At 29.0% G+C, this 57671-nt stretch carries 52 protein-coding genes (2 of these 52 cut by a window edge); 20 read left to right on the top strand and 32 right to left on the bottom strand.

What is annotated here, in order from left to right:
* A protein-coding gene (gene nth / locus CXF68_RS18265; RefSeq protein ID WP_101046535.1) for an endonuclease III crosses the window boundary here: on the bottom strand, nucleotides 1-350 show its 5' portion. The gene continues 301 nt to the left of window position 1, outside the view; 350 of the gene's 651 nt are visible here — the first part of the coding sequence; it begins with the start codon at nucleotides 348-350; the stop codon falls past the left edge of the window.
* A gap of 34 nt (nucleotides 351-384) precedes the next feature.
* Between nth and bcp the strand changes: the two genes are divergently transcribed.
* Complete coding sequence (bcp, locus tag CXF68_RS18260; protein ID WP_101046534.1) at nucleotides 385-837, top strand: thioredoxin-dependent thiol peroxidase; 453 nt, start codon at nucleotides 385-387, stop codon at nucleotides 835-837.
* Nucleotides 838-866: 29 nt separating this feature from the next.
* Here the strand turns inward: bcp and CXF68_RS18255 are convergent, their stop codons facing one another.
* From CXF68_RS18255 to CXF68_RS18235, 5 genes are all read right to left on the bottom strand, one after another.
* Entirely contained in the window at nucleotides 867-1769 is a 903-nt protein-coding gene (locus CXF68_RS18255; protein WP_101046533.1) for a sterol desaturase family protein, read from the bottom strand.
* Between the two features lie 57 nt (nucleotides 1770-1826).
* Nucleotides 1827-2459, bottom strand: coding sequence for an alpha/beta hydrolase (locus CXF68_RS18250; protein WP_101046532.1), 633 nt, complete (start codon nucleotides 2457-2459; stop codon nucleotides 1827-1829).
* Between the two features lie 81 nt (nucleotides 2460-2540).
* Nucleotides 2541-2873 (bottom strand): hypothetical protein, encoded by a 333-nt coding sequence (locus CXF68_RS18245; RefSeq protein WP_101046531.1) that lies wholly within the window; start codon nucleotides 2871-2873, stop codon nucleotides 2541-2543.
* Between the two features lie 2 nt (nucleotides 2874-2875).
* Entirely contained in the window at nucleotides 2876-4135 is a 1260-nt protein-coding gene (locus tag CXF68_RS18240) for a dihydroorotase family protein (RefSeq protein ID WP_101046530.1), read from the bottom strand.
* Complete coding sequence (locus CXF68_RS18235) at nucleotides 4132-6063, bottom strand: BatA domain-containing protein (protein ID WP_101046529.1); 1932 nt, start codon at nucleotides 6061-6063, stop codon at nucleotides 4132-4134. The genes CXF68_RS18240 and CXF68_RS18235 overlap by 4 nt, the downstream gene beginning before the upstream one ends.
* A 194-nt stretch (nucleotides 6064-6257) precedes the next feature.
* Between CXF68_RS18235 and CXF68_RS18230 the strand changes: the two genes are divergently transcribed.
* From CXF68_RS18230 to rlmF, 3 genes are read left to right on the top strand one after another with little or no spacing between them, the layout of a single operon-like run.
* The gene (locus CXF68_RS18230) at nucleotides 6258-6827 is read left to right on the top strand and encodes a class I SAM-dependent methyltransferase (protein WP_101046528.1); all 570 of its coding nucleotides are present in this window, start codon (nucleotides 6258-6260) and stop codon (nucleotides 6825-6827) included.
* Nucleotides 6828-8420, top strand: coding sequence for a bacillithiol biosynthesis cysteine-adding enzyme BshC (gene bshC / locus CXF68_RS18225; protein WP_101046527.1), 1593 nt, complete (start codon nucleotides 6828-6830; stop codon nucleotides 8418-8420).
* Nucleotides 8420-9274 (top strand): 23S rRNA (adenine(1618)-N(6))-methyltransferase RlmF, encoded by an 855-nt coding sequence (gene rlmF, locus CXF68_RS18220; RefSeq protein WP_101046526.1) that lies wholly within the window; start codon nucleotides 8420-8422, stop codon nucleotides 9272-9274. Before bshC ends, rlmF begins: the two co-directional genes overlap by 1 nt.
* 203 nt (nucleotides 9275-9477) lie before the next feature.
* Here rlmF and CXF68_RS18215 read toward each other — a convergent pair whose 3' ends face one another.
* The 7 genes from CXF68_RS18215 to CXF68_RS18185 all read right to left on the bottom strand — a co-directional run bounded on the left by CXF68_RS18215 (nucleotide 9478) and on the right by CXF68_RS18185 (nucleotide 17356).
* Nucleotides 9478-10482, bottom strand: coding sequence for a transglutaminase domain-containing protein (locus CXF68_RS18215; protein WP_101046525.1), 1005 nt, complete (start codon nucleotides 10480-10482; stop codon nucleotides 9478-9480).
* Between the two features lie 195 nt (nucleotides 10483-10677).
* On the bottom strand, nucleotides 10678-11343 hold the full coding sequence (locus tag CXF68_RS18210) for a carboxypeptidase-like regulatory domain-containing protein (protein WP_101046524.1): 666 nt from the start codon (nucleotides 11341-11343) through the stop codon (nucleotides 10678-10680).
* 153 nt (nucleotides 11344-11496) lie between these two features.
* Complete coding sequence (locus CXF68_RS18205; protein WP_101046523.1) at nucleotides 11497-12477, bottom strand: phosphotransferase; 981 nt, start codon at nucleotides 12475-12477, stop codon at nucleotides 11497-11499.
* Between the two features lie 204 nt (nucleotides 12478-12681).
* Entirely contained in the window at nucleotides 12682-13092 is a 411-nt protein-coding gene (locus CXF68_RS18200) for a GNAT family N-acetyltransferase (RefSeq protein WP_232771682.1), read from the bottom strand.
* A 248-nt stretch (nucleotides 13093-13340) separates the two neighbouring features.
* Nucleotides 13341-13706 (bottom strand): VF530 family DNA-binding protein, encoded by a 366-nt coding sequence (locus CXF68_RS21235; protein ID WP_101046521.1) that lies wholly within the window; start codon nucleotides 13704-13706, stop codon nucleotides 13341-13343.
* 215 nt (nucleotides 13707-13921) lie between these two features.
* Complete coding sequence (gene htpG, locus CXF68_RS18190; protein WP_101046520.1) at nucleotides 13922-15835, bottom strand: molecular chaperone HtpG; 1914 nt, start codon at nucleotides 15833-15835, stop codon at nucleotides 13922-13924.
* Between the two features lie 129 nt (nucleotides 15836-15964).
* Complete coding sequence (locus tag CXF68_RS18185; RefSeq protein ID WP_101046519.1) at nucleotides 15965-17356, bottom strand: Gfo/Idh/MocA family protein; 1392 nt, start codon at nucleotides 17354-17356, stop codon at nucleotides 15965-15967.
* Between the two features lie 107 nt (nucleotides 17357-17463).
* On the opposite strand from CXF68_RS18185, the gene CXF68_RS18180 reads away from it, so the two are divergent.
* Complete coding sequence (locus CXF68_RS18180; RefSeq protein ID WP_101046518.1) at nucleotides 17464-18471, top strand: 3-oxoacyl-ACP synthase III family protein; 1008 nt, start codon at nucleotides 17464-17466, stop codon at nucleotides 18469-18471.
* A 374-nt stretch (nucleotides 18472-18845) separates the two neighbouring features.
* Here the strand turns inward: CXF68_RS18180 and CXF68_RS18175 are convergent, their stop codons facing one another.
* Both CXF68_RS18175 and CXF68_RS18170 read right to left on the bottom strand, forming a co-directional pair.
* Nucleotides 18846-21224, bottom strand: a complete 2379-nt coding sequence (locus tag CXF68_RS18175; RefSeq protein WP_101046517.1) for an outer membrane beta-barrel family protein — start codon at nucleotides 21222-21224, stop codon at nucleotides 18846-18848.
* A 96-nt stretch (nucleotides 21225-21320) separates the two neighbouring features.
* Nucleotides 21321-23789 (bottom strand): outer membrane beta-barrel family protein, encoded by a 2469-nt coding sequence (locus CXF68_RS18170; protein ID WP_101046516.1) that lies wholly within the window; start codon nucleotides 23787-23789, stop codon nucleotides 21321-21323.
* Nucleotides 23790-23884: 95 nt separating this feature from the next.
* On the opposite strand from CXF68_RS18170, the gene CXF68_RS18165 reads away from it, so the two are divergent.
* The gene (locus CXF68_RS18165; protein ID WP_101046515.1) at nucleotides 23885-24247 is read left to right on the top strand and encodes a CoA-binding protein; all 363 of its coding nucleotides are present in this window, start codon (nucleotides 23885-23887) and stop codon (nucleotides 24245-24247) included.
* On the opposite strand, the gene CXF68_RS18160 is transcribed toward CXF68_RS18165, so the two are convergent.
* The 5 genes from CXF68_RS18160 to pyrR are packed head-to-tail and all read right to left on the bottom strand — an operon-like array spanning nucleotide 24244 to nucleotide 27381.
* Nucleotides 24244-25185, bottom strand: a complete 942-nt coding sequence (locus CXF68_RS18160; protein WP_101046514.1) for a ribonuclease Z — start codon at nucleotides 25183-25185, stop codon at nucleotides 24244-24246. The genes CXF68_RS18165 and CXF68_RS18160 overlap by 4 nt on opposite strands.
* The gene (locus CXF68_RS18155) at nucleotides 25186-25503 is read right to left on the bottom strand and encodes a T9SS type A sorting domain-containing protein (RefSeq protein ID WP_101046513.1); all 318 of its coding nucleotides are present in this window, start codon (nucleotides 25501-25503) and stop codon (nucleotides 25186-25188) included. It lies immediately after the preceding gene.
* A gap of 31 nt (nucleotides 25504-25534) precedes the next feature.
* Entirely contained in the window at nucleotides 25535-25867 is a 333-nt protein-coding gene (locus CXF68_RS18150) for a hypothetical protein (protein WP_101046512.1), read from the bottom strand.
* 2 nt (nucleotides 25868-25869) lie between these two features.
* Nucleotides 25870-26802 (bottom strand): aspartate carbamoyltransferase catalytic subunit, encoded by a 933-nt coding sequence (locus CXF68_RS18145; RefSeq protein WP_101046511.1) that lies wholly within the window; start codon nucleotides 26800-26802, stop codon nucleotides 25870-25872.
* 24 nt (nucleotides 26803-26826) lie between these two features.
* Nucleotides 26827-27381, bottom strand: a complete 555-nt coding sequence (gene pyrR, locus CXF68_RS18140; protein ID WP_101046510.1) for a bifunctional pyr operon transcriptional regulator/uracil phosphoribosyltransferase PyrR — start codon at nucleotides 27379-27381, stop codon at nucleotides 26827-26829.
* A 145-nt stretch (nucleotides 27382-27526) separates the two neighbouring features.
* On the opposite strand from pyrR, the gene CXF68_RS18135 reads away from it, so the two are divergent.
* Nucleotides 27527-29419, top strand: a complete 1893-nt coding sequence (locus CXF68_RS18135) for a SulP family inorganic anion transporter (RefSeq protein ID WP_101046509.1) — start codon at nucleotides 27527-27529, stop codon at nucleotides 29417-29419.
* A 37-nt stretch (nucleotides 29420-29456) separates the two neighbouring features.
* Here CXF68_RS18135 and CXF68_RS18130 read toward each other — a convergent pair whose 3' ends face one another.
* Complete coding sequence (locus tag CXF68_RS18130; RefSeq protein ID WP_101046508.1) at nucleotides 29457-30398, bottom strand: hydrogen peroxide-inducible genes activator; 942 nt, start codon at nucleotides 30396-30398, stop codon at nucleotides 29457-29459.
* Nucleotides 30399-30512: 114 nt separating this feature from the next.
* Between CXF68_RS18130 and CXF68_RS18125 the strand changes: the two genes are divergently transcribed.
* The 3 genes from CXF68_RS18125 (at nucleotide 30513) to CXF68_RS18115 (ending at nucleotide 34471) form a co-directional block, all read left to right on the top strand.
* Entirely contained in the window at nucleotides 30513-30983 is a 471-nt protein-coding gene (locus tag CXF68_RS18125; RefSeq protein ID WP_101046507.1) for a Dps family protein, read from the top strand.
* A 188-nt stretch (nucleotides 30984-31171) separates the two neighbouring features.
* On the top strand, nucleotides 31172-32683 hold the full coding sequence (locus CXF68_RS18120) for a phosphatase (RefSeq protein ID WP_101046506.1): 1512 nt from the start codon (nucleotides 31172-31174) through the stop codon (nucleotides 32681-32683).
* A gap of 3 nt (nucleotides 32684-32686) precedes the next feature.
* Nucleotides 32687-34471: a cytochrome-c peroxidase gene (locus CXF68_RS18115; RefSeq protein WP_101046505.1), complete on the top strand. Its 1785-nt coding sequence runs from the start codon at nucleotides 32687-32689 to the stop codon at nucleotides 34469-34471.
* Between the two features lie 84 nt (nucleotides 34472-34555).
* Here CXF68_RS18115 and CXF68_RS18110 read toward each other — a convergent pair whose 3' ends face one another.
* Nucleotides 34556-35362, bottom strand: coding sequence for a TerC family protein (locus CXF68_RS18110; RefSeq protein WP_101046504.1), 807 nt, complete (start codon nucleotides 35360-35362; stop codon nucleotides 34556-34558).
* An 88-nt stretch (nucleotides 35363-35450) separates the two neighbouring features.
* A complete protein-coding gene (locus CXF68_RS18105; RefSeq protein ID WP_101046503.1) occupies nucleotides 35451-36224 on the bottom strand; it encodes a sulfite exporter TauE/SafE family protein in 774 nt (257 codons plus the stop codon).
* 110 nt (nucleotides 36225-36334) lie between these two features.
* Between CXF68_RS18105 and acs the strand changes: the two genes are divergently transcribed.
* Genes acs through CXF68_RS18090 form a run of 3 tightly spaced genes read left to right on the top strand, consistent with a single transcriptional unit; the run spans nucleotide 36335 to nucleotide 39612 of the window.
* Complete coding sequence (acs, locus tag CXF68_RS18100; RefSeq protein WP_101046502.1) at nucleotides 36335-38242, top strand: acetate--CoA ligase; 1908 nt, start codon at nucleotides 36335-36337, stop codon at nucleotides 38240-38242.
* 12 nt (nucleotides 38243-38254) lie between these two features.
* On the top strand, nucleotides 38255-38827 hold the full coding sequence (locus tag CXF68_RS18095) for a Crp/Fnr family transcriptional regulator (RefSeq protein ID WP_101047591.1): 573 nt from the start codon (nucleotides 38255-38257) through the stop codon (nucleotides 38825-38827).
* A gap of 59 nt (nucleotides 38828-38886) precedes the next feature.
* A complete protein-coding gene (locus CXF68_RS18090; RefSeq protein ID WP_101046501.1) occupies nucleotides 38887-39612 on the top strand; it encodes an acyl-CoA desaturase in 726 nt (241 codons plus the stop codon).
* Here the strand turns inward: CXF68_RS18090 and CXF68_RS18085 are convergent.
* The 3 genes from CXF68_RS18085 to CXF68_RS18075 all read right to left on the bottom strand — a co-directional run bounded on the left by CXF68_RS18085 (nucleotide 39605) and on the right by CXF68_RS18075 (nucleotide 42583).
* The gene (locus tag CXF68_RS18085) at nucleotides 39605-40288 is read right to left on the bottom strand and encodes a response regulator (RefSeq protein WP_101046500.1); all 684 of its coding nucleotides are present in this window, start codon (nucleotides 40286-40288) and stop codon (nucleotides 39605-39607) included. The genes CXF68_RS18090 and CXF68_RS18085 overlap by 8 nt on opposite strands.
* Nucleotides 40288-42297 carry an ATP-binding protein gene (locus CXF68_RS18080; RefSeq protein ID WP_157822001.1) on the bottom strand — a complete coding sequence of 670 codons (2010 nt, stop codon included), beginning with the start codon at nucleotides 42295-42297 and terminating at the stop codon, nucleotides 40288-40290. The genes CXF68_RS18085 and CXF68_RS18080 overlap by 1 nt, the downstream gene beginning before the upstream one ends.
* Before the next feature lie 76 nt (nucleotides 42298-42373).
* The gene (locus CXF68_RS18075; RefSeq protein ID WP_101046498.1) at nucleotides 42374-42583 is read right to left on the bottom strand and encodes a hypothetical protein; all 210 of its coding nucleotides are present in this window, start codon (nucleotides 42581-42583) and stop codon (nucleotides 42374-42376) included.
* A 2817-nt stretch (nucleotides 42584-45400) separates the two neighbouring features.
* Between CXF68_RS18075 and CXF68_RS18070 the strand changes: the two genes are divergently transcribed.
* From CXF68_RS18070 to CXF68_RS18055, 4 genes are all read left to right on the top strand, one after another.
* Complete coding sequence (locus CXF68_RS18070) at nucleotides 45401-47170, top strand: ABC transporter ATP-binding protein (RefSeq protein ID WP_101046497.1); 1770 nt, start codon at nucleotides 45401-45403, stop codon at nucleotides 47168-47170.
* A gap of 151 nt (nucleotides 47171-47321) precedes the next feature.
* On the top strand, nucleotides 47322-48089 hold the full coding sequence (locus CXF68_RS18065) for a hypothetical protein (RefSeq protein ID WP_101046496.1): 768 nt from the start codon (nucleotides 47322-47324) through the stop codon (nucleotides 48087-48089).
* Nucleotides 48090-48200: 111 nt separating this feature from the next.
* A complete protein-coding gene (locus CXF68_RS18060; RefSeq protein WP_101046495.1) occupies nucleotides 48201-49856 on the top strand; it encodes a sodium:solute symporter in 1656 nt (551 codons plus the stop codon).
* 2 nt (nucleotides 49857-49858) lie between these two features.
* On the top strand, nucleotides 49859-50317 hold the full coding sequence (locus CXF68_RS18055; protein ID WP_101046494.1) for a GNAT family N-acetyltransferase: 459 nt from the start codon (nucleotides 49859-49861) through the stop codon (nucleotides 50315-50317).
* A 5-nt stretch (nucleotides 50318-50322) separates the two neighbouring features.
* On the opposite strand, the gene CXF68_RS18050 is transcribed toward CXF68_RS18055, so the two are convergent.
* Nucleotides 50323-51513, bottom strand: a complete 1191-nt coding sequence (locus CXF68_RS18050; protein WP_101046493.1) for an NAD(P)-dependent oxidoreductase — start codon at nucleotides 51511-51513, stop codon at nucleotides 50323-50325.
* Between the two features lie 128 nt (nucleotides 51514-51641).
* Nucleotides 51642-52481 (bottom strand): DUF2911 domain-containing protein, encoded by an 840-nt coding sequence (locus CXF68_RS18045; RefSeq protein ID WP_101046492.1) that lies wholly within the window; start codon nucleotides 52479-52481, stop codon nucleotides 51642-51644.
* Between the two features lie 109 nt (nucleotides 52482-52590).
* Here CXF68_RS18045 and CXF68_RS18040 point away from each other — a divergent pair, with 109 nt between their 5' ends.
* Both CXF68_RS18040 and CXF68_RS18035 read left to right on the top strand, forming a co-directional pair.
* Nucleotides 52591-53256: an MIP/aquaporin family protein gene (locus tag CXF68_RS18040; protein WP_198553854.1), complete on the top strand. Its 666-nt coding sequence runs from the start codon at nucleotides 52591-52593 to the stop codon at nucleotides 53254-53256.
* Nucleotides 53243-54007 (top strand): NAD-dependent epimerase/dehydratase family protein, encoded by a 765-nt coding sequence (locus CXF68_RS18035; RefSeq protein ID WP_101046490.1) that lies wholly within the window; start codon nucleotides 53243-53245, stop codon nucleotides 54005-54007. The genes CXF68_RS18040 and CXF68_RS18035 overlap by 14 nt, the downstream gene beginning before the upstream one ends.
* 3 nt (nucleotides 54008-54010) lie before the next feature.
* Here CXF68_RS18035 and CXF68_RS18030 read toward each other — a convergent pair whose 3' ends face one another.
* Nucleotides 54011-54868 carry an alpha/beta fold hydrolase gene (locus tag CXF68_RS18030; RefSeq protein WP_101046489.1) on the bottom strand — a complete coding sequence of 286 codons (858 nt, stop codon included), beginning with the start codon at nucleotides 54866-54868 and terminating at the stop codon, nucleotides 54011-54013.
* 54 nt (nucleotides 54869-54922) lie between these two features.
* Here CXF68_RS18030 and CXF68_RS18025 point away from each other — a divergent pair, with 54 nt between their 5' ends.
* On the top strand, nucleotides 54923-55552 hold the full coding sequence (locus tag CXF68_RS18025; protein ID WP_101046488.1) for a TetR/AcrR family transcriptional regulator: 630 nt from the start codon (nucleotides 54923-54925) through the stop codon (nucleotides 55550-55552).
* 12 nt (nucleotides 55553-55564) lie between these two features.
* On the opposite strand, the gene CXF68_RS18020 is transcribed toward CXF68_RS18025, so the two are convergent.
* The 3 genes from CXF68_RS18020 to CXF68_RS18010 form a co-directional block, all read right to left on the bottom strand.
* On the bottom strand, nucleotides 55565-55993 hold the full coding sequence (locus CXF68_RS18020) for a hypothetical protein (protein WP_157822000.1): 429 nt from the start codon (nucleotides 55991-55993) through the stop codon (nucleotides 55565-55567).
* Between the two features lie 428 nt (nucleotides 55994-56421).
* Nucleotides 56422-57036, bottom strand: a complete 615-nt coding sequence (locus tag CXF68_RS18015) for a hypothetical protein (protein WP_101046486.1) — start codon at nucleotides 57034-57036, stop codon at nucleotides 56422-56424.
* A gap of 219 nt (nucleotides 57037-57255) precedes the next feature.
* Nucleotides 57256-57671, bottom strand: the 3' portion of a protein-coding gene (locus CXF68_RS18010) for a SulP family inorganic anion transporter (protein ID WP_198553853.1). The gene runs 1297 nt beyond the window's last position; only the last 416 of its 1713 coding nucleotides appear in the window; its start codon lies beyond the right edge, outside the window; its stop codon occupies nucleotides 57256-57258.

The following is a 57671-nucleotide window of genomic DNA, read 5'->3' as shown; positions in this document are numbered from 1 at the left end:
GCGGGTAACTCTTCTAAGTATTCAAAACTCTTAGGAACTTCACCATTATGTTTTTCTATTAAAATTTTAGATAAACCATGAACTCCTTTAGACTTCATGGGTGATAAGCCACAAGGCCTTATTATTTCTTTAATTTCTTCAACAGTCATTTTTACCATATCATAGGGGGTGTCTGCTTTAGCAAAAAGTAACGGAGTAATTTTATTTACGCGTACATCTGTACATTGAGCAGATAACAAGACTGCAATAAGTAATGTATATGGGTCTTTATGGTCTAAAGGAACAGGTATTTCAGGGTATAATTTTTGTAATGTATCAATTACAAATTGAACTTTGTCAGCCTTGGTCATTTTTTATATCTTTATATCGACAAAAATACAAATTATGACTACATTAAAAATAGGAGATAAGGCACCAAATTTTGAATCTGTTGATGAGAAAGGAAATGTTATAAAATTATCAGATTATAAAGGTAAAAAGTTGGTGTTATTTTTTTATCCAAAAGCAAGTACACCTGGTTGTACTAATGAAGCTTGTAATTTAAGAGATAATTACCAAACTTTTTTAGCAAAAGGATATGCGGTTTTAGGAGCAAGTGCAGATTCTGCTAAACGTCAACAAAATTGGATAAATAAACATGAGTTACCTTTTCCGTTATTAGCAGATGAAAATAAAGAGGTAATTAATGCATTTGGTATTTGGGGGCCAAAAAAGTTTATGGGAAAAGAATACGATGGTATTCATAGAACAACTTTTGTAATTGATGAGAATGGAATTATTGAAGATGTAATTGCTAAAGTAAAAACAAAAGAACACACAAATCAAATTTTAGGATAACAAAAAACCGAGCTTAATGCTCGGTTTTTTTATTTTGTTAATTCTTCTTGTAGTTCACGACTTGTTTTAGAACTATTATCATGACTCCAACCAGGAGGCATAAAAACATATTTTAATCTTGTACCTAAAGGTAAGTCTTTTTTTCTATTAAAAAAATCTTTAAAAATTTCTTTCCACTCATGAAAAATGATATTTATAGGACCTTTATCTTCTATTTCAGAGGTTAATCCATATTTAATTTTTTCATATTCGGTTTCATCTTCTTCTGCTTGAAATGTTCCAAACATACGGTCCCAAATAATTAAAACCATTCCCATGTTTTTATCTAAATATTTGGTGTTAGAAGCGTGGTGGACTCTATGGTGAGAAGGAGTCACAAAAAAGAAACCCCATAACCCTAATTTACTTTTTATGAAATTAGTGTGACATAAAGTTCCATAAATTTGATTTAAAGCATAAGCAAACATAATATGTAAAGGTTCCACACCTAAAAAAGCTAAGGGCAAAAAGAACATATAACGAAATAATGGTTGCAATACAGGTGAGCGAAAACCAGTAGAAATATTGTAATATTTTGAATTATGATGTGTTACATGAACTGCCCAGAAAAATCTTGAATGATGATCTACATAATGATGTATGTAGTATAAGAAATCTTGACCAATAAAAGAAAATAGCCAATAAGCTAATCCTAAATACTCCCAGTTTATAATTCTATAGTGATAGCAAATTCCCATAACACCGAAAGAAACTACTTTCATTAATAGGTCTAAACTAAAATTAAGTAATGCAAAATAAACATTAGTAGAAGTGTCTTTGAAGTCGTAATTTTTTGCTTTGTTTCGATAACTAAAATAAATTTCAATTAAAATAATTGAAATAAAGAATGGAGTACTCCATAAGTATAAAACATCTTGATTTAATAAACCCATATTAATTTTTTAAAATGCAAAAATATTCCTTTTAAATTAAAAAAAATAGTTAAATCTTTATAATCGTTTATCTATCCAGCTTTTAAAGCTATAAAAGTTTTGAGGAGCAACACCATGACCAACAGGATATTCTGAATATTCATTTTTTAAATTATTAGCTTCTAAAAAAGCAGGTGCTTTTCTTGCCCAATCTACGGGAAGAACTTGATCTACAGTTCCGTGAGAAATATAATAATCAGTATTATCATTCGTTATTTTTTTAGGTAATAACTCGTCATTAATGTAACCACTTAAAGCAATTACATGTTGTACCTTATTCGGGTAGCTAAAGCTTAAAGCGTAGCTTAAAATTGCTCCTTGACTAAAACCTAAAAGAAATGTCTTATCAGGGTTTGTAGTATATTTTGTTTTTATTTCATCAATAAATAAAGCAATTTTATCTACAGATTTTTGAGCTTGAACTAAGTCAGAAAATTTTTCATTATTAGCATCAAAATTAATAGCATACCAAGCAAAAGCTCCTCCTCCCATTTCATAAGGTGCTTGAGCGCTAACAATTAATAATTCATCAGATAATTCTTCTGCAAAAGAAAATAAGTCTTGTTCATTACTACCATATCCGTGCAATAAAATTAATAAAGATGGATTTTTAACAGTAGTTTTAGGTTGTCTTACAACGTAATTTAGCATTTAGTAAAATGTATTTTGTTTATAAAAAAAATGCAAATAAATTTAAGTAAATCTATTTGCATATTAATTATGTTTTTAGATTTAAATATTTTTAAACCATTCTTGAAATTGATCTCCTAAAAGAGGAACTTTTTTTTCTTCACCTTTCATTACTCCCATAAAACCAATAATCCAAAGAACTAATAGTCCAATACTAATAATTGTTCCTGCAATATAACTTACATAATTACTGATGATTAAAGAGTTTAAAATTGATAAAAGAGATAACCCAATCATTTGTCTAATATGAAAACTCGTAAAAGAGTTTTTTTCTGTATTGTTTAATACAATTGCAATAATTGTTCCTATAAAAGTTATATAACTTATGATAGCATTTGTTTTTCCTTTTTCGCTTACTGCTGGTGTTTTTTCCATTTCTATGAATTTAAAATTAATTGATTATTATTGTAAATACCGTACACTTTTCCGTTTAATTCTTTGTTCATAAATATACTGTTTTTTGAGGTTGAAATAATATTTTCTTTTTCAAAAGTATATTTAAAAGATGGAGTAAATAGTGTAAGGTTTGCTAATTCCGATTTTTGTATCGAATTATTTTTTATTCCAAATCTGTTTTTAGGGTTTTCACTCAAACACTTACTAATTGTTTCTAAGTCTAATACAGAATTTAAAACACCAAAAGCACTTTCTAAACCAATAGTACCATCTTTGGCTGTTGAAAACTCTACTTTTTTATGCTCTATGTCTATAGGGTTATGGTCGGATGTAATTATGTCAATAGTTCCGTCTTTTAATCCCTTTAATAAAGCTTTTATGTCTTTAGAAGTTCTTAAGGGAGGATCTACTTTCTTGTTTCCATCAAAACCATACAACTCATCATCTGTTAAAAATAAATTATGAATAGCGACACTACAAGTAACATCTAAACCTTTCTTTTTAGCTTCTCTAATTAGTTCTGTTGATTTTTCGGTTGAAATTGTAGGTATGTGTAATTTCCCAGAAGTATATTCTAATAAAAATAAATCTCGGGAAATTTGCATTTCTTCAGCCAAAGCTGGAGTACCTTTTAAACCAAGTCTAGTGCTATTTACACCTTCATTGGCAACTCCTTCTCCCGCAATTTGATTGTTCTTAGGAAAACTTAAAACGAGACCATTAAAATTTTGAGTATATAATAAAGCTATTTTTAACAAGTTATCGTTTTCAATTGGTTTTTTATGATCTCCAAAAGCAATAGCACCAGATTGTTGCATATCATACATTTCAGACATTTCAATACCTTTACTTTGTTGTGTTAAAGCAGCTATAGGGTATAAATTTGTAGCAAAACCATTAGCTTTATTAATTAAAAATTCAACTGCAGCTTTGTTATCAATTATCGGATTTGTATTTGCATTAACAGCAACTGAAGTAAAACCACTTTTTGCAGCTACAAGTAATCCATGTTTAATTGTTTCACGCTCTTCATAACCAGGTTCTCCAAAAGAAACACTGGTGTCAAACCAACCAGTAGAAACATGTAAGTTATCTAGTTTTACAGCTTCGTGTGGTTCCTTTAGTGTAATAGAATTATCAATTTGAGTAATAACTCCATCAGTAATTAAAATATCTTTAGTTTGTTTGTGGTAAGGGCTAGAGGCATCAATTATTGTTGCCGATTTTAGCAGCGTTGTCATGGTTTAAAGAATTTTAAGATCAAAATTTCTATAAGCAAAGATACAATGGCTAAAACTAAAAACCATTTCCAAAGCCATTGAATTTTATGCGTATCATTAATATTTTTTAGTGTCTCTTTAACGGAAGTAGAAAAGGTTTTAGGTTTAATGGTTGAAGTGTCTAAATAACTTAATAAACTTTCGTTTGTCGGGTAATTAAAAGCGATGTTTTTTAGTACGTTTTTTTGTTTTTTTATTTGATAAAATCCTGCTTCTATTGGTTTGTTAGTTGTTGTGATTTTTACACTGTTTTGAAGTGTTTGCTGTAACGGAATAAATGATGTTTGTGTATTTGAAATTGTTACTATTTCATCTTTTCCTAATTGTTTATTTATAGCAATACTATTATGATTATTTAAAGTGTAATAGAGTTTTGAAAGGCGTAAACTTTGTTTACCTATATTATAAAAAACAGGAACTATTAAAGGGGAGTTTATAAAATTACTATTCTCTTTTTCAAGAGAGCTAGCTATCCAGTATATAGAAGAATAAGAGACATTTATTTGTTGTATAAAAGGTTGTTTGTTTTCGAAAGAAACAATAGTACTTGCATTTTTTAATGTAGAAATATAAGAGCTCTTTACAAATGGATATTGAAAATTACGAACTCTTTTTTCAAAAACGTTATTTAAAAGAGGATGATTATAATTAATAGTTGTAATTTTTAATTCATTGTCTCTATTGGATACTATTTTACCTATTCTAAGTTTGTTTAGTAAATTGTTATAAGACAATATACCTATGTTTTTATGTGGAATTAAAATAAGTTTACCTCCGTTTTTAACATATTCAATTAAGCTTTTAGTAAGTATTTCTGGAATTGTTTTAATTTCATTTAAAACAATAAGGTGTTGTTTTTGAATTAAATTATAATTTAAATTTTGAATGTTTGATCTTTTAAAATTAAATTCATTTTTACTATAAATTCTGTTTAAAAAGCTAGCGTTTTTACCGATACTTAATACGTTAATTTTAGAATTAGTGTTAATTGCAAAAAAGAAAGAGTTATCAAAACTATAAGTGTCTTTAAAATTTAGTTCAATTTTACCTAAAAAAGTAGGTGTTTTTATAATTGAAAAAACAACTTTTTTGGTCGTGTTTTCGGTAATAGAAAATACTTGTTTATTAATTAGTTTGGTTTCGTTATAAATCGCAATTGGTATGTTTTTTTGTCCTATTCCTTGGTTTTTTACAATAATGTTTACTTCGAAATTAGTAGTGCCATTATCATGCACAAAAACACTGTCAATAGAAAGGTTGTTTTTTTGTTGAGGACTTAATTTTACTAAAGATATATTTTTAGGTAAATTACGGATGTCTTCATTTTTAATGTTTTGAAAATCAGAAATTAGAATGCTTTTAGAAAATGAATTTGATTTGTTTTCGTTCTGTATTTTTAAAAGAATATTTTTTAAATCTGTTTTTTTTGAAGTGTTTTTTATTTTTAATAAAATTTCTTTTAACTCAGAAGCTGTTTTGTTTTTATGATAGCTATTGTTGGTAAGTAAAGAATAATTAGCCTTATCTGATGTGTTTTCGATAATTTCTTGCGAAGCTACTTGTAGTAAGTTTCCTTTTTCACCATCAGTATTTGTACTTAACGAATTGTCTAAATATAGTGAAAAATGTTGTTGCTCATTTATTTTGTGATTACTAAAATAAGGTTGAGAAAAAGCTAGTATTAAAGCAGCGAGTAATAGTAAACGAGTAGCTAAAATTAACCATTTTTTTATGTGTGAACTTTTACGCGTTTGTAATACTAATTTCTTTAAAAATGCAACATTGGTAAACGGAACTTTAACAAATCGTTGTAATTGAAATAAGTGAACTATTATAGGGATTATTAAGAGACTTAAGAAGTATAAAATTTCAGGATGTTTAAATTGCATAGTTCTTTTTTAACCCACTAAGTGAGATTTTAAATGTAACTGTTTTTTAATTTCAAAACAGTTACTTAGTTTTTTAAGTTAATTTATAAATGTAAAAATAGTTAAATTGATGATTTAAAAAAGAATGTAGTTAAAAAACTGTTAGAATACTGTTTTGTTTTCGACAATGTATCAAATTTCACTATTTTTGAACTATGACTACAAATGAGAGTGATTGTAATAATCCAGCAAAAATTGATTATCAAGAGCACTGGAATACAGCATATACCAAAAATACAACAGAAAAATTAGGATGGTTTGAAGAGTCTTCAAAAGAAACACTCGGTTTAATAAAGAAGACAGCACTAAATAAAAAAGCTAAAATTTTAGTAGGCGTTGGTTCATCGATGTTAATAGATGAATTGTTAGCTGAGGGATACACAAGTTTGATAGCCAGCGATTTATCTGAAAAAGCACTTAACGGTTTAGAAAAAAGATTAGCTGAGAACGCATCAAAAGCAACTTTTATAGCTGATAATATAATAAATTCTGAAAAGTTACAGTCTTTAAATAATGTTAATTTATGGTTAGATAGAGCAGTCTTTGCATTAAATGGAGCTGAAAAATGTTGTGGTTTAGAGCTACAACGATATAATACAGCAAAACTGCAAGATAAATTAGGCGAAGAATTTAAGTTAATTGATAAATTTAATTACGGATTTATTAATCCGTATAGATCAGAAAGACCTTATATTTACACTCTGTTCCAAAGAAAAAATAAGTAGATGAAAGTAACACATATACCTTTTAAAAGCACCGGTTTTTTCTCTAAAACAATGATAGATTATTTAGAAGAGACTACACAATTAAAACCTTTTTATAATAATTTTCCTTCGTTAGAAGGTTTTAAGGCCCAAATAAAAAGTAAACAGAAAAGTTATTCAAAAGAAACTAGAAAAACACTAGTTACTATTTTAAATAAGCAATACGAAACAATAAAAACATCTGAGGCTACACAGCAAAATATAGCTGACTTATTACTAGAAAATACATTTACAGTAACAACGGGACATCAATTAAATTTATTTACTGGACCACTATATTTTTTATATAAAATAATTTCAACTATTAATTTATGTGAAGAATTAAGTAACGAATTTCCAAATGAAAACTTTGTGCCTGTTTATTGGATGGCTACAGAAGATCATGATTTTGATGAAATAAATTACTTTAATTTTAAAGGAAAAAAAGTACAATGGAACTCTAATCAAAGAGGTGGTGTAGGGCGTTTCTCTACAAGCGGGTTAGAAGATGTTTTAGAAGTTTTTTCTAATCATTTAGGAACTTCAAAAAATGCTAAATATTTAATTCAACTTTTTAAAGAAGGTTATTTAAAGCATACTAATTTAGCTGATGCGACCAGGTATATTGCAAATGAGTTATTTTGTGAATATGGATTGGTAATTATTGATGCTGATGATAGGGAGTTAAAAAATGAATTAATTCCATTTATAGAAAGAGAATTAGAAGAACAAATATCATATAAAAAAGTAACAGAAACAATTGCCGATTTAGGGAAAGAATATAAAATTCAGGTAAACCCTAGAGAACTTAACCTATTTTACTTAACAGATGAAATTCGTGAACGTATTGTTTTTGAAGACGAAGTATATAAAGTAAATAATACAGCTATTTCTTGGACTTATGCTGAATTAATAAAGGAAGTTAATGAGTTTTCAGAGCGATTTTCACCAAATGTAATCATGCGTCCGTTATACCAAGAAGTTATTTTACCTAATCTTTGTTATATCGGTGGAGGAGGAGAGCTGGCGTATTGGTTACAATTAAAAAGTTATTTCGAAGAGGTTAAAGTTCCTTTTCCTATTTTGTTACTACGTAATTCTGTACAGTTAGTGTCAGAAAAACAAGAACGTAAATTAGAAAACTTAACTATTTCTTTAGAAGAAATTTTTGTTAAGCAAAACAGTTTGCTAAAAAGTAAAGTATTAGAAACATCTAAAGAAAAAGTAGATTTTACAGCTCAAAAAGAGTTTTTAAAACAGCAATTTGTTGATTTACGAACGTTAGCTGAAAAAACAGATATTTCATTTATAGGGGCAGTAAATGCGCAAGAAAGAAAGCAGATAAAGGGATTAGATAATTTAGAAAACCGCTGGTTACGAGCAGAGAAACGACGCAACCAAGAATTTGTTGACCGTATTGTGCTATTACAAAACGAAATATTACCAAATCAAAGTTTAGAAGAACGTCAGCGAAACTTTTCTGAATACTATTTAGAGTATGGAGATACTTTAATTAGAGGATTAAAAGAAAGTTTAAAACCATTACAATTAGAATTTACAGTATTGACACTTTAATGGAAAAGAAAAAAGGATTACACGAGAAGAACAAGCACAATAATGGATATGATTTTAAATTTTTAAAAGAAAAGTACCCAAAAATTACTGAGTTTGTAATAGAGAAATTTGATAAGGAAACAATTGATTTTTCTGACCCTTTAGCGGTAAAAGAGTTTAATAGAGCATTGTTGGCTGCTCATTATAATATTAAGCATTGGAATTTTTCAGACGATAATTTATGTCCTCCAATTCCTGGAAGAGTAGATTATATACATCACTTAGCAGATTTAATAGGTAAAGAAGAGAATGTAAAAGTTTTAGATATTGGTACAGGAGCAAGTTGTGTGTATCCTTTATTAGGAACTGCTGAATATAATTGGGATTTTGTAGCTACTGATATTGATTTAGATTCGTTAGATTTTGCTCAAGATATTATTGATGATAATGATTTAGATGTAAAAATTAAATTAAGGCAACAGTTTGCAGAAGAGCATGTTTTAAAAGGTATTATTGAAGAGGGAGATTCTTTTATGGTAACGATGTGTAATCCGCCATTTTATAAGTCGGCAGAAGAAGCAAGAGGCGCAAATCGAAGGAAAACTAGAAATTTAGGAAATAATGCCGTTCGTAATTTTGCAGGAAATTCAAATGAATTATGGTATGTAGGAGGTGAAAAAGCTTTTTTACATACTTATTTGTATGAAAGTTCACTTCACCCCGCGGTAAGTAAGTGGTTTACAAGTTTAGTGTCAAAAAAAGAAAATGTAATGAGCTTAGAAAAGTCTGCGAAAAAATTAAAAGTAGCAGAATTTAAAGTAATTCCAATGAGTCAAGGTAATAAGGTAACACGTATTGTGTGTTGGCGGTTTTAATTGGTTTTTTTTAAGAAATTACGGTTTATAAACTTCCGTATTTTGGAAAGATATTAAACATGGAAATGGCAGTGTTATATTGTAAATTTTCTGCCATCCATGTTTTAATAATATAGTTGCTTTTTTATAGATTCCGCTTTCGCTAAAACCTGTGATTTTATGTAACATTTGATGAACTTCTTGTTTTTCGTGTGTTTTAACTTTTATTTATCAACAATTACGGTATAGCTAGCAATAATATCATTATTAATTTTCACATGTATATCATAGTATCCTTTCCATTTAAATTGATATTTAAACGCAACTTTATTTTGTTCTTTTTTCAAATCATATATTTTTAAATTTTGTTCTTTTTCACCATGAAAACAAATTAATGAAATTTTTTTTGAAGAAATGTTTTCTAATGAGTTTAGTTTAAAGTTAATTACTCCTTTTTTAACTTTTGTTAATTTCATTTCTTTTGGAGTTACTATTTTTATTTTATGTTTAAATATTTCTCCATAAATAATAGGTGAGTTAACAAAATTTGTGCTTGTTTGTGCTGATTTTAACAGCCATTTTTTAAGAACAGGGTAGTGGTTTTTTGAAAATAATACGGGGTCGGTTAAAAAATAGCCCGTATTATAATTAGTAATAAAAGAATCATATTCATTCATATAGCCACTAGACCAAGTAGCGTCACATAAATACCATTTGTTATCTATTTTTGCTGCATTCCAAGAATGATTTGGTGCTTCTAGTGTTTCTACATTAGAAGACGAAGTTCTTCCATAGCCATCAATAATTTTACAATCAATATCTATAATATTTGCCATTTCTTTAATGAGATAGGCATAGCCAGTACACATTGTCTTTTTACGATTTACTAAATTTTTAAATACTGTTTTTTTGTATTCTCTATTCCATTTAACTAAAGAAATACTATCGTTCTTTAGTTTTTCACGCATTTTACTTACTTTTTTGTGCATTTTGCTATCACCTTTTACATTCATAGAAACCCATGTGTATATAGCTCTAAATTTTTCAACTTTTGTAGCTAATTTATGTGTTAATTTATAGCAAAGAAGTGGAAGGTTTTTTAAACTTTCACCTTTGTTGAGTTTTGCTATATTATCCGCTCTTGTAAAGTCAATCTCTTTAAAATCTGATATTTGAGCATTGGCTAAATTGAAGTATAATACAAGTGAAAAAAAGATGCTATTTCTCATTTTAAAGGTTTTAGTTTTATTATTTAGGTCAGTGGTTATGTATCCATTAATAGATACATGGTTTTAAGGATATTAATATGATTTTTATTATTTGGTTGAGTGCTGTCAAGAACTATTAGATTGCTAAAGATAGGTTTCGACTGCTCTCAACCGGATATTTTTAAGGTGCTTCAATAACTATCTACTAATCTCTAATTATTTATTTTTAGAGCTGTATACTTTTTTAACAGCTACTTTACCTAACAACATACAAGAATCAATTTTCATACTGACTTTTAAATTGATATTAGCTGCAGATTTAGTGTCTTGAATTGTTACTTTTTGAGATTCCATACCTACAAAACTAAAAATTAAAACATCTCCTTTTTTTAGCGTTTTAGGAAAAGTGAAATCGCCATCAAAATCTGTTTCTACTCCAATATTAGTTCCTTGTAAGAGAATATTTACACCAGGTAAATCTCCTGATTCATCACCAACATTTCCTTTTACAGTTATATTTCCTTGAAGGTTTTTTATGTTAATGGTATTCTTTTCAGGAGATGGATTTCCTTTTTGAGCATTAGCAGTATTAAATGTAAGGAACGAAAGCAATGCAAAACCAAAAGCTTTTATAAAGTTATATTTTCTTTTTAATTGTGGTTTTGGAGCATACGTAGTTAATTGTTGTTTTTTAAACTGGCCACAAGTGTTTTTAGTGTTGTTGTTCTTAAAGTAACTAATAACTTCTTGTGAGGTCATTTTAGAAAAGTCGATTACTTCTTTTTCACACGAATTACAAAGTCCACCCAATTCTGTAGTTGCAAATTGATTAAATTTTTCAGAACATGGTCTGTTGATTTCTAAACTAAACTGATTTTTCATAATAAAGATTTTTATAAGTTAATATGAATTAAACTTATGGATAATAAGAATCTTTTAAAATTGATATTTAGTAAATGGATCTTTCTATTGAGTAAACGGTACTTTTAATTTAGTGTAAGAAAATTAGCCTTATAGAATAAAGAGGTTTTATGATTAAATTTTAATATCGTTAAAACGCATCCATTTATCTACGGTGTCTATCCAATACTTTAAGAATTCATCACTTAAAAAATGATTTGCGAAGTCATTAAAACGCTGTACATGTTGTCCTGTATAATGCAACCAAATAGCTAACCCACCAAAAGGAATTAGTTTTTTTTCTTCATTAGATATTTCTGTGATAGATTCATAACCATTTAAAAATGAGTTTTTCCTTTTCAAAAAGCGTTCTTTATTAGGGTCATTTCGATAAAATAACATTAGAGAGTAACCGATATCTAAGCATAATAAACCATCTCCGCAATTATCAAAATCGAACATTGTAACTTCAGTTTCGTTTTTTACTTTCATGTTATCGTGCCATAAATCGAGATGAACAATTCCTTTTCTTAGGTTATTTGTATTTTCAAATTCTGAAGAGATAATTTTATAGGCTCTTTTAAAGTAGGCTATTTCATTAATTGATTCAGGAAACTTAGAAATTACTTTTTTTATTGCCCAGCCAACTAAAGAATCAGCATTGTGAATTTTACGAGTTGTTTTTTTGTTAATAGTTAGTTGATGTAGTTTAGCCATGGCTAAACCAAAATTAAAGCATACTTTTTCCGATGGTTTTCTGATGGTTTCTCCTTCAGCATAAGAAAATAACACCCCAAAACGATTACCTTCTATAGCTTGTAGGTGTTGAACGTATTTGTCATGTTTATCCTTTATAGGGTAAGAAACGAGTAATTTATTATCTTTTAAAAAATCTAATAATTTAAGTTCTTCATTAATTTCGTTTTCAGTTCGCCAGTTAAGATGATAAATTCTAAAGATAAACTTCTTGTTAGTTACAGTAACTAAGTAGGTGTGATTAATACCTGTTCTTAATAAATTGCAAGTTGTACTATCATCAAAACTATAATTACTAATTACAAAGTGAGCTATATATCCTGGTGAGATTATAGAGCTTATTGAAGGAGCAGTTTTCATACTAGTTTTTTAGTTTGTAAAACTACTGTTTTGTGTGTGATAAGTTGAGTTGTTAAGAAATTAATTTTGTAAAAAGACTTCTTGCGTTTAGGGGCAAGTTTTTCTATTGGGAACGAAATAAATAAAAATTGATGATCTCTATTAGATATAATAGAGATCATCAATTTTTTGATTAATATATATATAAAGTAAGTTTTGTGTTAATTAAAATTCTAAATACATAATATGATTTGGGTTTGAGTGTGTTTCTGATATTTGAAAATCACTTTTTCCGATTATTTTAAAACCTGATTTTTCATAAAACTGAATAGCTTTTTTATTCTCTACCCAAACGTTTAGCCAAATTCCTGCTTGATTATTATCTTTACATAAGGCGATATTAAAAGCGAATAATTTTTTACCAATACCTAAACCATAAAACTCTTCCAGTAAATATAATCTACTCATATAGGTTATGTTTTTAGCTAAAACACCTTTACAGGTTTTGTTAAAAATTATCTTAGAATAACCAGCAGTTTTGTTTTTATATTCTAGTAAATAATATTCATTTTCGGTACTTTCCAACTCTTTTATAAAGTGGCTTTCTTTAAAATTATTAGCAATATAGGTATCCATGTCTTTTGTAGGAGCAGAATGACCATGAGCAGGTAAAAAAGAAGCTAAACTAATTTCTGAAAAAAGTTTTGCTTGTGTTGAATTCGCTTTTGATATTTTAATAATTTCTAGATTTTTAAGATTTTTATAAAGTATATGTTGCTTATAGGTGTATTTAATATAGAATTAAAAAGTGAAATATACATTTACTTTCGATTTTTAAACTCAAATTCACGCACACCTTTTTATGTATTGTTGATGTGTTTTTATTATTTACTAGAAGATTGTTGTTCTTCTAACATATCTAAATAAACATCTTCAACATGCTCTCTAGCCCAATCTGTTTTTCTTAAAAAACCTAAACTAGACTTCATGTTAGGGTTGTATTTAAAACAACGAATATTTACACGTTCTGCCAGATATTCCCAGCCATAATATGTTACTAAACGATCTAGAAGCTGAGTAAGTTTAACTCCATGTAATGGATTATTAAGTTGCTCTTCAGTTGCTTGTTTTCTATTTTGTCTTGTAGGGTTTTCTTTATTTAATTGTTCGTTAGTCTTTGGCTTAAAATCTGTATTTGTAAACTCTTCAGATTGTATTGGTTCATTAATTTGGTCGTTTACTGTATCCATTACTGATGTTTTGTGTTGTGCTAACTATAATAATATAAATGTTTTTAATAATTTATATTAGCAATTAAACAAATTTAGTAGATTTTTTAAGAAGTTCTGCAAAAAAAAACCTCTTTGAGTTAACAAAGAGGTTTTGGATTTTATTTGTCATTGCGAGGAAGAATGACGTGGCAATCTTTTTAATAACAGATTGCTTCGCTCCTAATGACTTACAATTACTTAATCAACTCGTAAGAACGCTTAATAAAGTTAGTTAACTCTTCACCATGTAATAGGTTTTGAGATAACTTTGCTAAATCGAAAGCTTGTGTAATTAATCCTTTTTTCTTGTCTTCATCAGCATTTAAGATTTCAGAAACTAATGGGTGATTTGTATTAACAACTAAGTTATACATTTCAGGTAAATTACCCATTCCCATCATTCCGCCTCCACCACCAGAAGCTTGCATTTCTTTCATACGACGCATAAATTCTGGTACGGTAATTAAGAAAGGAGACGAAGAAGAATCCATAGATTCTAATTGAACAGTATATGTTTGTGATGCAATTACACCTTCAATAACTGGTTTTAAGGTTTCTTTTTCCTCATCAGTTAATTTAGATATAACAGCTTCGTCTTTCTTAATTAAATTATCAATAAAATCAGAATCTACACGAGTAAACTGAACTTTAGATTCACCTGAAGTTTCTAGTTTTTGCATTAAGTGCGATACGATTGGAGAATCTAATACAACCACTTCATATCCTTTTGCAGTTGCATCTTGAATATAACTGTGTTGTGCGTCTTTGTTAGAAGCATATAAGATTATGTGATTTCCATCTTTATCAGTTTGAGAATCTTTAGTTTTTTCAACTAACTCATCAAAAGTGAAATAAGTATCGCTTACAGTAGGATATAAAGCAAATTTCTTCGCTTTATCCATAAATTTATCTTCCGATAACATTCCGTATTCGATAATTACTTTAATATCGTTCCATTTTTGTTCAAAATCAGCACGATCTTTTTTGAATAAAGAAGCTAATTTATCACCTACTTTTTTAGTAATATAACCAGCGATTTTCTTTACTGCTCCGTCTGCTTGTAAACCAGAACGAGAAACATTTAATGGAATATCTGGAGAATCGATAACACCTTTTAACATTTGTAAAAAGTCAGGTACAATTCCTTCAACATTATCAGTTACATATACTTGGTTTTGATACAATTGGATTTTATCCTTTTGCATATCTAAGTTCTGTGTTAACTTAGGGAAGAATAAAATTCCTGTTAAGTTAAATGGATAGTCTACATTTAAGTGAATGTGAAATAAAGACTCCTCAAATTGCATTGGATACAATTCTCTATAGAAGTTTGTATAATCTTCATCACTTAAATCAGCAGGCGCTTTTGTCCAGGCAGGATTTGTATTATTGATAATTGCATCAACTTCAATCTGTTTGTGAGGCTCAGTAGTTTCTTTACCTTCGGCATCAGTTGTAGTTTGTGGTGTAAAATCAGGATCGTTAACTTTTTTAGTTCCAAATTTAATTGGCACTTGGTTAAAACGATTGTATTTGTTTAATAAGCCACCAATTTTTGCTTCTTCTAAAAACTCAGTAGAATCGTCAGCAATATGTAAAATAATTTCTGTTCCTCTGTCAGATTTGTCATGAGCTTCTAAAGTGAATTCAGGAGAGCCATCACATGCCCAATGTGCAGCAGGTTCGTCTTTAAAAGATTTTGTGATTAACTCAACCTTATCAGCAACCATAAAAGCAGAATAAAAACCTAAACCAAAGTGACCAATTACACCAGTTTCGTTTTTATCATCTTTATACTTATCTAAAAACTCTTCAGCTCCAGAAAAAGCAATTTGGTTAATGTATTTTTCAACCTCATCAGCTGTCATACCTAAACCTTGATCTTTAATGGTTATGGTTTTAGCCTCTTTATTAATGCTAATTTCAATTTTAGCATCACCTAATTCAGTTTTAGCTTCACCAATAGAAATTAAGTGCTTTAATTTTGTAGTTGCATCTGTTCCGTTAGAAATTAACTCACGTAAAAATATTTCGTGGTCAGAATACAAGAATTTTTTAATCAGTGGGAATATATTCTCTACCGATACATTAATACTTCCTTTACTCATAATTATATATTTTGTTTGATATTGTTTTCTAAGAAGTAGAGTAGTCAAAAAAAATACCAAAAATAATTTTGTGACAAGATGACATAAAAAACGCCAACAAATGTTGTTGACGTTAATAAATTAAAGAGCTTATATATTCCTCAGCATTTCTGTTGTGTTTTTATTTTTCCAGGTTCCTCCAGTAAAATCAGGAACTTTAACCGAGCTACTATTTTGAGCAACAGAGAGTTCTGAAAGTGGTGTAATAGCACTCCATAAAACACTATCATACACATTAATATCTAAAGGTAACCCTTGGTTTAAACACTTAATTAAACGATAAATCATAACAAAATCCATTCCTCCGTGACCAACAGAATTATCTGAAATTTGAGTTTTTAATTTATTCCAAAGAGGGTGATTATACTTTTCTCTATACTCATTATACTTTTCTTTTTCTAACCAATTATGTCCCCACCAAGCTAGCTCATCTTCATTAATATATAGTTTAGATGGGTAGCCTTCGTGTACAGCTTTTGTACCAACAAGTGTGTTTAATCGGTCGTAAGGTCTACCTGTATGAACATCAAATTGTAACATTATAGTTTTACCTAATTTAGTTTTAATCATGGTGGTATTCATATCACCGCATTTAACATTTGAGAATTTATTTATACCTGCGTGTTTAGCTGCATCACTTAAACTTTTTTCTCTAGAACTCATAGAAACAACATGATCATACGTATCTCCACGACCAATATCCATATATTGACTAATTGGCCCTAAACCATGCGTTGTATAAAAGTTACCATCTTTATTTAGATGATGTTTTATTCTCCATTGATTTTCGTAATATTTTTCATCTAATAAATGTTTACGTAAATCATGTATGTAAGCACCTTCAGCATGTGTAAGATCACCAAAAACACCTTGGTTTACCATATTTAAAACCCAAAGTTCTTCATTGTTAAAACAGCAATTTTCCATCATCATACAATGTTTTTGGGTACGTTCTGCAGTTTCAACTAATTTCCAACAATCATCCATTGTGTATGCAACAGGAACTTCGCAGGCAACATGTTTACCTTTTTCCATTCCATATAAAGCCATTGGTGTATGCATTTCCCAAGGAGTAGCAATAATTAGTAAATCAATATCATCTCTATCTACTAATTTTTTCCATTCATCTGCATTTCCATAATATTCTTGGGCATTTCTATTATGCTTTTTTTGTAAGTGTTCATTTAACTTAGCTGTTTTTTCTTTATTTAAATCAGAAATAGCAACTATATCTGCATTGTTGTTTTTTATTAACCAATCAAACATTTGAATTAAAGTCTGCCCACGATTACCACAGCCAATAATTCCGACATTAACCTTATCTATTTTTGGGGCTGTTAAGCCGAAAGCAGTTCCTTTTGCAGTTTTATTTAATATAGGGGCAATTTTTTTTTCGGCTTCGTCTTTACAAGAGATTGCAGTAGATAATCCAAAAAAAATTGCAGCTTTTGTTGATAGAGAAAGAAAGTCTTTTCTGTTCATGTTAAGTAGATTAGTGTTTGTTGTTTATGCTTTTTGTAAAGGTATTAAATTATGACTATTTTTGAAGGTTAAAAATTTGCAAACAACGTCTAAAATCAACATAACATATGTACAATTCAAAGATTACAGGATTAGGGTATTACGTGCCAGAAAATGTAGTAACTAATAACGACTTAAAGGAGTTTATGGATACTTCTGATGAATGGATTCAGGAGAGAACTGGTATTAAAGAGCGTCGTTGGATAGATCCAAAATCAGGAGATACAACTGCTGTTATGGGGGCAAAAGCTTCTCGAATAGCTATTGAACGTGCTGGTTTAACAAAAGATGATATTGATTTTATCGTTTTTGCAACACTAAGTCCAGATATGTATTTTCCAGGAGGTGGAGTACAGGTACAAGAGATGTTAGATATGCCAACTATTGGTGCGTTAGATGTACGTAACCAATGTTCAGGATTTATTTATGCAATGTCGGTTGCAGATCAATTTATTAAAACAGGGATGTATAAAAATATTCTTGTAATTGGAGCGGAAAACCATTCTGGTGGATTAGAGCGCTCAACTCGTGGTAGAGGTGTAACTGTTATTTTTGGTGATGGAGCAGGAGCGGCTGTTTTATCTAGAAGTGAAGAAAAAGGAAAAGGTATTTTATCTACTCATTTACACTCGGAAGGTAAATATGCTAAAAAATTAGTTTTAGAAGGACCATCTACACAGCGTTGGGTACCTGAAATTTTAGATAAGAACGATCCAGATGATCAATCTTATTTTCCATATATGGATGGGCAATTTGTATTTAAACATGCAATTGGTCGTTTTTCTGAAGCTATTGTTGAAGGTTTAGAAGCAAACGGGTTACAAAAAGATGATATTGATATGTTGATTCCGCATCAAGCAAATTTACGTATTGCTCAGTTTATTCAAAAGAAGTTTCAATTAAGTGATGATAAAGTACATAATAATATTATGAAGTATGGTAATACAACTGCTGCTTCTGTAATTATTGCTTTAACCGAAGCTTGGGAGTTGGGTAAAATTAAAGATAATGATTTAGTAGTATTAGCTGCTTTTGGTAGTGGGTTTACTTGGGGGTCTGTAGTGATTCGTTGGTAATAATAACTAACACCAAACAAAAAAACCGAAGTAGATACTTCGGTTTTTTTGTTTTAAATGTTATTTAGTAATAAATAGAGCCTGTAAAGAGAATGTTTAAATTAGTTACTTTTAGTCGCAAACGACTAACCTTAGTTTTTTGTTTTTGTTACATTCACACTCAATAGGATCTTCCGCTTTCATACAATTATCAGATATCATTATTCCTAATCCTTTTACTATTAAGAGCTCTGGTTTTGTTAAGGTTTTCCTTAAGTTTTTTATATTTTCATAAGTATGTTCTTATTGGAAATTTAAGATAGATAGGCGATGTTTAATTTATTTTATTGTAGTGTTTTATGTTGTGTGTGGTAATCGTTTTAGGGAGTTGTTTATTAAAATAAACCTCCGCTAGTTTCATTTTTATCACGTTCTTTACGGTTCCTTTTTTTAGATTTATTAGTACCAAACTTATATAAGAATTCAAGATAAAGAGTATTCCTTTCTAAAATATAATGACCGTTTTGTGAATATGGGTTTGTTGAAGAGAAAGTGTAATTTAAAGTGTTAAAAATATCACTAGCTCTTAATTTAATTGCTGCTTTATTTTTTAAAATGGATAACTTTAAAGCTGCATTGATCGTATAAAATGGAGATACCGTAAATTGAATTCCTTCTGATTTACTTTTGTATAAACCGGATATTTGTAATTTTAATTTTTTAGATATTTTAAAATTGTTTGAAATATTCGCTCTAAACACGGTGTTTTTTACACTTGTTTGTTTGTTATTTAATAAACCAAATTTATCTTGTATATATAAACTAAAACTCGAAGAGAAAGTCCACCATTTTGTAGGTTTTAAAGAAGCGTATCCTTCAAGACCATAACTATCTGAATTGTTGTAATTTTGGTATGAAATATATTGAATGTTTTTATCTACTTGATTTAAAGTAATGTTTTTACCTATTTTGTCAGATGTTTTTCTGTAAAAGAGCCCAAAAGTTAAATACCCATTCGTTAAACTTCTTGTATAGTTTACTTCAAAAGAATTAGTGTATTGCGGTGTTAATTTTTGATTACCAAAAGAAATGATATAAGGAGACGTAAATTCTTGTATTGGAGTTACTTGTTCTATACTAGGTCTATTTACACGATTACTATAGGAAGCTTGAAACTGATTTTTTTCAGAAGGTGAATAACTTAAGTATGCAGAAGGGTAAATATTAAAAGTATCATCAGAATAATTATCTAACGTTGTTTGTTGTGTGTTTTTAAAAAGACCATCAACATTAAATTGTTCGAAGCGTAAACCTGTTTGAAAAGAAAACTTTTTAAAATCTTTATTATAATTAAGATACCCAGAATAGATATTTCTGTCATAACTAAAACGAGTATTTCCTTTAGGTGTATTAACAGTAGTGGCTATTGCTATTTCTTGATCTGTTAGTATTTGGTTAAATGTACTGTGTATTCTTGCTTCAACACCTAGCTCTAGTTTTCCTTTTGCGAGAGGTTTAGTATAATCTAAGTTAATCAACCATGTGTTTCTGTTGTCAGTTATGTTATTATTATAGTTGTATAGTTTTGAATTAGGATTTAATATTTCTTTGTTAGTTGAATTTTCTGGGTTTTTATTTATTGAGTAATTAAGTTCTATTTCAAAAGAATGGCCTTTGTCATCTAAGTTTAATTTGTAATCAATATTGTAAGCACTTTCAGAATAACTATATACAGAAAGGTTAGGAGTATGTAATTTTAAAGCATTGTTTTCGTGAATAAAACCATTTGTATAAAAATCAGAATAACTAAAATATTGAGAGGTGTATAGAGATAATGTGTTTTTTTTATTTAAATTAATATCAGCACCTATTTTAAAGTTATGATCACTGTATTTGTCAAGGTGGTCTAAAAATTGTGTAATGTTTTTATCATTTCTATTCAAGTGATAATCTGTTTCTAAATCTCCCCAGTCTTTGTTATAATTAGTGTAGAAATTAAAACTACCTGTTTTGTAGTTTAGATTTAAGTTAGTATTTAAGCGTGTGTTTTTACTATGCTCAATACCAGTAGTAACACTTCCGTTAAAACCAATTATAGCGTTCTTTTTAAGAATTATATTAATAATACCACTCATTCCTTCAGGATTGTATTTTGCTGATGGATTAGATATTAATTCTACACTCTTTATTGTTGAAGAGGGAATTGATTTTAATAATTGAGATGAACTTAAATTAGAAGGTTTACCGTCTATTAAAATAAGTACACCTGCGCTACCTCTAAAAGTAATTTCATTATTTAAATAATTTATGTCAACTGAAGGTACATTTTGTAACATTTCAAAAGCATTAGTACCAGCAGTAGTTAAATCATTACCAACATTAACTATTTTTCTGTCTATTTTCTGAGTTATTGTTGTGGTTTTAGCTTGTATTTCTATTTCATCTATGTTGGTTAAATGTTCTTGTAAATAAATTACACCAATGTTAAGATTGGTAGAATTTAATTCTATTTCTTTAGTTTGAGTTGTGTAACCAATAAATTGAAAATTTAAAAAAACTTTTTTCTTAGGTTTCTTTTTAAGAATAAATTCACCTTTTTCGTTGGTAACTGTACCGTCAATAATTTTATTGTTGGCATCTCTGCAAGAAATGGTAACGTAACTAAGAGGTGATTTAGATTTTGAATCTACTACTTTACCTGTAATTTTAGCAACTTGAGCATAGCTATAACCATGTATACATACTAATAAAATTAGTATTATTAACTTTTTCATTTAAAGGGGACTTTTATTTGATAAATATAACAAAAAAAACCAAAGTATTATCTTTGGTTTTTTTTGTATTATATAGTTTAAATAAAAGAGGTTTTGTTATATAAAACCACCGCCACCGCTTTTTTCATTATTGTCTCTATTTCTTCTGCGTTTGGCTTTGTTTTTACCACCACCAAACCTATAGTTGAAACCTATATATGCAGTTCTGCTTTCCCAGTTAAATTGACCTGTTTGAGTATATGGATCGGTAGAGTTAAATCTAAATTTCATTCCTTTAAAAATATCATTTACTCTAAAAGTAATATTTCCTTTTCCTTTCAATACTTTATAACTAGCTCCAGTATTAATCATCCACATTGGGTCAATATTAAATTGTAAGTTTTTGTTAGCACCTCTGTACATGGCGAATAATTGAAACTTCAATTTTTTAGTTGCTGTAAAACTATTACTTAATCTTGTGTTAAAAGCAGTATTCTTTACTTCTTTTTGTACTCCGCTAACAAGTCCTTTTAATGTTTGTGAGTATACATCTAAACTAGCATTTGCTCTCCACCATTTTGTTATTCTATAATTACTAGACATTTCGAAACCATATCTGTCATTTCCATCAAAATTTTGATCTGATTTTATTTGTCTAGTGTTGGTGTTATCTGATGGGTCTTTATATAGGATGGTTGAAATTTCATCAGTTACTTTTCTGTAAAATGTTCCAAAAGTAAGTGATCCTCCTTTTATTTTTCTAGTATAATTTACTTCAAATGAATTTGTAAATTGAGGTTTTAAATTAGGATTACCAACAGATGTAATTAGCGGGGTACTCCATTCTCTAATCGGGTTTACTTGTCCAATAGATGGTCTGTCAACTCTACGGCTATAGCTTAATTGGAATTGATTTTTATCAGATGGGTTATAAGTGAAAAAAGCTGATGGGTAAAAACTAAAAATATTATCAGTATAAGGTTTCGTTTCATTTTTATTTGTAAAGTTTCCATTTACATTATATTGTTCTAAACGTGCCCCAAGTTGCATGGTTATTTTGTTAAATTTATGACCGTAATTTACATAACCTGAAAAGATATCTCTATTGTATGTAAAAGAAGAGTTACCAATCGCTTCTATAATAGGCGTGTTGTTAATAGGGTCTAGAACTAAATTCCCGTTACTATCTACTTTTAACCCATATTGATCTGTATTGTTTCCGTTTTTTGTTTCGTTAGTTCTATATTCTAAACCAAGTTCTAATTTTCCGTTTTTTGATATTGGGTTTGTATAATCAATGTTAATTAATGTATTATTTCTATTATTTTTAATAGTATTAAAATAATTTAAAAATTTATATTTAGAATCGCTTGTAGGGATTATAGTTTCATTCGTAATTGCATTTTCATCATTTTCTGAATCAGAATAAGTAGCTTCAACTTCTAGATTATGACCTTCTTTGTTAAAATCAATTTTGTAATTTAAATTGTAAGTACCTGAAGTATTATCATTATCAGATGTATTAGGAGCATTGGTAACTAATGAACTTCCTTCATATATTTTCACAGAACCAGTATTAAAAGCATCAGACCTGTTTTGTGTAGTATAAAAAGATAAGGTGTTTTTATCATTGATATAAATGTCTGCACCAAATTTTACTAAGTATGACTTTTTATCATTGTCAAAAATAAAGTTTTGAGAAGAAGCACTACTTCCAGTTCTATTAACATAACCAAAGTTATGGCGTTTACCAGCATTGTAACCTAAATTTGTGTAAAAATTGACTTTACCGGTTTTATAATTCATATTTAATGAACCATTGTATCTCGTATTTTCTCCATGAGTAATTCCTGTATTAATAGAACCATTAAAACCAATGTTGGCACTTTTATTTAGAATTATATTTATAATACCACTCATTCCTTCAGGATTGTACTTAGCAGAAGGGTTGGTAATTAATTCAATACTCTTAATAGAGGTTGAAGGTATTTGTTGTAGTAATTGAGCAGAACTCATGTTTGTAGGTTTACCATCAACTAAAACACGAACATTAGAATTTCCACGTAAGCTTAATTCTCCTGATTGACTATCAACACTTACAGATTGTACGTTGTTTAATAATTCAGAAGCAGTCGCACCTGCAGAAGTTAAATCTTTACCAACATTAATTACTTTTCTATCTATTTTCTGAACAACAGTAGAAGTTTCAGCTCTTACTTCAATTTCATCTAAGGTTGTAGAATCTTCATTTAAAGATATAGTACCAAGATTAATTTTTTTATTTTTAGAGCTAACAGTAATTGGTCTAGAAACTGTTTTATATCCTATAAATTGAATTTCAATAATAACCTTTCCTTCTGGGATATTTTTAATAGAAAATGTACCATTGTCATTTGTTATTCCACCAGTTATAATTTTCTTGGCAGAGTCTTTGATTATAATATTTACATATGGTAAAGGTTCTTTGGTTATTTTATCGATAACTTTACCTGAAACAGTACCTGGTTTAGGTAAGCTACTTTTAGGCATTTGCGCAAACATATTCACACTAAATACAGTTAAAAGGATTAATATTATTTTTTTCATTTTGTTTGTTTTGAATTGTTTTTGATACTTAGTAGACTTACTATTGATTACTTTCGTTACTGTAATTAACTGAGTTTAACGTATTATTAACAATTATGAAAAAAAATACTTTAGTTATTGGAGCTTCTTTGAATCCTACAAGATATTCAAATATTGCTATTAAAAGATTGATAGGTAGAGAGATAAAAACCTCGGCTGTTGGTTTAAGAAAGGGAAAGGTATTAGGTGTTGTTATTGAAGCTGAAAAAATAAAATTTAACGATATTGATACAGTTACATTATATTTAAATTCAGAACGACAGAAAGAGTACTATGATTATATAATAAGCTTAAAACCTCAGAGGGTGATTTTTAATCCTGGAACAGAAAATACTGCGTTTTATGAACTTTTAAAAGAAAATGGAATAAAATCAGAGATCGCTTGTACGTTGGTATTGTTATCAACGAATCAATATTAATTTAGAATTGTAATAGGTGAAGCGTTTGGAGTGTATTTTTTTCCAGCTTCAGCTAATTCTACATTTTTAAAAATAGTTTGAGCCTCTTTTTTAAAATCTTGTATGTTTGAATACCTGCTAGAATAATGACCAATAATTAATTTATTTACATTTGCATTATTCGCAATTTCAGCAGCTTGTTCAGCAGTAGAATGTTTTGTTTTTTCACACAAATTTTCCCTGTCTTTTAAAAAAGTAGCTTCATGATATAGTAAATCTACATTTTTAATTATAGGTACAATACTTGGTTTATAACTAGTATCACTACAAAAAGCAAAGGCTTTTGGTTTAGGTGGGTCAATTGTTAGTTCAGAATTTAAAATAACCTCACCAGTAGATAAAGTAAAATTTTTTCCTGCTTTAATGTTATGAAAATCACAAGTATCTATTTCTTTATACTGTTCAATATTACCAATATGTAATTTTCTAGGCTTTTCTTTTTCTGTAAATAAGAAACCATTTGTATAAACTCGATGATCTAATGGTATTGTATGAACAGTAACTTTATCGTCTTCAAAAATTAATTCACTTTCTTTAGACTCTAATTCGTGAAAAAATATATGGTATTTTGTCCAAGATTTTGAAAGTTTTAATTGAAGAGTTGTAACTTCTTTAATTCCTTTTGGTCCATAGATATGTAAATCTTTTTCTCGATTTAAAATTCCAAAAGTAGATATAAGTCCTATTAATCCAAAAAAATGATCACCATGCAAATGAGAAATAAAAATATGGTTTATTTTAGAAAAACCAATTTTATATTTTCGCATTTGTCTTTGCGTACCTTCACCACAATCAATTAAAAAATGATTGTTATTAATTTCTAAATATTGAGATGTAGGGTGTGAGTTTACTCTAGGAGTTGCTGAATGGCAACCTAAAATAGTTAAGTTTAAGCTCATTTATCGTATTACAAAACGTTTAGATATTACTTCTTTATTATTCTGAATAGCATAAATATACATACCTGATTTTAAATCGTTACGATCAAAAGGAATAGAATTACGTCCGTTTGTAATTTTAATTCTTTTAGAATATACAGTTTTACCGAGTACATTTCTAACAGTTAAAATTACATTTTGACTAACTTTAGAGTTAATAAATATAGTAGTAGTAGTAGTAAAAGGGTTTGGTGAAACAACCAAACCATCAATAGACTTTTTTTGAGAAAAGCTAGATAAGGTGACTAATAAGAATAAAAAAAGTATTTTTTTTACCATATGTATTCATTTAGGGGTAATAAATAAAATGTTAAAAACCCAAATCGCGTTGAATATTTTCCATGTCTATAACATCTTCAGCTTCAACTAATGTTGGAACAATATTAAATGTTTCTGGAAAATCATCAACATTCACGTTTTTTGATATTATTACAAAAGACGTGCCATTATTTTGGTGCTCATTTGAATACTCCAAAAATAGTGAAATATTTTCTTTAGAAGCATTAAAATTATCTAAAATTTTAATAATAAGGTGTTTGTTTTTTAACTTATCATGTTCATTATTAAATATTGATATGAAATCTAAAAAAGTTTTTTCTTCTGGGCTAATTAAAACATAGCTAGTTTTTTCTTCTATCTTCATAACTATCTCTTTATTTGCTGTGCTAATAAATACATAACAGCCATTCGTACGGCTACACCATTTTCTACCTGATTTAAGATGATAGATTGATTACTGTCAGCAACATCACTTGTTAGTTCTACTCCTCGGTTTATAGGACCTGGGTGCATAATTACAATTTCTTTGCCAAGACTATCTAGTAGTTCTTTATTAATCCCAAAAAGCTGTGTATATTCTCTTGTTGATGGAAAGTATTTAATATCCATACGTTCGTGTTGTACACGTAAAACGTTGGCTACATCACACCATTCTAAGGCCTTTTTTAAATTTGTTTCAACTTCAACACCTAAGCTAGAAATATATCGAGGAATTAAAGTTGTTGGCCCACAAACTTTTACTTTTGCACCTTGTAACTGTAAAGCAAATATGTTAGATAATGCAACACGAGAGTGTAAAACATCACCAACAATAACAATTTTTTTACCTTTTAAATTACTATTTAAAGCTTCACGCATAGAGAAACTATCTAATAAAGCTTGGGTAGGATGTTCATGAGTTCCATCACCAGCATTTATTATTCTAGCATCTACATGTTTCGATAAAAATATTCCTGCACCAACACTTGCATGACGCATCACAACAATATCTACCTTCATTGATAAAATATTGTTTACGGTATCTATTAAAGTTTCTCCTTTCTTTACTGATGATTGTCCTGCAGAAAAATTAATAACATCGGCAGATAATCGTTTCTCAGCTAATTCAAATGATAATTTTGTACGTGTACTATTTTCAAAAAATAGATTAGCAATGGTAATATCTCGAAGAGAAGGTACTTTTTTAATAGGTCTATTTATAACTTCTTTAAAATGTGAAGCAGTTTCAAAAATAAGCTCTAAATCATTTTTGTTAAGGTACTTAATACCTAATAAATTTTCAACACTTAACTGCTTCATCTTAGTTTATTTTTATAATCATAACTAATCAAGCTTTGTAGGCTTGCTTTCTAGGTAAATAGTATCTTTTTTGTGAGTTTCTAGCCAATTAACAATCACGTTTTCTTCGTTAATAGCATCTACTTGTCTACCTCTGTAATTAGGTTGAATTGGTAAGTGACGACTAAAACGACGATCGATTAAGACTAATAATTCTATGTTATCTGGTCTTCCATATGACTGAATAGCTGTTAAAGCGCTTCGCACACTTCTTCCTGAATAGAGAACATCGTCAATAATTACTACTTTTTTCCCTTCAATTAAAAAATCAATTTTAGTTGATGTAGCTTCTAACGGTTCATCTCTTCTACGAAAATCATCACGATAAAAGGTAATATCTAAAAACCCTAATTGTAAATCTTTAATATGATACTGGTCTGTTAATAATTTAGCTAATCGTTTAGCTAAAAAAGTTCCTCTTGGTTGAAGACCTATTAAAACAGTATTAGAAAAATCGTTATGATTTTCGATTAACTGGCATGCTAATCGATGCAGAATGATTTCAATATCTTTCGAAGTAAGTAGTATTTTCCTGCTCATGTTTTGCTATCAAATTGGTTCGATAATTCAACGTTCAAAAATAAAGTAAAAAATTATGTCCGCAAAATTAAAGTTGATTAAACATAAAACTATATGAATAAAATTATCTTTACATTTGCCAACTTTTACAATAGCCTAGAATATTATGATGAAATATATTAAAAACAAGAAACTTAAGATTAAAGACGATACGTTAGCGGGTATAACAGTTTCTTTAGCAATGATACCTGAAGTGGTAGCTTTTGCTTTTGTAGCTCAAATAAGTCCTATTGTAGCATTATTTGGTGCTTTTGTAGTAGGAATAATTTCAGCTATATTTGGAGGTAGACCAGGTTTAATATCTGGAGCTGCTGGTGCTGTAGCGGTTATTTTTGTTCACATGATTCAAGAAGGACATGCTAAAGGCCTTTTATTTGATAACCCTGTAGAAAATATGGGTTATTTTTATTTGTTAGCAGCAGTCGTTTTAATGGGAATTATACAAGTGTTAGCAGGTGTCTTTAAGTTAGGTAAATTTGTGCGATTAATACCACACCCTGTAATGATGGGGTTTGTAAACGGATTAGCTATTGTTATTTTTATGGCTCAGTTAGGAATGTTTACAGAAAATTCAAAAGATTTTTTTGGTCAGAACAAACGTAAAACCGAAACTAAAGAATTAGTATATAATGTAAATAATAATGAGGTAAAGGATATATTATCTGGTACTATTATATATAAGGTTAAAGAAAATTCAGTTATCAACTTTCAAACAAGTAAAGAAGAATTTGTTATTGCTGATGGTCAGGTTTTTAATCCAATAACTAAAAAAGTTATTTTTAATGTAAAAGACGATGGGTTTTATGCTGTAAAAGATACGGGGGTTGTAAAATCAACAATGCAAGGTAAAAAGTTGTATACTATGATTGGTTTAGTATTATTAACAATGCTTATTGTATGGGGGTTACCAAAATTAACAACTAAGATACCTGCAGCTTTAACTGCTATTTTAATAGTTACTTTAATTTCAATTTTTAGTGGTTTAACTTCAATTAATGTAGGTGATTTTATTAGAGATGGAGGAGGAGCTGGTTTAAATGGGATAGATGAAATTTCTAAAAAATTAAACTTATTTGAACTTTGGAGTAATTTACCTTTTAATTTAGATACCTTAAAATTCATTGCACCTTATGCTTTCTTAGCCGCTTCTGTTGGTTTAATTGAAACATTAATGACAATGAATTTAGTTGATGAGTTAACAGGAACAAGAGGAAACGGAAATAAAGAGTGTGTAGCGCAAGGTGCAGGAAACATGGTAAGTGGTTTATTTGGTGGTACTGGTGGTTGTGGTATGATAGGTCAAACAGTAATTAATATAAATGCAGGTGGTAGAGGACGATTATCAGGAGTAATGATGTCGTTAACTTTATTAACTTTTATTTTATTTGCAGATAAATATATTGAACAAGTGCCAATTGCAGCCTTAGTAGGAGTAATGTTTATGATGGTTATTGAAACTTTTGCTTGGTCTAGTTTTAGAATTATGAATAAGATACCTAAATCAGATGTATTTGTCTTAATTATAGTATCGGCAGTAACAGTAATTTTTGATTTAGCAATAGCAGTATTTGTAGGTGTTATAATCTCAGCATTATCTTTTGCTTGGTCAAGTGCTAAGAAAATTAGAGCAAGAAAACGACTAAAACCAGATGGAACCAAAGTATATGAAATATGGGGGCCTTTATTTTTTGGAAGTATTACCGATTTTAATGTGAAGTTTGATATTAAAAATGATCCAGATACTGTAGAAATTGATTTTGTAGAGTCAAGAGTTGCAGATCACTCGGCCATTGAAGCTATTTTCGGATTGGTAGAGAAGTATCAAGCAGCAGGAAAAAAAGTAATACTTAAGCATTTAAGTGAAGATTGTAAGGTGTTACTATATAAAGCAAGTCCTATTTTTAGAGGAGTTATAGAAGAAGCAGTAGATGATCCTCGTTATCATTTAGCAGCAAACCCTGAAGACTTTCCAAAGCCTTTATCAGAGTATAAATTTTAAATATAAAAAATCCCGCAATTGCGGGATTTTTTATATACTATATTTTATTTATTGGGCTAATAATCTCTACATCACTAAAAGCAATAGCACCTCTTACTACACTATCTATTGTGCTTTTTAGAGCTTCAATTAATTGCATTTTAAGCTGAGATTTATGGTATATTAAACTAACCTCTCTTGCTGGAGGCGGAGTTTCGAAATCTCTTAAATGTGCTTTATCTTGTTCATTTAAATCCAGCGTATTTAGATAAGGTAATAAAGTCATTCCTAAACCATCTTTTGATAGTTTTATAAGGGTATCAAAACTTCCACTTTCTAATTGAAAATGATGTGTTGAATTTTTCTTATTGGTTCTACACAAATTAATAATACTGTTTTTAAAGCAATGGCCATCTTCTAAAAGCAAAATGTCATCAACTTCTAAATCATCAATTTTAATCTTTTTCTGATGATACAAGCGGTGTTCGTTAGGTATTAAGCCAACAAAAGGTTCGTAGTATAATACACGTTCTTTTATAGCTTCATTCTCTAAAGGTGTTGCCGCTAAAGCAGCATCAATATGTCCGTCGGTTAACTTTCTAATGATTTCTTCAGTAGTTAATTCTTCAATAATTAATTGAACCTTTGGGTAATTTTTATTAAATGTTTTTAAAAACATTGGTAATAAGGTAGGCATAACAGTAGGTATTATACCAAGTCTAAACTCACCACCTACATATCCTTTTTGTTGATGAACAATATCTATAATTCGATTACTTTCATCAACAATAACTTTAGCCTGTTCAATAATTTTTTCACCAACTTCTGTTAATTCAATTGGTTTTTTTGAGCGATTAAATATTTTAGCTTCTAATTCATCTTCCAGTTTTTGTATCTGCATACTTAAAGTGGGTTGCGTAACAAAGCAGTGCTCAGCAGCAATAGTAAAGTTCTTGTATTCAGCTACAGCAAGGGTATATTTTAACTGTGTGATTGTCATTGTATCAAATTTTTTGATAAAGATATTAAAACTATCAATAAGGCTTATAGTTTTTTTAGTTTATTTGAATGTAATTTTGGCACAGCAAAAGATAAATAACTAAATAAAAATAATATGAATACAACTGTTTTAGGATTAGATAAAGAAAAATCAATTGAATTAGTAAAAGAATTAAATGTATTATTAGCTAATTTTCAGGTATACTACCAAAATGTAAGAGGTTTACATTGGAATATTAAAGGGAAAAGTTTCTTTGAATTACATGTAAAGTTTGAAGAGTTATATACAGATTCTCAGTTAAAAGTAGATTTAATTGCTGAACGAATTTTAACTTTACAAGGAACACCATTACATACTTTTGATGATTATATAAAAGCAGCTAAAGTTCCTGTAGGGAAAAATATAAGTAAAGATGTTGCTGCAGTAGAATTAGTTGTTGAATCATTATCTGAGTTATTGAAAATTGAAAGAGGAATTTTAGATTTATCAGGAGAAGCAAATGATGAAGGTACAAATTCAATGATAAGTGACTTTATTGCTGAGCAAGAGAAAATAATATGGATGTTAAATGCATGGTTAGCTTAGTTTTAATAAGTTTAAATATAAAAGGTGGGCTAATATAGCCCACCTTTTTTGTTTAGAATGAATCTAATTATTTAAGTTCTCTTAATAAAATTTACATTTTAATGATGTGTTATTAAAATAATACTGCTATAAGCTTTACAAACTAGCCTTTAATTTGTTGCATCAAAAACAACTTAATCATAATTATAATGAAAAAAATAAAATTAAGCTTATTAGCTTTATTAGCAATTTCTATTAGTACAATTATATTTACATCTTGTGAAGATGGAATTGATGGAGAGAATGGTATAGATGGTACTAATGGTACTGATGGAGAGAATGGAACTGATGTCTTAACTTATTTAGCAGTTTCTAAAACACCAAATTTTTTAAAGGTTACTAGTAGTTTTGTTGGGTTAAAAATTACACCAATTTTATCATCTGAAGATGTTATACCAAACTCACCAGATTTTGTATACGGTTCTATGGCAGACGGTGCCGGGTTATTAGCAGAAACAGATGGTACTTTTACTTTAATAAATAATATTGAAGCAGATTATTCTATCGCAAGAATTAAGTTAAACGAAAATTTAAGACCAATATCGGCAGCGTATATTTTAAATGCAACAGCAACAGGTGAAACAGCTCAATGTTCAGGATCGATGATTTCTCCTAGCGAACATGGTTTCGGACCTTTATATTTGTCAGGTGGTGAATGGGGAGGTGCTTCTAAAGGGGTTTTTGTAACTGATCCTTATAAATCGGTATCTGATGCAAGTACAGGAACTATGGTAACAGCAATGGGGCAATGGTCTACTGAAAATGCTGTAGTTATAGGAAAAGATGCTTATGCAGATAAAACGGTAGCTTTTATTGGTGATGATAATGCTAATAACGAAGTACCATCTGGTCAATTAGGAATGTATGTTGGTAATAGAGGTGATTTAGATAGCGGGAAACTATACGGTTTAAAAGTTACCTCGCCAGGCGTAACTTATGAAGTTGATATGACTGAAGGAGCTGAATACGATGTTGAGTTCGTTGAGCTAGAAGAAAAAGAAATTAATGCCTTAGATGCTGAGTGTAAAACGAAAGGTGTCATGGGGTTTTCTAGATTAGAAGATATTGATTGGAGAAGAGGTTCTGCAGCAAATAATAGAGAAATATATTTTGCAGTAACAGGTCGTAATAAACCAGGTTTAGTAGGGAAAGGTGCTATATTAGGTCGTGTTTACAAGGTAGTGTTAAATGATACTGACCCAACTGGTACAGCAAAAATTACCTGTGTATTAGATGGTGATAAAGTTGGCGGTAAAGCAGATGGATTCCATTCTCCTGATAATATTTTAGTTACTGAAAATTATGTTTATATTCAAGAAGACCCTAATGGATATGCTTCAGAAAATGCAAATATTATTGGTTATTCTAAACTATATCAATATAATTTATCAACAGGAGTACTTAAAACGGTTTTAGAATGTGATCAAGAAAGAGCTGCATCTTTAGGGTATGGTAGAACTTCTAAATATTGGGAAATTACAGGAATGATTGATGTTACAGATATTGTAAATAATGGAAAAAATTCATTTTTAGTAATGACTCAAAATCATGGTTGGGAGCCAGCAGACGGAACATCATTTACCGATCCAAAGGCAAATCCTAATTTAACAAACCGAAAAGAAGGTTCTGTTTTGCACTTAATTACAGGATTAGAAAGATAAAAAATGAAAGACTTATTCGGTCAAGCTAAGACATACCTTTGTGTATGTCTTTTGCTTTTAATTGTATCATGCAATCATAAACCAGAAGAATATAACTCAATTACTAATTTTTCTGATAAGATTAATAAATTATATATAAGTCACCTTTCTAATGCTATAGATAATTTAGATCGTATGAAAGGGAAAACTATTAAAGAGCAACAGAAAATATATGTTTTAGCTCGTAAGGCTTTTAAATTATCAGAACCAGTTTTGGCCTTCTCAGATAAAGACAATTACAAATCATTGAATGCTCCAAATATTATAGGAGTTCATGGAGAAGCAAGTAATGATACAAGAATTGTAAATCCAATAGGTTTTCAAGTAATAGAAGAACTTATTTATGAAGACAATATAAATAAAGAATTTTTAAAAAGAGGAATAAGAGTAACAAGCGCTAGATTAAAACTAATGCGAAAAAATGTTGCTATTAAATTAAAAGCACATCATATAATATGGTTGATAAGAGATCAAATTACAAGAATAGCAACTACTGGAATAACAGGTTTTGATTCACCAGTTTTAAACCAATCATTATTAGAAAGCACGTATACGTACAAAACGCTACTAGATATTATTCTAATAAATAAAGAGAAGTTTACATCAAAAGTTTTATTTAATAAATTTGAAGCAGCAATAATAGCTGCTCAAAAAGATTTAGATTATGATTTTGATACTTTTGATAGATTCAATTTTATAAAGAAACATACCAATACTCAGTTAAAATTATTAGTTGAAGTTCAAAAAGATTGGAAGGTTAAATTCCCTTTTGAGATGGCATTATCTAATAATATGACAACACTTTTTTCATCAAAAGCATTAAATTTAAATTATTTTTCAGATCACTTAAGTGATACCACTCAATTAGCAGCTAAGATAGTTTTAGGTAAACAGCTGTTTAATGATAAATCTCTTTCCAAAAATTATAATATGGCTTGTGCAACTTGTCATGTTAAAGATTTAGCTTTTACAGATGGTCGAAGGGTTTTTGATAAAAATCAAACAAGAAACAGTCCAACATTAACATATTCATCTTATCAACGTAGTTTCTTCATGGATGCTAGAGCAGGTAGTTTAGAAGGGCAGGTTATTGGAGTTGTAGAGAATCATAATGAATTTAATATGTCTATGGATTCTGTAGTACAACGTGTTTCTAAAAATAAGGAGTATAAAAAATCACTAGCAAATTTATACGGTTCTAAAAGAATAAATTTTAATATACGTCATGCAATAGCATCTTATATTAGAACTTTAAATACGTTTAATTCTAAGTTTGATAAAAACATGCGAGCAGAAGAAGAAACGCTATCAGCAGATGAAAAGCAAGGATTTAATTTATTTATGGGAAAAGCATTGTGTGCATCTTGTCATTTTGCACCTATTTTTAACGGTACAGTTCCACCTAATTATAATGATACAGAAATTGAATTTATTGGAGTTCCAGCATCAATAGATACGGTTAATGCTAAAATTTCTACAGATTTAGGAAGATATAATGTGTATAAAACAAATGAACGTAAACATTTTTTTAAAACACCTACTGTAAGAAATATAGCAAAAACAGCACCATATATGCATAATGGTGTGTATAAAACATTAAATGAGGTGATGGGGTTTTATAATAAAGGAGGTGGTGCAGGTTTAGGGTTTCATAATGAATATCAAACACTACCTTTTGATAGTTTAAGTTTATCAACAAAAGAAATTTCTCAAGTTATAGATTTTATGAAGACATTAACTGATGAATAATTAATTATATTAGAGAATAGTTTAAAAGAAAAGAGCAATGGAATTTCCATTGCTCTTTTCTTTTATTTGAAATAAAAATTTTATTTAACTTAGTTTTTGTTTGTCTTCTGCACTTAGTTTTTTCTGGTAACGACCTTGAACAACGTCTACAATAATTAAAACAGCCAAAACAAAGTAAAATGTTGTATTACTCATAGGTACAATTTCATTTCCGAATATTTTAATATGAGCTAAATGTCCTCCTTCGGTAACTAGCATGATACCAACAATAAAAAGGATAAACAATCCTAATACTTCATACATTCTATTTCTTGATAAGAAAACCGATATTTTATCAGCTAAAACAAGCATTAATAAGCCACTAAAAACAATAGCAATCGCCATAATAATAAATGCAGCAGTAGGATTTTCTATATCGCTAGTAAGTCCTATGGCAGCTAAAATAGAATCAAAAGAAAAAACTAAATTCATTATAACAATACTAGTTATAACAGCATTTGATGATTTCGTTTTTTTTTCGGTAGCCATTTCATCAACTTCAAGCCCTTGAGTAGAAATTAAGTGCCATATTTCTTTAATAGCAGTATAAATAATAAAACCTCCTCCTAGTAATACAATAATACTATGTCCGTTAAAAGCAAAGTGAATAATATTATCTATTCCACCAGTAAGAAAAGAAAATGGGTTTTTAAAAAAATCAATGATTGATACTAAAACAAATAATAAAATAATTCTTAAAGCAATTGCTATTAAGATACCAACCTTTCTAACTTTTTTCTGGTCAGATGAAGGTGCTTTTTTAGATTCTAAAGAAATATATAGCAAGTTGTCGAAACCTAAAACTGCTTGTAAAAGCACTAGCATAACTAGTGTAAAAATATACTCTAACATAGTTGATTTTTTATTGATTTATTGATTCTTCAAATATATCTGTAAAGTAACACATACACAATTGAAGTATAAAGAATTTTAAGTTTGATTATAATATGTAGGTATATAAAATACGTAAAGCTACAAAAGCAATTAAAATAGCGGTAGCCTTTTTTAATTGAAAAGGACTAAAGAATTTGTTACTCATTCTGTTTCCAATTTGCCCACCAATAAAAACAGTAATTAGTAACATAGAAGTTAAGTTCCAATCGATAAAAAAATCAGGATTAGCATATTGACCAATTAGTCCAGCAATAGAGTTTACTAAGATAAACAAGCTTGCTGTAGCTGCGATTTTAGAAGGCGTATCCCAGCGTATTAAATGAAGTAAAGGCGCTAAAAAAATACCACCACCAATACCAACCATACCAGATACGAAACCAATGAAGCCACCATATCCAGCATTTTTAGAGATGCTTAAATTTGTAGTATCTTGTTTAGATGAATTTAAATGTTTAGAAACCCACATTGTAATAGCCGCGAATAGTAAAGTAATTCCTAAAAGAATAAAAAAAAAGGTTTGATTAATACGTAAATAGCCACCTAAAAAAGCAAAAGGAGTGCTAAAAAAAACTAGTGGAATAACCTTTTTCCAATTATATTTTTTATGATAAATATATAAAAATACATTACCCGTAACTACTACGATATTACAAAATAATGAAATAGCTCTAATTTGTGAAAAAGCTAAACCAGTAAGTGCTAAAATTGCTAAATAGCTAGAACCTCCACCAAAACCGACTGAAGAATATAGCACGGCAACTGAAAAAAATAATAAAATAATATGCCAGTTGTGTGTAAGTGTTTGTAGAAAAAAATCCATAGAAAATCGAAAATACTAAATTAGTCATTCTTAAAGTGTTGTTTGTAGAAAAAATAACCATAAATTTTAAAAAAGGTGTAAATTGTTACACTTAAAAATAAATTGAAATTATGAGTAACTATCATATAAAGACTTTAGAAGAATATTTTCAGGTTTATAGAAAATCTGTACGAAACCCTGCATTATTTTGGGAAGAAATTGCAGAAGAGCACTTTGTATGGAGAAAAAAATGGAATACTGTTTTAGAGCATGACTTTTCAGAACCAAAAATAAAATGGTTTGAAGGAGCAAAACTAAATATTACAGAAAATTGTATTGATCGACATTTAAGAATAAGAGGAGACAAAACAGCTATTTTATTCGAACCCAATAATCCTGATGAAAAAGCAGAACACATTTCATATAAAGAATTACACAAACGAGTTTGTAAATTTGCTAATGTTTTAAAAGAAAACGGAATTAATAAAGGTGACAGAGTTTGCATTTATTTACCTATGATTCCTGAATTAGCAATTTCGGTATTGGCTTGTGCTAGAATAGGAGCTGTGCATTCAGTTGTATTTGCAGGGTTTTCTTCAGCAGCTTTATCAACTAGGATAAACGATTGTGAAGCAAAAATGGTGATTACTTCAGATGGATCTTTCCGTGGGAAAAAAACAATCGATTTAAAAGGAATTGTAGATGAAGCTTTAAATGATTGTGAATGTATTGAAACAGTTTTGGTTGTTAAAAGAATAAACACAACCATTCAAATGAAAGAAGGTAGAGACAAATGGTTGCAACCACTATTAAACGAAGCTTCAGAAGTCTGTGAACCAGAAATAATGGATGCGGAAGACCCGTTATTTATTTTATACACCTCTGGATCAACCGGAAGCCCGAAAGGAATGTTACATACCACAGCAGGTTACATGATTTATACAGCATATACCTTTAAAAATGTTTTTAATTATAAAGAAAACGATGTGTATTGGTGTACGGCAGATATTGGTTGGATTACTGGGCATAGTTACATTGTATATGGCCCATTAGCAAACGGAGCAACGACTGTATTATTTGAAGGAGTACCAAGTTATCCTGATTTTGGTCGCTTTTGGGAGATTATAGAAAAACATAAAATTAATCAATTTTATACTGCACCAACTGCAATTAGAGCCCTAGCAAAAGAAAAGTTAGAATTTGTAAATGCTCATGATTTATCATCGTTAAAAGTTTTAGGTACCGTTGGTGAACCAATAAATGAAGAAGCATGGCATTGGTATAATGATAATGTAGGTAAGAAAAAAAGCCCTATTGTAGATACTTGGTGGCAAACAGAAACTGGTGGAATGATGATTTCTCCAATGCCTTATATAACTCCAACAAAACCAACTTATGCAACTTTACCATTGCCAGGAGTACAGTTAGCATTAATGGATGAGAATGGGCAAGAAATAACAGGAAATCAAGTTGATGGACGTTTGTGTGTTAAATTTCCATGGCCAGGAATGGCAAGAACTATATGGGGAAACCACCAACGTTACAAAGAAACTTATTTTTCTGCTTTTAAAGACAAATATTTTACAGGAGACGGAGCTTTACGAGATGAGGTAGGGTATTATAGAATTACAGGAAGGGTAGATGATGTAATTATTGTTTCTGGGCACAATTTAGGTACGGCACCAATAGAAGATGCAGTTAATGAACATCCTGCTGTAGCAGAAAGTGCTATTGTTGGTTTTCCTCACGACGTAAAAGGAAATGCATTGTATGGTTATGTAATCTTAAAAGATGTTGGTGAAGGTAGAAATCATGATAATTTACGAAAAGAAATAAATCAAATAATTACTGAACATATCGGACCAATTGCTAAGTTGAATAAAATTCAGTTTACAATAGGTTTACCAAAAACACGATCAGGTAAAATTATGCGCCGTATCTTGCGTAAAATTGCACATAACGAATTAGATAATTTAGGAGATGTTTCTACTTTATTAAATCCTGAAGTTGTGCAAGATATTATTGATAATAGATTGTAAAGAAACATGAGTATAGTAAATATTAGAACTTACCTAGAAAAATCACTTTTGATTAATGATAGTGATTGGGAATTTTTTACCTCTAGATTAGTCCTAAGAAAAGTAAAAAAACGCACAAAACTATTAGAAGTAGGAGAAATAGAAAATTATATTTCTTTTATTGATAAAGGTGTTGTGCGTTTTTTTATACCAAAAGAAGATAAAGAAAAGGAAATTACTTTTGGGTTTTGTTTTAGTGATGAGTTTATAAGTGCTTATGATTCTTTTTTAACGCAATCTCCTTCACTATATGAGTTAGAAACACTTACCGATTTAGAAATGTGGAGTATGTCGTATGAAGATTTGCAAGAGGTGTACAAAGAAACTAGTATAGGAAATGCATTAGGACGGATATCTTCAGAACGATTGTATTTAATAAAATCTAAAAGAGAACAATCGTTGTTAAATGAAACAGCAGAAGAACGTTATCTTAAATTATTTGATGAACGACCAAAGCTAATTAAAGAAATTCCATTAAAATATATAGCATCTTATATAGGGGTTACAGCGCAGGCTTTAAGTAGAATTAGAAAACGAATTACTTAACTTAGGTTCATTTTTTTTGCCATACTAAAATTAGTTCTTTGTAAACTAAACTTACAAGAATGATAATAGTAGTTTTTATGATTATTTTATGGTATTCAGGATTGTTTTTTCAAACCTTTTTTTTACATAGATATTCAGCACATCAAACATTTACCATGTCTAAATTTGGTGAAAAAGCATGTTTTTTCTTAACATGGCTAACGCAAGGATCAAACTACTTAAGTGCTTATGGTTACGGTGTAATGCATAGATTGCATCATGCTTATGCAGATACAGAGAAAGATCCGCATTCACCAAAGTATGATGAGAATCTTTTTAAAATGATGTGGCGTACTAAAAATATTTATCAAGATATAAATAACAATAGAATTGCAATAGAAGATAAATTTACTAAAAACGTACCGCAGTGGAAGAGTTTTGATAATTTTGCAAGTTCTAAACTCTCTAGATTGGCTTGGGGAGCGCTATATGTAGTGTTTTTTGCCTTTTTTGCAACAGCTTGGTGGCAATGGTTATTTTTACCAGTTGCTTTTTTAATGGCACCAATACACGGTGTAATAATTAATTGGTTTGCTCACATTTATGGTTATGTAAACTTTAAAGTAAGCGATACCTCTAAAAATTTATTACCATTCGATTTTTTAATGATGGGAGAAGGGTACCATAATAATCATCATGCCCACGGAGGTCGAGCAAACTTCGGAGGTGTAAGATGGCATGAAATTGATGTTACTTATTGTATTATGGTTGTTTTAGATAAAATGAAATTAATTAAACTTAAATAAAACCTTTATCTCGCGCTATTAAAATTAAATCTTTATCATCAGAACTGTTAACACCAAAAAGTTGTTTTATATGACGTTTTCTTTTTTCAATAGCAGTAATTGATAATGGTACATTATTAGGTAAATCTTTCATTCGAGTACCTATCGATAATTCATAAATAATTTTTCTATCAATATCATCGATTAAGTAATCATTACTAATTTGACTTCGAAGAAGCTTCATTATTGTTTTACTATAATAAGGAGGTTCATTAATAACCTCTTGTATTGCGGTAACTAATTCTTGTGGAGTAATGTCGTTTTTAACAAGAAAGCCATCAGGATTTATGTTCTTTAAAATACTATGTACTCTATAATTATCATTAAAAGTTGTAGAAACTATTATTTTAGCTTCAGGTAACATTTTATTAATTAATAACCCTAGATCTTCACCAGATAATATTTTGCCATCCGCAGAAGCAGGAAGTCTCATATCTAAAAAAATGACATCAACATTTTTATGTGACTCCGCACATTCTTTAATAAAAGCAAAGGCAGTGTCACAATTATGGGCAACAGATACATCAAACGAAATATTTTCATTTTGTTGGTCTATGTAGGTAAAAGCACTTTTATAGGCTTCAGAAATTAATGGGTGATCATCAATAATTAAAGCAGTGTATTTTTTATCTGTCATTACTCAAATTTATAAGGTATTTTAATAATAAGTGAAGTTCCTTTGCTTAGTTCTGATAAGAACTCAACAGAACCATTTAGTTTTTTCACTCTTGACCTAATATTTTTTATACCAATTCCTTTTTTTCCTTTTTTTGAATTAAAACCAACACCATTATCTTTTAGCTCGATAATAATATGTTGGTCGTCTTTTGAAAAAGCTAAAGTAACCTTTTCTGCTTTTGCATGCTTAAGAATGTTTTGAAGTGCTTCTTGTATAATACGATATATATTTGCTTTTGTAACCTCATTTGTTGTTTTCCATGAAATTTCGTTATCTATATTAAAATCATAGGTAAAACCTCCGAGTTCGCTTTTATCTTTTAAAAGTTGTGTTATTATAAAGGTAAAGTTAACGGTATCGCTATTAAAATTATCATTTAATTTATGAGAAACATCTCTAATTTCTTTCTCAATGTCTTGTAACTCATTTAGAAGTGATTGATGTTTTTCTAAAACATCATCGTCTCCTTTTATGTTTAAAAAACCTAAACCAAAACGTGTTCCAAAAAGTTTACCCAATACACCATCGTGCAATTCTTCAGATATTCTATTACGTTCTTTAACCTTTTCTTCTTCTAGTTTTGCTTTTTGCTGAAGCGTTAAAATATACACTTCTTCATTTGCTTTTTGTTGTTCACTTTCTAATTGAAGTTTTTCATTTTTTACTTTTTGTACGCGTAAGAAGTATAATAAGCTTAAAATAAGTATCCCTGAAACACTTGTTACAAGTATCCAAATTTGTTGTTGATTTAAACGTTCGGTTTCTTCAATATATTCATCAGTTTCAAATTCTATACGAGTAAATTTGTTTTGTGTTCTACGTTCTGCACTAATCAAACTATCATTAAATTCAATATAACGATCTAAGTACTTTTTAGTATTTTTAGTATCTAGGTTTGCTAATTGTTTTAAGGTGGTTAAATAATCCCTACTGTTTCTTATCTTTTTAGCTAAGAGATTTGCTTCTTTTGAATATTGTAAAGCATTGGTGGTGTCTTTTACATATTTATAATAGTCAGAAATATTAATTTTAGAAAAAAGAATGTCTGTTTTATGACCAATGCTATCTCTTATTTTTAAAGCTTTGAAAAAGTCTCTTTTTATATTAAGAGTATCTTTCATTAGCAATTTACAATAGGCTTTATTATTAAGTGCCCTAGCATATTGGTTTTTTTTAAGTTTTTGACTTTTAATATCTTTATTATAATATTTTAAAGCTTTAGAGTATTGTTGCTTTTCTAAGAAAGCATTAGCTATATTAGTATAAATTCCAGGATATTTTTTTTTACTTTTTTTACTTTTTTTAAAATATGTTAAAGATTTTTTATAATAAAAAATAGCTTTATCATATTCTTTGATATCGTGTTGTAATAGCCCTAAATGATTGTAAGAACCATATAAATCATAATAATTATTTAATTCTTTGAAAAGCTGAATTGCTTTTACAGTTAATATTTCACTACCCACGTAGTCTCTGTAATTACCTTTAATACGAGCCATACCAAATAGAATTACTGAAGCTTCTTTTTTATTATTTTCTTTAATAAAGATGTCATAAGCTTTATTAAAATGGAAATAGGCTTTATCATATATTTCTAAATTTATATAATAAGTAGCATAATTCCAATGAGTATCTCCAATAGCATAGGTGTGTTTATTTTTTATAGCAGAGTTTAAAGCTATTTTATTTACTTTAAAAAATGATATAGTATCTTTTAATTCATAAAACTCATAGGCAATAGAACTAAGTTTTAAAGGAAGCTGTTTTTTATTATTTAGAATGTAGTTATATGACTTTACTAAAAAGTTAGATCTAGAAGTACTATCTAATTTTTTGTTTTTCGCTTTTTTTATCCAAATTTTAATGCTGTCATTTTGAAATTTAAAATACTTGGAAGCAGAAAAGCACAATTGATTTCCTATAGACAGGAAAAATATAAAAAGGGCAATTTTTTTGATAGATTTCAATAGTTGATTATTTTAAGCAAATCTAAAAAAAAAGCCTTTAACATTTGTTAAAAGCTTTTATGTTTATAAGGGGAGGTTAGTTACCTTTACCTCCATTGGTATCACTTCCGTTACCATCACCACCAGTATCTAGGTTGTTTGTGGTATTGAGTCCTCCAGAAATTAGTTCTGTGTTTTGAGCTTTAGTTTCAGGAACTAAATCTTCAGTAAGGTCAGTACAACCTGTGGTTAAAAGAATTAATAGGGTAATTATTAACGTATATTTTATAGTTTTTAAAGTTTTCATAATTTTAGTTTTTAAAATTTGACAATAGTTTTCCTTGCCGCATTTGCAGCTATTACAGTATCGAAATGTTTTTTTCGATGTCTATGTCTTGGTTAAATCAAGACAATAGTTTTCTAGCCCAAGTATTTTGGGTAGTTGTAGAATTGGATTGCTATTTAACATCAATCCGTGAAGACTCATTACTGTTAAGGCCTATTGAGTGCAACAGACTTCAGGAATTCTACTTTGTCATAAATAAAGGAAGCGTTTGTGGTTTTTAATGAACGCTAGTTGATTGTAGTTCTAAAATAGTAACATAATTTGAGTTAATGTGACTACTTTTAGGAAGCGTACTGATTTACTTAGTAAACGTTCCGTTTCATTTAGTTTGTGCAATTTTATCTTTTTCATAATTTTTCATTTTAGCTTCATTAAGATAGTGAAAAATAACGAATTACGCAAGTTTTTTAACATATACATGGTGCTTTAATCACCTTATAGTTAAAAACAAAAAAGACGCCTTTTAAGGCGCCTTTACGTGTATATTATTAAGTTGAACTATTAGCTCATCATTAAATATTGCTTTTCACAGTAAATATCCTTATCCTTTTTTATGTAATAATCAAATCCTCCTTTAAATAGGGTATTGATAGTTTCGTTTAAATAAATTAATTTCATAATTTTTAGTATTAATCAGTTAAATAATTATGATGCAAATATATATAAGTTTTGGAATAAAACAAGGAAAAATTAAAGTTAATTAGTTGACTGCTAGTTGTTTAGTTTGTTTTTAAGGCGTGGAATTTCACTCTAGTATTTTACCTAGAAATTGGGTTTTAATGCAATGTTTTGTAATTCAATTGCTTAGTAGTCAAACGATATTAGTTTATATGTTTATAATTAAAATTTCATATTTTAAAATAGGGTATAAAAAAAAGCGTCCAAGTAATTGGACGCTTTATATATTCTTAATTTTTATAATCAAATCATATTTCAAATTTGTTTAAATCAACATATAATGTCCGATATTGATAGATTACGCTATCAACACTTCCACAAAAACTAAATACTAGTTTTGTTATTATTTGTGGTATATGTAAATTCATTTTTTTCATAATGAGGCAAATATACGATATTTTAAAAAAATCATAAAAAACGATATATATCATGATTTATATAGCGTTTTACAAAAAAGTAAGGGAGCGCCTCACTAAAAGTAAGGGAGAACCTCACCAAGTTTTTATAAAGATGAAATATCTTTGTACCGGTTAAAAACTACACCTTGTTTAAAGGGTATATAAGCTAAAGGTTTATATTAATACGTCGGGGAAAATTCTATGAAAAAAATATTACTCTAACCAAAGTAAAAAAGAAAGCTAGTCAAAAAAACACCTATTTAGGTGTTTTTTTGTTTTTTATAATGAGTAATAAAGCTCAGTAGTTAAATATGTACAATTAAACATTTAGTTTTAAGTAGGGGCGCAACTCTTGTTGTTAGTTCGAGCATTATAGAAATAAAATGGTAATTTGATAGAAAGTAGTAATTAGCCTTTTAATAATAGGTTTCGACTGTACTCGATAGATACTTCTCAAGATGTTTTAATTAAAAAATAGGTAATTATCTACTTCGCTCTACTTTTTTATATAAAAAAATGATAAATCACAATTTATATGGTGTTTATAAAAAGTAAGGGGGCGCCTCACTAAAAGTAAGGGAGAACCTCACCAAGTTTTTATAAAGATGAAATATCTTTGTACCGGTTAAAAACTACACCTTGTTTAAAGGGTATATAAGCTAAAGGTTTATATTAATACGTCGGGGAAAATTCTATGAAAAAAATATTACTCTAACCAAAGTAAAAAAGAAAGCTAGTCAAAAAAACACCTATTTAGGTGTTTTTTTGTTTTTTATAATGAGTAATAAAGCTCAGTAGTTAAATATGTACAATTAAACATTTAGTTTTAAGTAGGGGCGCAACTCTTGTTGTTAGTTCGAGCATTATAGAAATAAAATGGTAATTTGATAGAAAGTAGTAATTAGCCTTTTAATAATAGGTTTCGACTGTACTCGATAGATACTTCTCAAGATGTTTTAATTAAAAAACAGGTAATTATCTACTTCGCTCTACTTTTTTATAAAAAAAAATGATAAATCACAATTTATATGGTGTTTATAAAAAGTAAGGGGGCGCCTCACTAAAAGTAAGGGAGAACCTCACCAAGTTTTTATAAAGATGAAATATCTTTGTACCGGTTGAAAATTGCACCTTGTATAAAGGAAATATAATCGGAGGGTTTATATTAATACGTCGGGGGAAATTCTATGAAAAAACTTTTACGCTAACCAAAGTAAAAAAAAAGAAAGCTAGTCAAAAAAAACGCCTAAAAAGGCGTTTTTTTTGTTTTCTACTTTTCAATATAAAAAAAATATAAAACACTATATAAATCATAATTTATATAGTGTTTACAAAAAGTAAGGGAGCGCCTCACTAAAAGTAAGGGAGAACCTCACCAAGTTTTTAAAAATAAGAAATATCTTTGTACCGGTTGAAAATTACACCTTGTTTAAAGGAAATATAATCGGAGGGTTTATATTAATACGTCGGGGGAAATTCTATGAAAAAACTTTTACGCTAACCAAAGTAAAAAAAAAGAAAGCTAGTCAAAAAAACGCCTAAAAAGGCGTTTTTTTTGTTTTCTATAAGTAGTAAATTCAAGATGTATGATCTTTCTTAAAGATAATAACTACACTTTTTGCTAATCTGTCATGTTAATTATAAATGGCATATATATTGACGAAAAATAGCTGAACTATTTTGTTAGCGTAAAAAATAAAATATGAAGTACCTAGATACAGTATCAAATAAGAATAAAAAGAAACCAAAAGTTTCTATTAGTAAAGCATTTAAAACCATTATATGGCCTAAAAGAGGATTGGTGTTTATTGGGTTAATATTAATAGTGGTGAGTAGATTGGCAAGTTTGGTTGCACCATTAAAAATTAAATCATTGTTAGATAATGTAATCCCTAATAAAGATTATGATGAATTATATTATTTATTATTTATTGTTGGTGCTGCTATTTTAATACAAGCTATAACATCTTTTTTATTAACACGTATATTAAGTGTTCAAGCCCAGTATTTAATTTCAGAACTACGAGCAAAAGTTCAAAAAAAGGTATTGTCTTTACCAATAAGCTTTTTTGATAATACAAAATCTGGAGCTTTGGTTTCTAGAATTATGAGCGATGTAGAAGGGGTTCGTAATTTAATGGGAACAGGATTGGTTCAATTAGTTGGTGGAACAATTACAGCAGTAATTTCTATGATTCTATTGATTAAAATAAGTCCATCGATGACATTATTTGTATTAATTCCTGTAGCTGTATTTGGATTGATTGCTTTAAAAGCATTTAAGTATATCAGACCTATATTTAGAAATAGAGGTGTAATAAACGCTGAGGTAAAAGGACGATTAACAGAAACCTTGGCTGGTGTACGAGTAATTAAAGCCTTTAATGCAGAAAAGCAAGAAAATGAGTCTTTTGAAAAGGGAGTTGATCTTTTATTTCAAAATGTAAAAAAGAGTTTAACAGCAACAGCTATTATGACTAGTTCTGCAACGTTTTTATTAGGAATTGCTTCTACAGGAATTATGGGAATTGGAGGTTATAAAATAATGGCAGGTGAGTTAACTGTTGGAGATTTTTTATCATTTACTTTTTTATTAGGACTAATGATTGCTCCTATTATACAGATGAGTAACATTGGTAGCCAATTAACAGAAGCTTTAGCTGGTTTAGATAGAACAGAGGAGTTAATGAATATGGAGGCTGAAGGAGATGATGAGGAAAGAGTTATTGAACTAGGAGATGTTAAAGGAGAACTTGTTTTTGAAAATGTTTCTTTTTCTTATGAAGAGGGAAAAGAAGTGTTAAAAGATATTAGTTTTCAGGTTCCGTCAGGAACTGTAACCGCTTTGGTTGGTAGTTCAGGTTCAGGAAAATCTACAATTGCTGGTTTATCAGCAACTTTTTTAAATCCAAAATCAGGAAAAGTAACAATTGACAACCATGACATGTCAAAAGTTCAATTAAGTTCTTATAGAAAAAACTTAGGAGTTGTTTTACAAGATGAATTTTTGTTTGAAGGAACTATTAGAGAAAATATTTTATTTCCAAGACCAAATGCAACCGAAGAGGAGTTACAAAATGCTGTAAAAGCTGCGTATGTAAATGAATTTACCGATCGTTTTGATGATGGATTAAATACATTAATCGGTGAAAGAGGGGTTAAGTTATCAGGAGGTCAACGACAACGTTTGGCAATTGCAAGAGCTATTTTAGCGAACCCGAAAATTATTATTTTAGATGAAGCTACTTCTAGTTTAGATACAGAAAGTGAAGCACTAATTCAAAAAAGTTTATCAGAGTTAATAAAAAATAGAACGACCATCGTAATTGCGCATAGGTTAAGTACCATTAAACAAGCAGATCAAATACTAGTTATTGAAGCAGGATCGATAGTTGAAAGAGGTACACATGATGAATTGATAGCTGAAAAAGGTAGATATTTTGAGTTATATACCTATCAAGCGAAAATTTAATAATTCGCATTATAAAGATTAAACTCAGTTATATTGTAAAGGCGTCTCTAATTAATAGAGACGCCTTTTTATTTTATAATTAGGCAGAACTTCTGTAAGTTTACTGTCAATACCCGACTACATTTTATATTAATAAAATAAGAGTTTAAAAATGAGAAAATTAGCCTTACTAATAGCTATTACTGTAATTTCTTTTTCATGTAAAAATGAATCAAAAAAAGAAGTTATGAAGAAAGAAAATGTAAAAGAAGTAATTAAAGTAAAAAAATATCCAGAAGCTTTAGCTGCTGTTTTTGAAAAGCATGGAGGAATTGATAGTTGGAATAAAATGAAAACATTATCATACGGTGTAAATGGAGAAGAGCATACCACCGATTTACATTCAAGAAGAGCTGTTGTTAACTCTTCAGACTATTCTTATGGATTTAATGGAGAAAATACTTGGGTTTCAGATACTACGAAATTTAAAAAGGATCCAAAATTTTACTACAACCTATATTTTTATTTTTATGCAATGCCATTTGTTTTAGCCGATGATGGAATTGTATATTCTGAAGTGAAGCCATTGGAGTTCGAAGGAAAGAAATATCCTGGTTTTAAAATATCATACAAAGCAAATGTAGGTAACTCATCAGATGATAATTACTTTATTTATTATGATGCTACAACAAAAGAAATGAGTTGGTTGGGATATACTGTTACTTATTTTAGTAAAAAAGCTTCTGATAAATTTAGTATTATTAGATATAATGATTGGGAAAATGTTAACGGTTTTTTATTGCCAAAATCTTTAACTTGGTACCAAAAAAATGAACAAGGTAATCCAACAGAACCAGCAAGAGAACCTACAGTGTTTTCATTGCCTTTATTAAGTAAGGCATCGTTAGCAGATAGCTTTTTTGAAAAACCAACAAAATAAATGAACAACCAAAAATATACTTGGAAAAAAGAGTACAGCATCGTTTTGCTTGCAAATGCAGTTTATATCATATTGTTTTACATTATTACAAACTTATACACTAATTAGAATATGCAAGTAATCGATTGGATTGTACTTTCGTTAACATTATTATTTATTGTTTTTTACGGAGTTTGGAAAACAAGAGGAAGTAAAAATGCTGAAGAGTATATTAAAGGAGGAAGTGATAGTAAATGGTGGACGATTGGGTTGTCGGTAATGGCAACCCAAGCGAGCGCCATTACATTTTTATCTACACCAGGACAAGCATTTCATAGTGGTATGGGCTTTGTTCAGTTTTATTTCGGATTGCCAATAGCAATGGTTATTATTTGTTTGGTATTTATTCCGATTTATCATAAATTAAAAGTTTACACTGCTTACGAGTATCTAGAAGGTCGTTTTGATAAAAAAACAAGAACCTTAACAGCTATTCTGTTTTTAATTCAAAGAGGCTTAGCAGCTGGAATTACAATTTTTGCTCCCGCTATTATTTTATCAGCTGTGTTAGGTTGGGATTTAGTAATGCTAAACATCATTATTGGTTTTTTAGTAATTATTTATACTGTTTCTGGAGGAACAAAAGCAGTAAGTGTTACTCAGAAACAGCAAATGGCAGTGATTTTTGCAGGAATGTTTATTGCTTTTTATTTAATACTACAATATTTACCTGACGGAATAACTTTTACAAAAGCTTTAGAAATTGCTGGAGCATCTGATAAAATGAAAGTTATAGATTTCTCTTGGGATTTAAATAATCGTTATACTGTTTGGACAGGAATTTTAGGTGGAACTTTTTTAATGCTTTCTTACTTCGGAACAGATCAAAGTCAAGTACAACGTTATTTATCAGGGAAATCTGTTCGAGAAAGCCAGTTAGGTTTAATTTTTAATGGATTATTAAAAGTACCAATGCAGTTTTTTATCTTATTGGTGGGAGTAATGGTGTTTGTATTTTATCAATTTAATACAGCTCCTTTAAATTTTAATCCAAAAGCAAATAATGCAGTTGTAAATTCAGAATATGCATTAGAATATAAAGATTTAGAACAGCAGCATATTCAAATAGAAAATAAAAAGAAAACCCTAATTTTTGAAGGCTTAACAGATGAAAATAAAAAGCAACTTCAAGAATTAAACGAACAAGATAAATCAATAAAAAAACAAGCAAAAGCAGTAATTACAAAAGCAGATGCTCAGGTAGAAACAAATGATAAAGATTATGTTTTTATACATTTTATATTACACAATTTACCAAAAGGTTTAATCGGGTTATTATTGGCTGTTATTTTATCAGCAGCAATGTCGTCAACAGCTTCAGAATTAAATGCCTTAGCGTCGACAACAGTAATCGATTTATATAAGCGTAACGTAGGTAAAGAGTACGATGATGCACATTATGTGAAAATGACTAAATTGTTTACTTTAGGATGGGGAATTTTAGCTATATCTGTTGCTTGTGTGGCTAATCTATTTGATAACTTAATTCAGTTAGTAAATATTATAGGTTCTATTTTTTATGGAAATGTATTAGGAATTTTTCTTTTAGCTTTTTTCTTTAAATATGTGAAATCGAATGCCGTTTTTATCGCAGCAATTATTACACAGTTACTAATTATATATGTTTGGAAAGCAGATTGGTTACCGTTTTTATGGTTAAATGCTTTAGGAGCAGGTTTAGTTATTTTAATAGCCTCTGTATTACAACTGTTTTTTAATAAGAAATAAGAATGATAACAACTAGAAAAGCTACTTTAATAGATTTACCAATTCTTCTAGAATTTGAACAAGCGCTTATTAATTTTGAAAGACCTTTTGATGTTACTTTAAAGGACGAGAAAATATCATATTACGACATTAAAGCAATGATTTTGTCTGATGATGTAGAAGTAATTGTGGCTGTAGATGAAGAAAAAATTGTAGGTTCAGGATATGCGAGAATTGAAATAGCAAAACCATATTTAAAACATCAAAATTTGGGGTATTTAGGTTTTATGTATGTCAAAGATTCTCACAGGGGTAAAGGAATTAATAAATTAGTTATTGATGCTTTGTATGCTTGGACAATTTCGAATAATATATTTGAAGTTCGATTAGATGTATATGCTGATAACCCAGGAGCCATTAAAGCTTATGAAAAAGCAGGGTTTAGTAAGCATTTAATTAATATGAGAAGAGGTTTAAAATAAATTATTTACTCTTTTTTATTCAAATATTTTGCAGTATAAGCACCCATACTAAAACAAGCTTGTAATAAATAACCTCCTGTTGGTGCATTCCAATCTAGCATTTCACCAATGCAGAAATTATTTTTAAGTTTATGAAGTTCAAAGTTTTCATTTACTTCATTTAATGAAATTCCACCAGTAATAGAAATTGCCTCATCTAATGGTGCAGCACTATGTATAATAAATGGTAAAGCTTTTATTTTTTCTGATAATATATTTTTATTAGTAAATTCTTCTTTTGTTAAATTAGTTTTTATAAGATCTATTTGAGACGGACTTAATTTTAGTGCTTTCTTAAGTATGTCTTTTACTGTTCTTAATTGCGAAGCGTTTATCTTCTGATTTACTTCATTAAGACTAAACATTGGTTTTAAATCAAGATAAATCGTTGCTGTTTTTTTTATTGAAAGTTGCGATTGTATTTCAGTGCTCAAGGCATAAATAGCATTTCCCTCTAATCCGAATTTAGTAGTAACTAGCTCACCTTTTTGTGTTTTATCTAAGCAAGATAAAGCGATGTTTTTTAAAGGTTGTCCTTCGTTTTTTAAGATGAATTCTTTCGGCCATTTAATTGCATATGCACAATTTGCAGGTAAAAAAGGAAGTGTATTTATTTCTTTGTTTTTAAATGTTTCTAACCAAGAGCCGTCAGAACCAGTAATTTTCCAACTAGCACCACCCATTGCAAAAATGGTATAATCAGTATTTATAATTTCATTGTTATTAAAAATTAATTCACCTTTAATATTCCAACCTTTCCATTCATAATTGTATACCAATTGAACACCTTTATCAATTAAAAATTGTTTAACCTTGGTAAGAACTTCAATAGGCTTAATCCCTTTTTCAGGATACACTCTGTTACTACTACCCACAAAAGTTGGAATACCAATAGTTAGTAACCATTTACGTAAATCATCATTCGTAAAATGTAATAAGGCTTGTTTTAAAAAAGTATCAGGAGTATATCTTGTAATCATTTTATTAATAGCTTCTCCGTGGCTGAGGTTAAACCCGCCATCACCAGCAACAAGAAACTTTCTTCCTAACGATTTCTTTTTTTCATAAATAGTAATATTAAATTTATTAGGATCTAAGAAAGCAGCAGTAATAAGAGCAGAAGAACCTCCACCAATGATCGCTATTGATTTTTTCATAAAACAAAGTTAGCATTTGTTTTTTAAGAGGTGGTAAAAATAGTTTATAAAACCAAAAAATGCCCACAATTAAAATAGTGGGCATTTTATGATATATAAACGAAATTAATTTTTTACTAAAATAAGAATTACATTTTAGATAAAAAATCTTTATTCATTTTAATATAGTCTGCATTTCCTGCTTTTTCAGCACCAGCTAAAGATGCTTTTGCAGCTTTAATAGCTCCTTTTTTATCTCCAGCTTTTGCTAAGATTAATGCTTGTTGACGAGAATACCAAAAACGAGGCTTGTCTTTAGTCATATCAACTGCTTTGTTAATCCATGTTTTAGCTTTCTTAATATCTTTTCCTTCATCTAAATAATACTTTGCAGCACTAAAATAATCTCCAGCAGATGGTCCTTGCATTGTTTTAGCAATACTAGCTTCAACTCCCTTGTCAGTAGGTGTGTTAAATTTAACACCTACATAAGCGTTTTCCCATAAGATACCCAAAACAGCAGAGCCGTTTGTAATATCATCAATAGAAAGCGTAAAAGTTTCTATTTTCATAGGCATTGGTTGAACTTTTGCAGTAGTTGATAACGCTACTTTACTATCGTCCCATTTTCTAGGAGTTCCCCAGTTGTCAGCATCAGTATAAAAAATAATTTCCCAAGAATCTTTTGCTGGTTTTGTATATAAAGCATAAGTTCCTTTCTTTAATTCTTTTCCGTCAATAGTAACGTTACTACTAAAGGTTACTTTTGTGTTTGCATTTGCTCCTGTTCTCCATACTTTATTAAAAGGAACTAAATCTCCAAAAATTGTTCTACCTCTCATTCCTGGTCTAGAGTAGTCAAGAGTTACATCTGTTAAGCCAACTGCTTGTTCTAATTTAGAAGAAGGGCTAGGAGCTGGAGTTTTTATTTGAGCATTTGTAGTTAGAGTTATGGCAGCTACAAATAAACTTAAAACTATTTTTTTCATGATAATTGATTTAGGTTATATTCTTGATGCTAAATTTACAAGGAATTAGATAGTTAAATGTTAACGAAAACTTAAAATAAATACCAAGTTTTTAATTGATATTTGCAACATGAAAAAATACATTTCAGAATTAATAGGAACTTTTGCTTTAGTTTTTTGTGGTACAGGCGCAATGACGGTAAATGAAATAACAGGAGGAAGTGATTTAACACATACAGGGGTTGCTATAACTTGGGGGTTAATTGTAATGGCAATGATATATGCTTTTGGAGAAATATCTGGAGCTCATTTTAACCCAGCTGTAACATTAGCTTTTGCTTTTTCGAAACGATTTTCTTGGAAAGAAGTTCCGAAATATATTATTGCGCAGTTACTAGGAGCATTATTAGCAAGTCTTATTTTATGGGTGTTGTTTCCTGCAAGTGAATATTACGGAGCAACGATTCCTACATTAGAGCCATGGCGGGCATTTATTTTAGAAATATTATTAACTTTCTTTTTAATGTTAACTATTATTAATGTTTCTACTGGAAGTAAAGAAGTTGGAGTTATGGCAGGAATTGCTATTGGTGGAGTTGTATTATTAGAAGCAATGTTTGCAGGGCCAATGACAAAAGCCTCTATGAACCCTGTTCGTTCTATTGCACCAGCTTTAATATCTGGTCATTTAGAGCATTTATGGTTGTATATATTAGCTCCAATTTTAGGTGCTTTATTAGCAGTGATTTCTTGTAAATTAGTAAAAGACGATACTTGTTGTAATGAAGGATGTTAGTATTTTAGGTTGTGGTTGGCTAGGGAAACCTTTAGCTATATTTTTAAAAAACAAAGGTTTTAAAATAAAAGGATCTACTACATCAGTAGATAAGTTGACCATTTTAGAGGAGGACGAAATTTACCCTTTTTTAGTTGATATTGATGAGGTTATTGAAGAAACTATTCAACCTTTTTTAGCATCTGAAATATTGATTGTTGCAATCACTTCAAAGAATCTTTTGGGTTTTAAAAGTTTACTTAAAGAAATAGAGAAATCTCCTATTAAAAAAGTACTTTTTATAAGTTCTACTTCAGTATATCCTAGCTTAAATAGAGAGGTTACTGAAGAATGTGCAACAATAAACGCTCCTTTAGTTGAAATAGAAAATGCATTTAGAGAAAATATAAGTTTAGATACAACAATAATCCGTTTTGCAGGATTGTTTGGGCAAGAACGACGACCAGGAAATTGGTTTAAGGATAAGAAAATACCACATCCAAAAGGTTTTGTAAATATGATACATCAAGATGATTGTATCGGTATTATTTATCAAATAATAAAACAAAATAGTTGGAATGAAGTATTCAATGCTTGTTCAAACCATCATCCAACACGAGAAGAATATTATTTAAATGCTCGAAAAATATTAAAAACAGCACCACCAGTTTTTGACGACTCTTTTCCTTTAAAATATAAAATTATTAATTCAGATAAGGTACAAAAACAATTGGGTTACACTTTTATTTACGATGATTTGTTAGCTATTTAAGCGTTATTCATTCAATATCAATTGCTCTATTTTACTATTATCGTTTTTATTTTGAACGTGCTTTGAATTTTCTAATAAAATAGTGTTTTTTAAAGACGGAAAAATCTTCTTTGCACGTTTAAGCATTTTTACCCCTGGAAACATAATATCTTTTTTTGCAGCAATTATGGTAATTGGTGTTTTTAGTAATGCAGCTTCTTTTTGTTTTATTACAGGAACGGGAGTGAAATCCATTTTAAAATGTAAAAACACTTTAGATAAATAGTTAAGAGCAAATTCGTCTTTATCTGTGAAAAGTGTATTTAAAAAATTTTCAAGATATTTTCTTTTTTGAGTTTTTATATATCGTTTCATTGGAATAAATACCTTGAATAATGCCACTAATGGGTTTCCATTCACTATAAATGCAGGAGCTGATAAGAATATTTCTTTGATATTACTTTCATCTTGAATTAATGTTTTTAGAATTATTAATCCACCAAATGAAAAACCAGCCATAGTTACATTTTTTAATTCAAGCTTATTAATTAGTTCGTTTATCCATAATCCATAACTGTTATCTTTCATACTTAATCTAGTTTCTGCACTTTTATTTGGTTGCGCTAAAACATCAATTGCAAATATTTGAAATTTTTTAGAAAGAGTAGGGTAAGTTTCTAAGGCGATCGGAGCACAGCCGTTTGATCCATGTATTACTATTAAAGGAGGTTTTGTAGCGTCTCCAACTATAATAATATTGGTTTCTCCAAAATTGGTGTCAATCAATTTATACTTATATGTTATTTGTAATTCCTTTAACTTTTGATTGTAAAGATTTATTATTTCTTTTTTTCCTAATCCTGACTTGTATAATGATGCCATTTTGTATTTTTAGGACAAATTTACTAATAATATTTTTTTAGGACAAGTTTACTAATGAGTAAAAGAAAAAAAATGATTTTAGAAACAGCAAGAACACTTTTTAATAAAAGTGGTTATAGTCAAGTAACTATAAGAATGATTGCTTTAGAATTAAATATGAGTTCTGGTAATTTAAACTATCATTTTAAAAAACGAGAAGATATATTCGAAGCTTTGTATTTTGAAATGGTTTTAGAATTTGATGAAAGAATTGAGAGCTTACCAAATATAGACTTGTCAATGGCTCAAATTAGAAATGATATTGAGCATAGTATGAGAAGAATGATTGCTTATAAATATTTTTGGACAGATTTATATAATCTTTTAAGTGTTAGTGAGAAAGTAAAAAAACATTTTACAGAAGTTTATAAAAATAGGGTTAATGGTTGCTTGTTTTTGTTCAAAATGATGAAAAATAAAAACTTAATGAAGGATGCTTCTTTTAACGTAGAATACAATTTGTTAGCAGAAAGGATGATTAATTATGGGAATACTTGGTTGTATTCTACTGGGCTTTATTCTATTATTTTGAAGGAAACAGCGATAGATAATCAAGTAAATACACTTTTTAGTATGTTGTATCCATTTCTTACTGATAAAGGTAAAAAAGAGTTTAAAAATGTATTACCAGATTTTTTTGATTGATATGTGATTGAGTCAATTTGTATAAAAAGCACTTTCCTTTTTTATTTGTTTTAAATAAATGGGTAAATTATTTTTCATTAATTTTAATCCTTTATCATAAATATCTACTAGATATACCTGTTCTTCTTTCATTCCTTTTTTAATCCATGCTTTTTCAGCTTTTAAATCTCCTTTTCTAATAACAATAAGCTCATAATATATAATATCAGAATCTAAATTGGTTATCGTTACTTGATTAAAGTCTGAAATTTTCGGATCATTATTTATATTACGTTGTCCAATATCAGCGCCCATAAATACGTTACAATTCGTGAATTTATAATGAGGGTTATTATTATCATAATTTCGATAAGTTCTTTTATCTCCATTTTTAAGTATAAATTCTTTTATTTTTTCAAACTCTTCAAGGTTTATTAAACTTGTAATGTTAGTGAAATTCATACTTAATTTTTTTTTCAAAAGACTCTTTTGAGAATATGAAGTATAACTCATTACAAAAAGTATTATTAGAGGTAATATTTTGATTGTCTTTGTCATTTTTTCTAATTATCAATAAGGTTTCTTTTATTACCAAAGCGTTGCATGTGTAATATAGGCTAGTAGGAGTATTAAATACGTGTAGCTTTAAGTTGTTGGTGTTTATTGGTTTAGGTTCGTTTTAAGTAAGGGTGATACCTTAAATAATTAGTGCTAAAGTGGTTTCAATTCATTAAATAGTAAAACCATTTATTTTGTTATTATTTATAACAAAATAAATGATTTGATTGTAAATATACAGCCCTCTTTATTTAGCCTAAAAGCACATTAGATCATAGGCTTTGTTATGAGCTTTTCCCTGTATCGATTAGCTTAATTTTAGGATGTTTTTTTTATCCCCATCCATAATTTGTATCGTTAAATATAAATTCTTTCATTAATCTTATAAAAAGGCCTCCAACTCCGAAAGCTATTTCATCTTGTTCTGGAAAATCATCATTGTCTTCAACAATTAATCCATGGTCAGCTATTATAATTACAGGTTCTCCTAAAGCATTTTTTCTTTGATAATCCCAAATAATCCAATTTTGACCAGCGTCACAAAATCCTTGGTGTATTTCCTCATCACCTTCAAGCTCTTCTAACATAAATTCAGACGAAGGAGCTTCACCATCATAGCCGTAAAAATCTATGTCATTAGGTACTCCATCGCCAAATGTTATTGTATTGTGCATTCGAACTATAGTTTTATAAGATTCTGGTGTTTTTAAGTTTGTATCTTTAAAATCACCGTTATAAGCAGCTCCAAAAGTTATAGAAACTTCCTCTTCTTCATCATTATTAAAATAGATGTTTAAATCATCTTCATATTTTACATTAACAATTTTAGTAGAAATTTCTTTTAATATTTTAATACATGCAGGAGTTAAAGCCCAAGGTTTAAAATAAGTTACAAATGCATTTGCTAATTCTACGCCTTCTAACGAAGATAATTCTTTTGGTGTCATAGTATTTTTTTATGTTTAATTTTTATGATACACAAATATCTTATTCTTCAGATAATTTATTCACCCTGTTTCCAGTGAAAAAATTGCAAAATATTTCTCATAAAGGGTTTGTGTAATAGAAATAACTGGTTTAAATGTACCTTAATAAAGTGTTTAATTTAAAAGTGAAAACGGTTTGAGTACTCACTCAAACCGTTATATATGTAAGTTACATTATTATCACATAACAAAATTTCCACTATCTTTTTCATCTACCCAACGTGATATAGATATATTATTAGAATGTTGATGGCTAGATTGATGGGCAATAATCTTATCGTTTTCAATTACCATAATAAAATTAAGTTTGTAACTTGTTACAGAACCTCCATTTTGCCAAGAAATCTCATAAACACCAGAATCAATTCTTTGGCCATCTGTTTTGTTTAAATATATTTCTTCTTGCGCAAGAGACAATCCATCCATTTTAAATAATGTAGCATAGTAATCTTTTATTTCTTCTTTGTTTCGTCTTATTCTACTTGAAAAGGATGGAACTAAAACAGCATTATTGTGATATAAAGACATTATTCCTTCCAGATTTTTACTGTTTACATTTTGTAGCAGTTTGTTGTATATTGGTACTTGTGGGTCAG

Source organism: Tenacibaculum sp. Bg11-29, assembly GCF_002836595.1.
Classification (GTDB): Bacteria; Bacteroidota; Bacteroidia; order Flavobacteriales; family Flavobacteriaceae; genus Polaribacter.
This window is presented reverse-complemented; position numbering and strand designations above follow the sequence as displayed.

What these genes read in the sequence shown, in the direction of transcription:
- CXF68_RS18165 (WP_101046515.1), top strand. Translation starts at nt 23,885, where the DNA reads ATGAAAAAAAATACTTTAGTTATTGGAGCTTCTTTGAATCCTACAAGA.
- CXF68_RS18115 (WP_101046505.1), top strand. Translation starts at nt 32,687, where the DNA reads ATGAAAGACTTATTCGGTCAAGCTAAGACATACCTTTGTGTATGTCTT.
- CXF68_RS18240 (WP_101046530.1), bottom strand. Translation starts at nt 4,135, where the DNA reads ATGACAACGCTGCTAAAATCGGCAACAATAATTGATGCCTCTAGCCCT.
- CXF68_RS18180 (WP_101046518.1), top strand. Translation starts at nt 17,464, where the DNA reads ATGTACAATTCAAAGATTACAGGATTAGGGTATTACGTGCCAGAAAAT.
- CXF68_RS18155 (WP_101046513.1), bottom strand. Translation starts at nt 25,503, where the DNA reads ATGGTAAAAAAAATACTTTTTTTATTCTTATTAGTCACCTTATCTAGC.
- CXF68_RS18015 (WP_101046486.1), bottom strand. Translation starts at nt 57,036, where the DNA reads ATGACACCAAAAGAATTATCTTCGTTAGAAGGCGTAGAATTAGCAAAT.
- CXF68_RS18020 (WP_157822000.1), bottom strand. Translation starts at nt 55,993, where the DNA reads ATGAATTTCACTAACATTACAAGTTTAATAAACCTTGAAGAGTTTGAA.
- CXF68_RS18210 (WP_101046524.1), bottom strand. Translation starts at nt 11,343, where the DNA reads ATGAAAAATCAGTTTAGTTTAGAAATCAACAGACCATGTTCTGAAAAA.
- CXF68_RS18250 (WP_101046532.1), bottom strand. Translation starts at nt 2,459, where the DNA reads ATGCTAAATTACGTTGTAAGACAACCTAAAACTACTGTTAAAAATCCA.
- CXF68_RS18120 (WP_101046506.1), top strand. Translation starts at nt 31,172, where the DNA reads ATGAAAAAAATAAAATTAAGCTTATTAGCTTTATTAGCAATTTCTATT.
- CXF68_RS18090 (WP_101046501.1), top strand. Translation starts at nt 38,887, where the DNA reads ATGATAATAGTAGTTTTTATGATTATTTTATGGTATTCAGGATTGTTT.
- CXF68_RS18230 (WP_101046528.1), top strand. Translation starts at nt 6,258, where the DNA reads ATGACTACAAATGAGAGTGATTGTAATAATCCAGCAAAAATTGATTAT.
- CXF68_RS18145 (WP_101046511.1), bottom strand. Translation starts at nt 26,802, where the DNA reads ATGAAGCAGTTAAGTGTTGAAAATTTATTAGGTATTAAGTACCTTAAC.
- CXF68_RS18055 (WP_101046494.1), top strand. Translation starts at nt 49,859, where the DNA reads ATGATAACAACTAGAAAAGCTACTTTAATAGATTTACCAATTCTTCTA.
- CXF68_RS18045 (WP_101046492.1), bottom strand. Translation starts at nt 52,481, where the DNA reads ATGAAAAAAATAGTTTTAAGTTTATTTGTAGCTGCCATAACTCTAACT.
- CXF68_RS18070 (WP_101046497.1), top strand. Translation starts at nt 45,401, where the DNA reads ATGAAGTACCTAGATACAGTATCAAATAAGAATAAAAAGAAACCAAAA.
- CXF68_RS18200 (WP_232771682.1), bottom strand. Translation starts at nt 13,092, where the DNA reads ATGGATACCTATATTGCTAATAATTTTAAAGAAAGCCACTTTATAAAA.
- CXF68_RS18175 (WP_101046517.1), bottom strand. Translation starts at nt 21,224, where the DNA reads ATGAAAAAGTTAATAATACTAATTTTATTAGTATGTATACATGGTTAT.
- CXF68_RS18030 (WP_101046489.1), bottom strand. Translation starts at nt 54,868, where the DNA reads ATGGCATCATTATACAAGTCAGGATTAGGAAAAAAAGAAATAATAAAT.
- CXF68_RS18135 (WP_101046509.1), top strand. Translation starts at nt 27,527, where the DNA reads ATGATGAAATATATTAAAAACAAGAAACTTAAGATTAAAGACGATACG.
- CXF68_RS18040 (WP_198553854.1), top strand. Translation starts at nt 52,591, where the DNA reads ATGAAAAAATACATTTCAGAATTAATAGGAACTTTTGCTTTAGTTTTT.
- CXF68_RS18130 (WP_101046508.1), bottom strand. Translation starts at nt 30,398, where the DNA reads ATGACAATCACACAGTTAAAATATACCCTTGCTGTAGCTGAATACAAG.
- CXF68_RS18110 (WP_101046504.1), bottom strand. Translation starts at nt 35,362, where the DNA reads ATGTTAGAGTATATTTTTACACTAGTTATGCTAGTGCTTTTACAAGCA.
- htpG (WP_101046520.1), bottom strand. Translation starts at nt 15,835, where the DNA reads ATGAGTAAAGGAAGTATTAATGTATCGGTAGAGAATATATTCCCACTG.
- CXF68_RS18205 (WP_101046523.1), bottom strand. Translation starts at nt 12,477, where the DNA reads ATGAAAACTGCTCCTTCAATAAGCTCTATAATCTCACCAGGATATATA.
- bcp (WP_101046534.1), top strand. Translation starts at nt 385, where the DNA reads ATGACTACATTAAAAATAGGAGATAAGGCACCAAATTTTGAATCTGTT.
- CXF68_RS18105 (WP_101046503.1), bottom strand. Translation starts at nt 36,224, where the DNA reads ATGGATTTTTTTCTACAAACACTTACACACAACTGGCATATTATTTTA.
- CXF68_RS18035 (WP_101046490.1), top strand. Translation starts at nt 53,243, where the DNA reads ATGAAGGATGTTAGTATTTTAGGTTGTGGTTGGCTAGGGAAACCTTTA.
- rlmF (WP_101046526.1), top strand. Translation starts at nt 8,420, where the DNA reads ATGGAAAAGAAAAAAGGATTACACGAGAAGAACAAGCACAATAATGGA.
- CXF68_RS21235 (WP_101046521.1), bottom strand. Translation starts at nt 13,706, where the DNA reads ATGGATACAGTAAACGACCAAATTAATGAACCAATACAATCTGAAGAG.
- CXF68_RS18125 (WP_101046507.1), top strand. Translation starts at nt 30,513, where the DNA reads ATGAATACAACTGTTTTAGGATTAGATAAAGAAAAATCAATTGAATTA.
- CXF68_RS18075 (WP_101046498.1), bottom strand. Translation starts at nt 42,583, where the DNA reads ATGAAAACTTTAAAAACTATAAAATATACGTTAATAATTACCCTATTA.
- CXF68_RS18185 (WP_101046519.1), bottom strand. Translation starts at nt 17,356, where the DNA reads ATGAACAGAAAAGACTTTCTTTCTCTATCAACAAAAGCTGCAATTTTT.
- CXF68_RS18065 (WP_101046496.1), top strand. Translation starts at nt 47,322, where the DNA reads ATGAGAAAATTAGCCTTACTAATAGCTATTACTGTAATTTCTTTTTCA.
- CXF68_RS18050 (WP_101046493.1), bottom strand. Translation starts at nt 51,513, where the DNA reads ATGAAAAAATCAATAGCGATCATTGGTGGAGGTTCTTCTGCTCTTATT.
- CXF68_RS18170 (WP_101046516.1), bottom strand. Translation starts at nt 23,789, where the DNA reads ATGAAAAAAATAATATTAATCCTTTTAACTGTATTTAGTGTGAATATG.
- CXF68_RS18215 (WP_101046525.1), bottom strand. Translation starts at nt 10,482, where the DNA reads ATGAGAAATAGCATCTTTTTTTCACTTGTATTATACTTCAATTTAGCC.
- CXF68_RS18150 (WP_101046512.1), bottom strand. Translation starts at nt 25,867, where the DNA reads ATGAAGATAGAAGAAAAAACTAGCTATGTTTTAATTAGCCCAGAAGAA.
- CXF68_RS18060 (WP_101046495.1), top strand. Translation starts at nt 48,201, where the DNA reads ATGCAAGTAATCGATTGGATTGTACTTTCGTTAACATTATTATTTATT.
- acs (WP_101046502.1), top strand. Translation starts at nt 36,335, where the DNA reads ATGAGTAACTATCATATAAAGACTTTAGAAGAATATTTTCAGGTTTAT.
- bshC (WP_101046527.1), top strand. Translation starts at nt 6,828, where the DNA reads ATGAAAGTAACACATATACCTTTTAAAAGCACCGGTTTTTTCTCTAAA.
- CXF68_RS18085 (WP_101046500.1), bottom strand. Translation starts at nt 40,288, where the DNA reads ATGACAGATAAAAAATACACTGCTTTAATTATTGATGATCACCCATTA.
- CXF68_RS18245 (WP_101046531.1), bottom strand. Translation starts at nt 2,873, where the DNA reads ATGGAAAAAACACCAGCAGTAAGCGAAAAAGGAAAAACAAATGCTATC.
- CXF68_RS18160 (WP_101046514.1), bottom strand. Translation starts at nt 25,185, where the DNA reads ATGAGCTTAAACTTAACTATTTTAGGTTGCCATTCAGCAACTCCTAGA.
- CXF68_RS18255 (WP_101046533.1), bottom strand. Translation starts at nt 1,769, where the DNA reads ATGGGTTTATTAAATCAAGATGTTTTATACTTATGGAGTACTCCATTC.
- pyrR (WP_101046510.1), bottom strand. Translation starts at nt 27,381, where the DNA reads ATGAGCAGGAAAATACTACTTACTTCGAAAGATATTGAAATCATTCTG.
- CXF68_RS18235 (WP_101046529.1), bottom strand. Translation starts at nt 6,063, where the DNA reads ATGCAATTTAAACATCCTGAAATTTTATACTTCTTAAGTCTCTTAATA.
- CXF68_RS18025 (WP_101046488.1), top strand. Translation starts at nt 54,923, where the DNA reads ATGAGTAAAAGAAAAAAAATGATTTTAGAAACAGCAAGAACACTTTTT.